Annotated in this window: 45 protein-coding genes and 2 pseudogenes (2 of these 47 cut by a window edge); 20 read left to right on the forward strand and 27 right to left on the reverse strand. The window is 43.5% G+C overall.

From position 1 onward, the window contains the following. Together ltrA and ACMAZD_RS10540 are read left to right on the forward strand one after the other, a co-directional pair. Nucleotides 1–1,160, forward strand: partial view of a group II intron reverse transcriptase/maturase gene (gene ltrA, locus ACMAZD_RS10535; protein WP_435247182.1) — the 3' portion only. Its footprint begins 313 nt before the window's first position; 1,160 of the gene's 1,473 nt are visible here — the last part of the coding sequence; its start codon lies off the left edge, out of view; its stop codon occupies nucleotides 1,158–1,160. A gap of 343 nt (nucleotides 1,161–1,503) precedes the next feature. Then, nucleotides 1,504–1,755: a hypothetical protein gene (locus ACMAZD_RS10540; RefSeq protein ID WP_108167907.1), complete on the forward strand. Its 252-nt coding sequence runs from the start codon at nucleotides 1,504–1,506 to the stop codon at nucleotides 1,753–1,755. A gap of 2,008 nt (nucleotides 1,756–3,763) precedes the next feature. Here ACMAZD_RS10540 and ACMAZD_RS10545 read toward each other — a convergent pair. Then, nucleotides 3,764–4,795, reverse strand: a complete 1,032-nt coding sequence (locus ACMAZD_RS10545) for an IS110 family transposase (RefSeq protein WP_435247183.1) — start codon at nucleotides 4,793–4,795, stop codon at nucleotides 3,764–3,766. Between the two features lie 157 nt (nucleotides 4,796–4,952). Here ACMAZD_RS10545 and ACMAZD_RS10550 point away from each other — a divergent pair, with 157 nt between their 5' ends. From ACMAZD_RS10550 to ACMAZD_RS10565, 4 genes are all read left to right on the forward strand, one after another. Next, nucleotides 4,953–5,192, forward strand: a complete 240-nt coding sequence (locus tag ACMAZD_RS10550; RefSeq protein ID WP_435247184.1) for a hypothetical protein — start codon at nucleotides 4,953–4,955, stop codon at nucleotides 5,190–5,192. Between the two features lie 509 nt (nucleotides 5,193–5,701). Continuing rightward, entirely contained in the window at nucleotides 5,702–6,460 is a 759-nt protein-coding gene (locus tag ACMAZD_RS10555; protein WP_435247185.1) for a hypothetical protein, read from the forward strand. 133 nt (nucleotides 6,461–6,593) lie between these two features. Next, entirely contained in the window at nucleotides 6,594–7,250 is a 657-nt protein-coding gene (locus ACMAZD_RS10560) for a hypothetical protein (RefSeq protein ID WP_435247186.1), read from the forward strand. A 201-nt stretch (nucleotides 7,251–7,451) separates the two neighbouring features. Continuing rightward, a complete protein-coding gene (locus ACMAZD_RS10565; RefSeq protein WP_435247187.1) occupies nucleotides 7,452–8,960 on the forward strand; it encodes a hypothetical protein in 1,509 nt (502 codons plus the stop codon). 297 nt (nucleotides 8,961–9,257) lie between these two features. Here the strand turns inward: ACMAZD_RS10565 and ACMAZD_RS10570 are convergent, their stop codons facing one another. Continuing rightward, on the reverse strand, nucleotides 9,258–10,286 hold the full coding sequence (locus ACMAZD_RS10570; protein ID WP_435247188.1) for an IS630 family transposase: 1,029 nt from the start codon (nucleotides 10,284–10,286) through the stop codon (nucleotides 9,258–9,260). A gap of 72 nt (nucleotides 10,287–10,358) precedes the next feature. Then, a complete protein-coding gene (locus ACMAZD_RS10575) occupies nucleotides 10,359–10,745 on the reverse strand; it encodes a DUF6575 domain-containing protein (RefSeq protein WP_435247189.1) in 387 nt (128 codons plus the stop codon). A gap of 313 nt (nucleotides 10,746–11,058) precedes the next feature. Between ACMAZD_RS10575 and trxB the strand changes: the two genes are divergently transcribed. The 3 genes and pseudogenes from trxB to cydC all read left to right on the forward strand — a co-directional run bounded on the left by trxB (nucleotide 11,059) and on the right by cydC (nucleotide 15,677). Beyond that, nucleotides 11,059–12,018, forward strand: coding sequence for a thioredoxin-disulfide reductase (gene trxB / locus ACMAZD_RS10580; RefSeq protein ID WP_012603688.1), 960 nt, complete (start codon nucleotides 11,059–11,061; stop codon nucleotides 12,016–12,018). A gap of 161 nt (nucleotides 12,019–12,179) precedes the next feature. Next, a pseudogene (cydD, locus tag ACMAZD_RS10585) lies at nucleotides 12,180–13,963 on the forward strand (heme ABC transporter permease/ATP-binding protein CydD). Next, on the forward strand, nucleotides 13,956–15,677 hold the full coding sequence (gene cydC, locus ACMAZD_RS10590; RefSeq protein ID WP_435247190.1) for a heme ABC transporter ATP-binding protein/permease CydC: 1,722 nt from the start codon (nucleotides 13,956–13,958) through the stop codon (nucleotides 15,675–15,677). Before cydD ends, cydC begins: the two are co-directional and overlap by 8 nt. A gap of 73 nt (nucleotides 15,678–15,750) precedes the next feature. On the opposite strand, the gene nrdF is transcribed toward cydC, so the two are convergent. From nrdF to nrdH, 4 genes are read right to left on the reverse strand one after another with little or no spacing between them, the layout of a single operon-like run. After that, a complete protein-coding gene (nrdF, locus tag ACMAZD_RS10595; protein WP_435247191.1) occupies nucleotides 15,751–16,722 on the reverse strand; it encodes a class 1b ribonucleoside-diphosphate reductase subunit beta in 972 nt (323 codons plus the stop codon). Between the two features lie 16 nt (nucleotides 16,723–16,738). Continuing rightward, on the reverse strand, nucleotides 16,739–18,871 hold the full coding sequence (gene nrdE / locus ACMAZD_RS10600; protein WP_435247192.1) for a class 1b ribonucleoside-diphosphate reductase subunit alpha: 2,133 nt from the start codon (nucleotides 18,869–18,871) through the stop codon (nucleotides 16,739–16,741). After that, nucleotides 18,864–19,262, reverse strand: a complete 399-nt coding sequence (gene nrdI / locus ACMAZD_RS10605) for a class Ib ribonucleoside-diphosphate reductase assembly flavoprotein NrdI (RefSeq protein WP_373959322.1) — start codon at nucleotides 19,260–19,262, stop codon at nucleotides 18,864–18,866. The genes nrdE and nrdI overlap by 8 nt, the downstream gene beginning before the upstream one ends. Further along, entirely contained in the window at nucleotides 19,259–19,483 is a 225-nt protein-coding gene (gene nrdH / locus ACMAZD_RS10610; RefSeq protein ID WP_435247193.1) for a glutaredoxin-like protein NrdH, read from the reverse strand. Before nrdH ends, nrdI begins: the two co-directional genes overlap by 4 nt. Before the next feature lie 185 nt (nucleotides 19,484–19,668). Between nrdH and ACMAZD_RS10615 the strand changes: the two genes are divergently transcribed. The 7 genes from ACMAZD_RS10615 to ACMAZD_RS10645 all read left to right on the forward strand — a co-directional run bounded on the left by ACMAZD_RS10615 (nucleotide 19,669) and on the right by ACMAZD_RS10645 (nucleotide 26,883). After that, the gene (locus tag ACMAZD_RS10615) at nucleotides 19,669–20,037 is read left to right on the forward strand and encodes an iron-sulfur cluster assembly accessory protein (RefSeq protein WP_435247194.1); all 369 of its coding nucleotides are present in this window, start codon (nucleotides 19,669–19,671) and stop codon (nucleotides 20,035–20,037) included. Nucleotides 20,038–20,039: 2 nt separating this feature from the next. Beyond that, complete coding sequence (gene sufB, locus ACMAZD_RS10620; RefSeq protein ID WP_435247195.1) at nucleotides 20,040–21,518, forward strand: Fe-S cluster assembly protein SufB; 1,479 nt, start codon at nucleotides 20,040–20,042, stop codon at nucleotides 21,516–21,518. Between the two features lie 2 nt (nucleotides 21,519–21,520). Then, nucleotides 21,521–22,267 carry a Fe-S cluster assembly ATPase SufC gene (gene sufC, locus ACMAZD_RS10625; RefSeq protein ID WP_435247196.1) on the forward strand — a complete coding sequence of 249 codons (747 nt, stop codon included), beginning with the start codon at nucleotides 21,521–21,523 and terminating at the stop codon, nucleotides 22,265–22,267. Continuing rightward, nucleotides 22,257–23,513 (forward strand): Fe-S cluster assembly protein SufD, encoded by a 1,257-nt coding sequence (gene sufD, locus ACMAZD_RS10630; protein WP_435247197.1) that lies wholly within the window; start codon nucleotides 22,257–22,259, stop codon nucleotides 23,511–23,513. The genes sufC and sufD overlap by 11 nt, the downstream gene beginning before the upstream one ends. Further along, nucleotides 23,506–24,738 carry an aminotransferase class V-fold PLP-dependent enzyme gene (locus tag ACMAZD_RS10635; protein WP_435247198.1) on the forward strand — a complete coding sequence of 411 codons (1,233 nt, stop codon included), beginning with the start codon at nucleotides 23,506–23,508 and terminating at the stop codon, nucleotides 24,736–24,738. The genes sufD and ACMAZD_RS10635 overlap by 8 nt, the downstream gene beginning before the upstream one ends. A gap of 3 nt (nucleotides 24,739–24,741) precedes the next feature. Next, complete coding sequence (locus ACMAZD_RS10640) at nucleotides 24,742–25,161, forward strand: SufE family protein (RefSeq protein WP_435247199.1); 420 nt, start codon at nucleotides 24,742–24,744, stop codon at nucleotides 25,159–25,161. Between the two features lie 312 nt (nucleotides 25,162–25,473). Further along, nucleotides 25,474–26,883 (forward strand): hypothetical protein, encoded by a 1,410-nt coding sequence (locus tag ACMAZD_RS10645; RefSeq protein WP_435247200.1) that lies wholly within the window; start codon nucleotides 25,474–25,476, stop codon nucleotides 26,881–26,883. A gap of 101 nt (nucleotides 26,884–26,984) precedes the next feature. Here the strand turns inward: ACMAZD_RS10645 and ACMAZD_RS10650 are convergent, their stop codons facing one another. The 9 genes from ACMAZD_RS10650 to ACMAZD_RS10690 all read right to left on the reverse strand — a co-directional run bounded on the left by ACMAZD_RS10650 (nucleotide 26,985) and on the right by ACMAZD_RS10690 (nucleotide 39,047). Next, nucleotides 26,985–28,868 (reverse strand): methyl-accepting chemotaxis protein, encoded by a 1,884-nt coding sequence (locus tag ACMAZD_RS10650; RefSeq protein ID WP_435247201.1) that lies wholly within the window; start codon nucleotides 28,866–28,868, stop codon nucleotides 26,985–26,987. Between the two features lie 340 nt (nucleotides 28,869–29,208). Then, the gene (locus ACMAZD_RS10655) at nucleotides 29,209–30,780 is read right to left on the reverse strand and encodes a BCCT family transporter (RefSeq protein WP_435247202.1); all 1,572 of its coding nucleotides are present in this window, start codon (nucleotides 30,778–30,780) and stop codon (nucleotides 29,209–29,211) included. A 271-nt stretch (nucleotides 30,781–31,051) separates the two neighbouring features. Beyond that, nucleotides 31,052–32,650, reverse strand: coding sequence for a BCCT family transporter (locus ACMAZD_RS10660; protein WP_435247203.1), 1,599 nt, complete (start codon nucleotides 32,648–32,650; stop codon nucleotides 31,052–31,054). A 169-nt stretch (nucleotides 32,651–32,819) separates the two neighbouring features. Next, nucleotides 32,820–33,458: a response regulator gene (locus ACMAZD_RS10665; protein WP_435247204.1), complete on the reverse strand. Its 639-nt coding sequence runs from the start codon at nucleotides 33,456–33,458 to the stop codon at nucleotides 32,820–32,822. Further along, nucleotides 33,451–34,806, reverse strand: a complete 1,356-nt coding sequence (locus tag ACMAZD_RS10670) for a cache domain-containing protein (protein ID WP_435247205.1) — start codon at nucleotides 34,804–34,806, stop codon at nucleotides 33,451–33,453. The genes ACMAZD_RS10665 and ACMAZD_RS10670 overlap by 8 nt, the downstream gene beginning before the upstream one ends. A 103-nt stretch (nucleotides 34,807–34,909) precedes the next feature. Continuing rightward, the gene (locus tag ACMAZD_RS10675) at nucleotides 34,910–36,193 is read right to left on the reverse strand and encodes a TRAP transporter large permease (RefSeq protein ID WP_435247206.1); all 1,284 of its coding nucleotides are present in this window, start codon (nucleotides 36,191–36,193) and stop codon (nucleotides 34,910–34,912) included. Between the two features lie 9 nt (nucleotides 36,194–36,202). Beyond that, nucleotides 36,203–36,775 carry a TRAP transporter small permease subunit gene (locus ACMAZD_RS10680; RefSeq protein WP_435249362.1) on the reverse strand — a complete coding sequence of 191 codons (573 nt, stop codon included), beginning with the start codon at nucleotides 36,773–36,775 and terminating at the stop codon, nucleotides 36,203–36,205. A gap of 211 nt (nucleotides 36,776–36,986) precedes the next feature. After that, entirely contained in the window at nucleotides 36,987–38,081 is a 1,095-nt protein-coding gene (locus ACMAZD_RS10685) for a TRAP transporter substrate-binding protein (protein WP_435247207.1), read from the reverse strand. A 573-nt stretch (nucleotides 38,082–38,654) separates the two neighbouring features. Continuing rightward, nucleotides 38,655–39,047 (reverse strand): MarR family transcriptional regulator, encoded by a 393-nt coding sequence (locus tag ACMAZD_RS10690; RefSeq protein WP_435247208.1) that lies wholly within the window; start codon nucleotides 39,045–39,047, stop codon nucleotides 38,655–38,657. A gap of 220 nt (nucleotides 39,048–39,267) precedes the next feature. Here ACMAZD_RS10690 and ACMAZD_RS10695 point away from each other — a divergent pair, with 220 nt between their 5' ends. Next, entirely contained in the window at nucleotides 39,268–40,068 is an 801-nt protein-coding gene (locus ACMAZD_RS10695; RefSeq protein WP_435247209.1) for a DUF2982 domain-containing protein, read from the forward strand. A gap of 103 nt (nucleotides 40,069–40,171) precedes the next feature. Here the strand turns inward: ACMAZD_RS10695 and ACMAZD_RS10700 are convergent, their stop codons facing one another. The 11 genes and pseudogenes from ACMAZD_RS10700 to gyrA all read right to left on the reverse strand — a co-directional run bounded on the left by ACMAZD_RS10700 (nucleotide 40,172) and on the right by gyrA (nucleotide 52,918). Continuing rightward, a complete protein-coding gene (locus tag ACMAZD_RS10700) occupies nucleotides 40,172–40,825 on the reverse strand; it encodes an MBL fold metallo-hydrolase (RefSeq protein WP_435247210.1) in 654 nt (217 codons plus the stop codon). A gap of 99 nt (nucleotides 40,826–40,924) precedes the next feature. Further along, on the reverse strand, nucleotides 40,925–41,473 hold the full coding sequence (locus ACMAZD_RS10705; RefSeq protein ID WP_435247211.1) for a DUF882 domain-containing protein: 549 nt from the start codon (nucleotides 41,471–41,473) through the stop codon (nucleotides 40,925–40,927). Nucleotides 41,474–41,673: 200 nt separating this feature from the next. Next, on the reverse strand, nucleotides 41,674–43,212 hold the full coding sequence (locus tag ACMAZD_RS10710; protein WP_435247212.1) for a L,D-transpeptidase family protein: 1,539 nt from the start codon (nucleotides 43,210–43,212) through the stop codon (nucleotides 41,674–41,676). An 82-nt stretch (nucleotides 43,213–43,294) separates the two neighbouring features. Next, nucleotides 43,295–44,371: a DUF1513 domain-containing protein gene (locus tag ACMAZD_RS10715; protein ID WP_435249363.1), complete on the reverse strand. Its 1,077-nt coding sequence runs from the start codon at nucleotides 44,369–44,371 to the stop codon at nucleotides 43,295–43,297. Beyond that, on the reverse strand, nucleotides 44,361–45,422 hold the full coding sequence (locus ACMAZD_RS10720; protein ID WP_435247213.1) for an imelysin family protein: 1,062 nt from the start codon (nucleotides 45,420–45,422) through the stop codon (nucleotides 44,361–44,363). The genes ACMAZD_RS10715 and ACMAZD_RS10720 overlap by 11 nt, the downstream gene beginning before the upstream one ends. A gap of 142 nt (nucleotides 45,423–45,564) precedes the next feature. Beyond that, nucleotides 45,565–46,953, reverse strand: coding sequence for a di-heme oxidoredictase family protein (locus ACMAZD_RS10725; protein ID WP_435247214.1), 1,389 nt, complete (start codon nucleotides 46,951–46,953; stop codon nucleotides 45,565–45,567). A gap of 111 nt (nucleotides 46,954–47,064) precedes the next feature. Beyond that, nucleotides 47,065–48,324: an imelysin family protein gene (locus tag ACMAZD_RS10730; RefSeq protein ID WP_435247215.1), complete on the reverse strand. Its 1,260-nt coding sequence runs from the start codon at nucleotides 48,322–48,324 to the stop codon at nucleotides 47,065–47,067. A gap of 177 nt (nucleotides 48,325–48,501) precedes the next feature. After that, nucleotides 48,502–49,137, reverse strand: a complete 636-nt coding sequence (locus ACMAZD_RS10735) for a GTP cyclohydrolase II (protein WP_435247216.1) — start codon at nucleotides 49,135–49,137, stop codon at nucleotides 48,502–48,504. A gap of 208 nt (nucleotides 49,138–49,345) precedes the next feature. Then, nucleotides 49,346–49,522, reverse strand: a complete 177-nt coding sequence (locus ACMAZD_RS10740) for a hypothetical protein (protein ID WP_435247217.1) — start codon at nucleotides 49,520–49,522, stop codon at nucleotides 49,346–49,348. Between the two features lie 317 nt (nucleotides 49,523–49,839). Next, nucleotides 49,840–50,052, reverse strand: a pseudogene (locus tag ACMAZD_RS10745) (DDE-type integrase/transposase/recombinase); the annotation flags it as partial. A 193-nt stretch (nucleotides 50,053–50,245) separates the two neighbouring features. Then, the gene (gyrA, locus tag ACMAZD_RS10750; RefSeq protein WP_435247218.1) at nucleotides 50,246–52,918 is read right to left on the reverse strand and encodes a DNA topoisomerase (ATP-hydrolyzing) subunit A; all 2,673 of its coding nucleotides are present in this window, start codon (nucleotides 52,916–52,918) and stop codon (nucleotides 50,246–50,248) included. Between the two features lie 258 nt (nucleotides 52,919–53,176). Here gyrA and ubiG point away from each other — a divergent pair, with 258 nt between their 5' ends. The 3 genes from ubiG to nrdB all read left to right on the forward strand — a co-directional run. After that, nucleotides 53,177–53,923 carry a bifunctional 2-polyprenyl-6-hydroxyphenol methylase/3-demethylubiquinol 3-O-methyltransferase UbiG gene (ubiG, locus tag ACMAZD_RS10755; RefSeq protein ID WP_435247219.1) on the forward strand — a complete coding sequence of 249 codons (747 nt, stop codon included), beginning with the start codon at nucleotides 53,177–53,179 and terminating at the stop codon, nucleotides 53,921–53,923. Between the two features lie 514 nt (nucleotides 53,924–54,437). Next, a complete protein-coding gene (nrdA, locus tag ACMAZD_RS10760; RefSeq protein WP_435247220.1) occupies nucleotides 54,438–56,720 on the forward strand; it encodes a class 1a ribonucleoside-diphosphate reductase subunit alpha in 2,283 nt (760 codons plus the stop codon). 101 nt (nucleotides 56,721–56,821) lie between these two features. Next, a protein-coding gene (nrdB, locus tag ACMAZD_RS10765) for a class Ia ribonucleoside-diphosphate reductase subunit beta (RefSeq protein WP_435247221.1) crosses the window boundary here: on the forward strand, nucleotides 56,822–57,671 show its 5' portion. Its footprint extends 284 nt past the window's final position; only the first 850 of its 1,134 coding nucleotides appear in the window; it begins with the start codon at nucleotides 56,822–56,824; the stop codon falls past the right edge of the window.

A 57,671-nucleotide genomic window follows, 5' to 3' on the forward strand; every position in this document is an offset into this window, starting at 1 on the left:
AACCGCTCAGAAGAATCTATATCCCGAAGAAAAACGGCAAACTTAGACCATTAGGTATCCCGTGCATGATAGACCGAGCGCAACAAGCGTTACATCTTCTAGCACTAGAACCTATATCGGAAACAATTGCCGACCCTAACAGCTATGGCTTTAGACCTAACCGAAGCGCAGCCGATGCAATACAGCAGTGCTTCAAATGCCTGTGCAAAAAGGGAGCAGCACAATGGGTTCTTGAGGGAGATATCAAAGCTTGTTTCGACAAGATAGGTCACCAGTGGCTACTTGATAATGTCCCGACAGACAAAAGGATGCTCAAGCAATGGCTGGAATGTGGCTATATAGACAAAGGGCTATTCTACAAAACGGCAGAGGGAACACCACAAGGCGGGATAATTTCACCCACCCTGATGTTGCTCACTCTTGTCGGACTAGAAAAGTTAATTAAGTCTATCGCTCGCAAGACAGGCAGCAGAGTAAACTTTATAGGTTATGCTGACGACTTTGTTATCACGGGGTCTTCAAAGGAAGTCCTAGTGAATGACATTAAGCCGCAACTGATGGCTTTCTTACAAGAAAGAGGTTTAGCGCTTTCTGAAGAGAAAACGCATGTGACTCATATTAATGATGGCTTCGACTTTCTTGGCTTTAACGCCAGAAAGTACAAAGGAAAACTGCTCATTAAACCGAGTAAGTCCAACGTATTATCATTCTTACGAAACATGCGTGACCTCATTAGAAAACACGCAACAATCCCAGTAGCCGATCTCATCAAGATGATGAATCCAAAACTACGAGGATGGGCGAATTACTATCGCCATTGTGTTGCTAAACAAACCTTCGGCTATGTTGGACATCAGATGTTTCTAGCGTTATGGCGATGGTCAGTCAGGCGTCACCCAAACAAGGGACGTAAATGGATCGCACACAAGTACTTTCTAAACTATCAAGGGCAATGGATTTTCCATGGCTGGTTTAAAAAGGATGGACTGTATGGCGTGATCCGACTGTTTCAAATCGGTCAAGTGCCAATCAAGCGACATGTAAAAATCATGAGCCAAGCGACACCGTTCGATCCTTTTTGGAAAGGTTTTCTCAATGAACGTAAGGTGAAAAATACAGGTCGTAACTCATGGTTTGATCCTGTCGCCACTGCTTTGTGAGTTGCTGGGTAACAATAACGCCTTAGTGGAGGCTTGAGCCGTATGCAGTGAAAGTTGCACGTACGGTTCTTAGGAGGGCGGCACCTGGTAACAGGTGTCGCCTATCCGACAAAAGCTTCTCAGGTTGATTTTTGACCCGTGGCACTTTCTAGCTCGAAAATGCCCCAAGACGTGTTTAGAACGCATGAAACCATCATGAGATTTATTTGTGAAACAGGCTGCTGCACAAATCATTCTGAATCAAAAATGCCCCATTGTGTTTTGAATAAGGTTCTACATTACGGCTAGTAGTCCATTATGCTATAAACTAATCTAATGTCATTTTCGAATCGAGAAACGGCTTATGAGCAAGAAAAAGCTATCAGAAAAAGAACTGCTTAAGGGTATTACACCTGAGACTGCCCACGCTGATGGGCTTGCTACAGTTTCATTAGATGAAGTGGGCCTAGAACCCTCAGAAAGCGACTATAAAGCCGTTTTGAAAAGAATTGAATCCTTGTTTGATGTGGCCGAACCAGGAGCACCCGAAGGTGATGAGCTTGAAAAGCTAGTAATTTGGGTTGAAGGGTATGAAGAAGATCACTTCCCATTTTAAACTAGCTAACCTTCAGTTTTGCCTCAATCAATTTAGATAGCAGTAAAATAATTTGTGCAAGAAGTCCTTGCACAATTGCTCTTACTTTCAGATACGACAAAGCCACAGGCTTTGTATAACAGCTACATACAGAATGTTTTCATTAATATGAATTCTGGGTGCGGTGCTAGGTATTTCATCACCAAATATGGGAGGGAGAGTACCTTAGGCTTATCGTATGTCCTCGGTTGGCTGCTTTGCAATTACGCTAGATTCAAATTGATACAATTACTTCTGGCCAGACAGTAAATAGTAACTCAAAGAATAAAGCAGGGATAACCGAGGCTCTCGCTATTAGTGTAAAGCGAAGAACCGAATGCAGTAAGCTTACTTCCTCAAAGAAACAAGCTAACGCAGTTCATAGCTATCACGCCTCTGTAATTCAAATAGTCACTCGACTAAAAGGTTTAATTATCATGGTCGAACACAGCACTCTATTAGTTGATCCTTTTGGTCGAAGTTAGAATTTGAGCATAATCTCGACCAGAAAAGTGAATGTTCTTTCTTTTTCGACTAAAAAGTTTAAAAGAATTGGTCGAGAGATTGCCGGCCTTGTCCCATCTCACGAAAATGCCAGCATTGTTAGGGTGGCCTCAATTATTGCTCCAGAAACATTCAATATCGATAAGCATTAATCCTCCCCCGGAATACAGAAGTGAAGCTTTTGATATTTTCTATGTGGGCCAATTGGTACTCACTACTTCCTGGGAAACTTCTCCAAGCTCTCGCTACTAATTTACTTATATAATGCCATGGGCTCTTTAGCTAACTTATACGAAGACAATTCGCTGAATGTATGATCTAGCGAAATTAGGAACATAACTCGAAGTGTCAAAAGCAACGCTACTAATAAACTGGCAACCCTCTCTGTTTAGGTCCGTTTTTTAAGTGATATGCTCGCCCTCTAATGCTTACTATTATCAACAATGATCCAACGGGGTTCATCCTTAAAGTTATGATTTGTAATTATTAAAATCTTTAATCTTACTTTGAAAACTTTTAAGTAATCACACATCGCAAGTTGCGATGCGCAAGTTGCGATGTGGAGTGAAAACTATCTAGAGTCTTGCTCTCTGTTAGGTAGGCTACATATGGCTCAGATTAGAAAACTATAGGTACCTATCATCGTAACTCAGAGATCCCCCAACGTTTCAGGAGCCACAGTAAAACCCATAGGACTAGCTAATGAACAATTACCGAGGAACCCTCAGTAGTTGCAGAGTTTGCAACAACCCCTACATGCCCAAATTGTCCAATAGCCTGTTGGACAAAGTTTAATACCTAAATTTTGCAAGAGGATCTTGCAAAAATGCGAAACAAGTTGTTTCGTAAATCGTCTTTGCCCCTAAACGTTTAGAGCATAAGAAACTATCAATAGATTAATTTGTGTGTAAGCCTGTTGCACCAGTTTTTTTAGTCCCAGATACGACAAAGCCACAGGCAATACCTATGGCTTTGTAAACAGCTACAGAATGTTTGTCATTCAAAACGAAGAGGGAACACATTCTGTGTGCAGCGTCGGGTGTTTTATCACCAAAGTATATGGAAGGGAAAGCACCTAGACTTATCATATGTCCTCGGTGGTCTGCTTTGCAATTAAGCCAAGTTCAATTCGATACAATTACTTCTGGCCAGACAGTAAATAGTACATCCAAGAAAAAGCAGGGATACCCGAGGCTCTCAACGTTAGTTTAAAGCTAAGAACTGTATGTGGCAAGCTTGCTTCTGCCCCATTCTGTATATGGAATCCACGTATTTACAAAGTGATTTTGGCAATAAAAGTTAAGATGCGGTCGTATATTCGGCTTCTTATTGAAGGAGCTACCCTCTAGCCTTTGATGTTTTGCGCACCTACTGTCCTTATCGCGTTAGCAGCTTTTTACAGCATGACAGAATGGCCAGGTTCTCAGTAGGTTGGTCTTACCTTTTATGCATCATCATTTTGTAAAATTTAAAAATTTGTTAATGATTAATTAGTGAGTAATACTGGTTTATATTCAGTCTCATACCGAAGCATTGCCCACGCAGTACGTACCACTTTGTTAGCCAGTGCAATACAGGCCTTCTTGAAGCCGATACGATCTATGATGCTCCTCAACCAAGCATCCTTCCGAGTCTTCGGTTTTTCGGGTAGTCGTCCAACGTAAGACATTGCGCCAAGATAAAGAAGCGAGCGTAGCTCCTTCACACCACCGCATTTATCGATCCCAATCATAAAAACTTTGCCACCTGAACTGTGCTGTTTAGGTGTAAGACCAACAAATGCTGAAGCTTGTCTTCCATTCTTGAAGTGCTTTCCATCACCAAGAGTTGTATAGAGCATCGCAGCAGTTGTTTCACCAACACCTTCAATGCCCATTAATCGTTGGCACGGTTCTATCTGACGGGTTAAAGCATTTTTCTCTTTTTCGAATGCGATAAGTTTTGCTTTAAGTTCTTGATATTGCTCCCACAGCATCGACAGAACGGATACGACATTAGAAGGTATTGGTGTATCTCCATCAAGCACGGTTTGAACCGACGCTTTTAAGCCTTTTTCACCTCTAGGGTTTGCTATCCCGTAGCCCAAAATTGTCCCTCTAATGTGAAGAGCTAGGGAAACAACACTACGAGATAAGAATCTACGACTAGTTTCTAAAGAATGCATAGCTTGTTGTTCCAATGACTTTGGACGGCTGTACTTGATACCAATTTGGATAGCAGCATTAGCGATAGCAAGGGCATCATTATGATCAGTTTTATGTCCTTCTAGGTAGCCTTTCACTTTCTTCGGATTGATAATCCGCACTTCGTGTCCAAACTTTTCAGCTAACTGACCCCAATAATGACATCCGCAACACCCTTCCATCGCGACAATGGAAGGCTTAGCCTTGGCAAGAAACTCTTTCATTTTCTGTCGACTTAAAGGTTTATTGGACAGCATCTCACCATGAACACTGATATGACAGACTTGTAGAACATTTTTAGCTAGGTCGATAGCGATAATATTATTGCTCAACATATTGGAACCCTCGTATTTATCTCATTCTCCTAAGTCTAGCTTGGCAAAGGAGGGAGTGGATTCCATACATCATGTTTCAAAGCAGACCTTACATTATAGCTAGTGTCTCATTATGCTATAAATTATCTAATGCCACTTTTAAATGGAAAAGCGAGCTATGAGCAAGAAACAGCTATCAGAAAAAGAACTGGTTGAGGGGATAACACCCTATACTGCGCATGCTGATGAGCTGGCTGCGGCAAAACTGGATGAGTTCTATGAAAGTGACTACAAAGCGGCATTGAAGCGGATTGAATATCTGTTTGATACAGCCGAACCAGAGACTCCCAGAGGTGATGAACTTGAAAGACTAGCTGCATTGGTTGAAGAGTACGAGGATAAACATTTCCGCATTTGAAAACTGCAATGCATTTTTGCCTCAATCTGCGTTGCGAGGTCTTAGAGTGGCACTTAACAATATGCCGTTGCTGTATTACAATTGTTTTATAGCCGCGAGGCAAGATTCAAAATTAGCCGCAAGGCAAGTTAAAGAAGGCAGAGTACTCAATGACTCTGCCTTTTTCGTATCCGCTGTATCCAAGCGTATTTCGGTCCGAACCTTCACAGGTAGCGCTTCACAGGTAGCACACTTCACAGGTCACACTTCACAGGTAGCGCTTTGTAAATCAGAAATGCTCCAAAGCTACTTAGAGTAAATACTCCACACATTTTAAGACGTGTGCGTTTTCCCTATCATATCTAATCTAAACCGAACCAAGGGGGAGAGATCATCATTCTAGGAGCTAGGTGAGGGTTATCGATTGAGTTAGAGTATGATTAGCGTAATGATTGATTGCATATAATTGCGGAAGAAATCCGGCGATAAAGCGTTAGTTTTCGCCGGTAAGGTAGGCTTTGGTATAAAGAATGGAAAAGAAAGAGAAAGAGAAAGAGAAAGAGATTCAACAAACATCTATAGATATTGGTCTAACCGCTATTGATGCCATACCATATGTTGGTGGTGTAATTACAAGAACCATTGATCGTAAGATTAGCCGATTTGAGATTGCGCGAATTGAGCAATTAACTCTAGGGATCTCTCAGCGCGTAGATGATCTTGAGATGAAACTGTCTCAAGCGATCAAAAATCATGACTTTAATGAGTTCATATTTGATCTGTCTGCACAAGTGAGACACGCCAATGGTCATAATCTGATAAAGGCATATTCTGGAATAGCAGCACATGCTATCGAAACTCAGCATATACAAGATTGTATTTTCGCTCAAAAAGTCTTATCTGGTTTCACTGAGCACCACTTACACGTGTTGAGCTTTATGAGTACTAATAGGTATGACAATGCTGAAGCTATAAAAGTTACTAATGAGAAAAATGAAAAAACTTTGTGTTTAGCCTACGTGGATACACCGATTTTTTCATTCACAGAAGATGAACCTAAAATGTCCATGTCTGATGGTAACTACGAAGGTAATGTACAAGTAATTGATGCAACAGTGATACCTTACCCAAAGCCGATTCTTGTGAAGATTGCTAACGATCTAAAAACTATGGGGTTAGCATCATGCCCTTCACACCACCAGTTTCTTAATGATCCCAATAGTAATTTGTACCTGACTCTTACTGATATAGGTAAGTGGTTTCTTGAAATCTCAGATTATGAAAACTAAACAAGCAATTCAAGCAGATTCGCAACGCTCGGCATTTTCAGTTTGAATCAGCATTAGAGTTTACGGCACAATATTTTAGTTGAGTGGCAGCGTTGCTCACTACTAAGTGGGCGTTAGTTCACATGAGGAAGTTGTGAAGATTATTGAAAAAATCCTTATATGGTTGTTCTTAGTTATTGCGGCATTTCTATTGTTTAAATCATCAGATGAACCGCTGATTTATTTATTATCGGATACCTTTTTAGAGGAAGCACTTTATAAATTTGAGTTGGGAAACTCAATCATATTCAACCTATGTATAGGTTATATAGTGAGCTTGTTTTTCTACTTTTTGGTGGTTGTGATACCAGATAAAAGAAAACAAAAAGAACTCACTATGGAACTAGGGCAAGTCGTATCATTTATGCTTGAGGCATTTTTTCTTGATCGAAGAGACTTTAGTATTGTTTTTCACTGGAGTAAGCATGCGATTCATTGCAAAAATATCAATGAGCATCTAAAGCAATTTGATCGGTTTAAACAAGAAGCTAGCTATAAACGATTGGGGGAAATGAAAGCAATTTGTTTGGTCCAGTCAGCCCATACGATATTGCCAACTTTTGAACAGCTAGTTCCAGTGGCATTTCAAATATCATATAAGCACGCAATGTTATGGATCAGTTTAACTAACTCAATACGGCAAATAGCATCGTTAAATGATGTGAAAGTAGCTGATAGGGACTGGGGGATATTGGATCTAAATTTGGAAGAGTTTGTGGTGTATGTAGGTCAGTTTTACGATGTGAGCTAACAGATTGGATCAAGCGTTGCGTAGCCAACGTTAAATCCCAAGTGTTGAACAAGCCCGAGCCTCTACATAAGTAAATTGTGTGATCTGCTCTACGTGGTCTTAGTTTTTGGTGCTCATTTGTTCATACTTTTGATTTTAAACATGAATTGATGGAAAATGTAACATTAACGTGGTTGCATAGGGTGGGTAATAGTTTTGTTTTTGACTACAGAAGAGCGACTAACAGAAAAGCTAAACAAAGAGAAAGAGTATCTCTGGACAGAGATGAATGCTCTTAAAGCAAAATTAGAAAAGACCAATCAACAGCTTGAGTTGCTAGAGCAGAGCGCACCAGAGCATTATTCCAAGGCTTTGGGAGCTAGGAACAAAGCCACCGAAGTAAAAAACAAAGCTGAAGAACGCTTGGGTGAGATTGATGCCATTTACAAAAGTGTTGAAGATGCTCATGAACTTGTCATTTCATTGAAAGATGATTCAGACTCGAATCTGGCAACTATCAAAGAGTATGGGTCTACTGCTTTTGATAAATCAGAATCAATAGCTCAATACCATGAACAATACTTAGAATCTAAAGCAGAAATTGACGAAGCTCTACAGGAGCTTAATCGTTTAGTTACTGAGAAAGATCGCTTAGCGGTGAAAGTCGAGTCGTTATCAGAACAAGTAACCAATACCGAATTGGTTGCAAGTAAGTTGAAATCTTTGCTGAGTAATGCAACTAAACAGAAAAGTGAATTTGACACCCTTCATGGTGAAGTCTTTGGCTTTACATATGAAGATGACAACGGTGAAGAAATAGAACAAGGTGGCTTAAAAAATGAACTTAAAGATGCTTATTCTAAAATCAAAAATGATGTTGCATCGTTAAACGAAGAAGTTTCGAGCGTAGAGCAAAGATACAATGAAAAACTAGACTCTATTGAAGGCCAATACCAACAAGGGTTGGAGTCTTTCATATCAAAAGGTGAAAAACAATATAGTTCAATTATTGAACAGATAAAATCACTTCTTCCCGATGCGCTTACGGCTGGTCTTTCTGGTGCATATATCGACAAAATTAAAGTTGAAAAAGAACAATTAGATAAACATGAGGTTTCGTTCAATAAAGCTATTCGCTGGTTGATAATATGTTCTTTGTTGCCAGTTGCATTCAGTATGGTTCGAGTAATATTTTTGAGTGAGCAGTTTGCTTCCGTTATTCAAGATACTCCGATGATTTACTCTATGATGTTACCTGTTTACGCTCCTATCCTTTGGGTCGCTTACTCATCAAACAAGAGCTATAAGCTTAGTAAACGACTAATTGAAGAGTACACACATAAAGAAGTTTCGAGCCGAACATTTGAAGGCTTGTCAAATCAGATTGACGCAATTGGCGAAGATGACACTAGTGGTGAGTTAAGAACTAAATTGCTTTTCAACTTGCTTCAAGTTAACAGCGAAAACCCGGGCAAGTTAATATCTGATTATAACAACTCGGATCATCCGATTATTGATGCGATTGACAAAAGTTCAAAATTAGCCGACGCGATTAATCGTTTAGATAACGTGCCTTTAGTCAGTCCACTGTTACGACACCTAAATGCTAAAGAAAGAGATAAAATCGAGCAGAAAGAAAAAGATATGTTGAATGTAGTTGACGTAGCAACGACTCCTGAAGTCAACTCGAAAGAGGAAGAGCCAACAACTAAAACGGCTTCAGTGGCATAGATAAGCCAGTAATGGTATCGGCTCGGTAGCTTGAATACTGCCGAGCCATTTTTATTTACAGATCACGACTTTCAAATAATCTCTAAAGTAACTAGCGTCCAGAGTTTCGCCAGTCGCTTGTTTCACTAGTTCATCGGTGGTTAGTAAACTATCTTTGGAAGCTACAGGGTTGCGTTTTGCCTACCCAACTTTTCCATACCTAAATTAATCCGCTTTTTACTAATTTAGGATAATCACTGGCAAGGTTTTGTCCAAAAGCTTCTTAGGTTGAATTTTTTTCCGTGTGTGTATACCCTTTCAACTTGAAGATGCAGGTATCAGTACCTGAAAATTATCTGTAATTCTGGATACAAGTGAGCCTGCAACTTCTGGTAACGTCACATCGAAAAACTTTTTGATAGCAGAGGTGAATGCTGTTTTGGAGGGAAAATAGACATTGTTCCTCACATGCTCATTCATTACTTTCCAAAGCCGCTCTATTGGATTTAAGTTTGGGCTGTATGGGGGTAAGTAATGAAGCTCTATATTGAGTACTTTTGCCGCATTCCTAACCATTTCTGACCGATGGTAGGCTGCACCATCAAGCACAATATGCACGGTTTGCTCTAGTGGATAATGCTCTTTCTTGAGTTTCCAAAAGAAGCGAACAATACTCTCGCTATCTATCGTTTCATAAGTATCTGTGATCGTTGCGCTGATGTTTTTCAATGACAGAGCACCGATTAGATTCACTCGAGTGCGGCTACCTGTCGTTTCAATTAGCTTATCCTGTCCCTTACGGATCCAGCCACAGCTAAGTTTTGTTGATTGAGTTGGATGAACGGCGTCCATGAAAAGTACAGGCGCATCCTTGGGCTTAAGTACCTCGTTGTAATACTCGATAAATGCTTGCTGCTCTTCAGGCTTTAGTTTATGTGGTACACCTTTGGGCTTTTTGTATGCAAAACCGTGGTGATGTAACCACTTATTAATCCCAGAAACGGTGTAGCTCACACCGAATTCAGCTTCGACGTAAGTAACGATTTGACGCGTATGAAAATAGGTTTTCTCAGTCAAATGCTCGATGAGCTGCATCGTCTGAGTATCAGAAAGTAGACTCTGGCTCCCGCCATTCTCAGGTTTAAGTTTTTCAGATAGAGCATAATCACTAAGATGACGAGCAACTGTAGATTCATGGATACGAAGGGCTTGAGAGATCATAGGCGGGCTCCAACTTTCGGAAGCTAGCAAGACCGCTTTTATACGGTCGCATACTCGACGATCACGCTCAGTATTGTGCATCTGTTCGAGTTGTTGTTTTTGCTCAGGAGTTAGTACCATTTTCATGGTGAGTAGCATGATCCTGATTTCATTGAAAATCAAGCATCTTCAATGATCACGGGTATATGTCTGTGCAAGCTAAACCACAAAAGCTTCTTCAAGATCGATTTCAAAATCAACGGGCGGTAGGTTTACTAAGTGCTTATTTGTAGCAGTCAGCAGTTCGACTTTTGCGGGCTTCCCTACTTCGTTTGTGTAGATAGTCGCTAGATAAAGCTTGTCTGAACGGTGGAACGCATCGTGAAAGCTCACTTCTCTGTTTAACAAGCTGGCTAGTAATGGCTTGGTTACCGGAATGTAAGCCCACTTAATACACTGGCCATTGTCGTAATCCCCACTCCAATACACCATAAACCTTTGGGTATTTTCATTCTTAACCGAGAAGCACTTCGGCCCTAAGACGTCTTGATACACTTCCAGTAGTTCCAATTTGCCTAGCTGTGTACCCGTTGGGAGTAAGTTCATTGCTCGTTTCTCATCTTTCTAACTTTGCCGATCAAACGTTGCGTGTAATCTTATAAATAAACACTGTCTTTATATACAGTTATTTGGGCGTATTTTTATATGGTTGTTAGCAATCGAAAAGGCGGCAGTAACAATCTCTGAAGAAGACGGTGGTTTCGCCGATCTTTAATTCACGAAAACGTTTGTCTCGATTAAGTTCTAAACTATAACGATTAATTACACTTCAGCCCTTGTTTACACTTTTATTGCCTCCATATTTTCCATACAATCCTAAGCGATTATAAATAAAAACAATTTCAATTTCGGAGTCCTCATGAGCGACGTAAAGCACTGTAATTTATTGATTCTTGGTTCTGGCCCTGCTGGCTATACAGCTGCAGTTTACGCTGCTCGTGCAAACCTAAACCCAGTTCTGGTTACTGGTATGCAGCAAGGTGGTCAGCTTACAACTACGACAGAAGTAGAAAACTGGCCAGGTGATCCTGAAGGTTTAACGGGGCCAGCTCTAATGGATCGCATGAAAGAGCACGCAGAGCGCTTTGAAACAGAGATCCTGTTCGACCACATTAACGAAGTCGACCTATCAAACCGCCCTTTCCGTCTTAAAGGCGATTCTGGCGAATACACGTGTGATGCGTTGATCATCTCAACAGGCGCATCGGCTAAGTACCTAGGTCTAGATTCTGAAGAAGCATTCAAAGGCCGTGGCGTTTCTGCTTGTGCAACGTGTGATGGTTTCTTCTACCGCAACCAGAAAGTAGCGGTTGTGGGTGGCGGTAACACGGCTGTTGAAGAAGCACTTTACCTATCCAATATCGCATCTGAAGTTCATCTAGTTCACCGTCGTGACACATTCCGCGCTGAAAAGATCCTAGTGAAGCGTTTAATGGACAAAGTAGAGAACGGCAACATTGTTCTTCACACTGATCGCACGCTAGACGAAGTTCTAGGTGACGACATGGGCGTAACGGGTGTTCGTATTAAAGATACTCAGTCTGATAAAACAGAAGACATCGAAGTAATGGGCGCGTTCATTGCTATCGGTCACCAGCCGAACACGGAAATCTTCAAAGGCCAAGTGGACATGAAAGATGACTACATCATCGTTCAGTCTGGTCTTGAAGGTAACGCGACGCAGACAAGCATCCCTGGCGTATTCGCTGCGGGTGATGTAATGGACCACAACTACCGCCAAGCAATCACTTCTGCTGGTACAGGTTGTATGGCTGCACTGGATGCTGAACGCTTCCTAGATGGCCTTAACGATAAGTAAATCTGAGATTGCAGATTTGATTATCGGTGCTCTCGCCTCAGTAGATGCAGGGCGTCATCACATTTTGTTGTAAATCCCTAGAGCCCAGTGGTATATCCACTGGGCTTTCTTTTGTATACTAGCCGCCCTCAACAAATAATAATTATCATTAAGCCTTCATAATGGATAAGAAAAAACAACGCAGCTTGAACAAGTGGCTTAAGCAACAGAGTAAGTTAGCGAAACGCTGGCTCATGATTGCGATTGGCCTTGGCGTACTTTCAAGCGTGTTTTTAATTGCTCAAGCAGCGCTTCTCGCCTCTATTCTTCACCAGTTGATCATTGAGAATGTCGATAAGTCTGAACTGGTTAGTCATTTTGCAGGCTTGGCATTATCGGTCGTTGGCCGTGCTGGCTGTACATGGGGACGTGAAATCGCAGGTTATCGCTGTGGTGAACAAATCCGTGTCTACATCAGGCAACTCATCCTAGATAAATTACGTGAGTTGGGCCCTGCTTACATTAAAGGTAAACCGGCCGGTACGTGGGCAACGCTGTTGCTAGAACAAGTAGAAGACATGCAAGACTTCTTCTCTCGCTATTTACCTCAAATGTCTCTGTCGGTGATGATTCCGTTCATCATTCTTGTAGTCGTGTTCCCAGTCAACTGGGCAGCGGGTTTGATCTTCTTGATTACGGCTCCACTGGTGCCGATGTTCATGGCACTTGTCGGTATGAAAGCCGCTGATGCAAACCGTAAAAACTTCAAAGCGCTTCAGCGTCTTTCAGGTCACTTTTACGATCGTCTTCAGTCTATGACAACCATTCGTCTATTCGACAGAACAAGCTCAGAAACAGAGGTACTTAAAGGTGCATCTGAAGTGTTCAGAACACGCACGATGGATGTGTTGAAAATCGCTTTCTTGTCTTCTGCGGTTCTTGAGTTCTTTACGTCGATCTCTATCGCGATGACCGCGGTTTACTTTGGTTTCACTTACATCGGTGAACTGAACTTCGGTCACTATGGTGCAGGTATTACGCTATTCGCCGGTTTGTTTATCCTTATCTTAGCGCCAGAGTTTTACCAACCTCTGCGTGACTTAGGTACTTTCTACCACGCGAAGCAACAAGCGGTGGGCGCAGCCGAAAGTATTGTCGAGTTCCTAGAAACAGATATCACTAAGGTTAAATCAGGCAACACTCGACTCGATTCAGCTCAAGGCATCAATATTGAAGCTACCGACCTAAAAGTGTTAAGCCCTGAAGGTGTTCAATTAGTTGGTCCTATCTCGTTCGCACTGAACACTTGCCAATCGACTGCGTTAGTTGGCCCAAGTGGTGCGGGTAAAACCAGTTTGATCAATGCCATCCTTGGTTTCATGCCTTATGAAGGAAGCTTAGAATCAATGGTATTGAATTACGTGACCTCGACTTAGCCTCTTGGCGTAAAACCATTAGCTGGGTTGGTCAAAACCCGTTGCTACTGCACGGCAGCATTCGTGACAACGTCACCCTAGGTAAGCATGATATCGCTGACCAAGTTGTCGAGAATGCACTTGAGCAATCATTTGCTAGCGAATTTGTAAACGAGCACGGCTTGGATTACATGATTTCTGATCGATCCGGCGGCCTTTCTGTTGGTCAATCTCAGCGTTTGGCTCTGGCTCGCGCAATGATTCAAGATGGTCAATTCTGGTTGCTCGATGAACCCACAGCCAGTCTAGATACTCGTAGCGAGCAGTTAGTGATGAAAGGCATCAATAGCAATATTGAAAGCCGCACTGCCCTACTTGTGACGCACCAACTCGCTCCTCTTAAATCAGTCGATAATATTCTGGTGATGCGCGATGGTGGTCTGGTTGAACAAGGTCATTACTCTCAGCTTTCAACTGCGGGTGGTTTGTTTGAAGAGATGCTGAATGCGAACTTAGCTCAACAAGATAATAAGGGTAATTTAGATGCGTGATTTACTGCCTTACCTGAAACTCTATAAAAAGCATTGGTTTGGCCTATCGCTAGGTATGCTATTGGCTTTTGCTACTCTGTCGGCTTCTATCGGCTTGTTAACGCTATCGGGTTGGTTCATTTCAGCTTCTGCGGTTGCAGGCCTTACGATTGCGCGTGAAACCTTCAATTACATGCTGCCGGGGGGCGGTGTACGTGGTTTAGCAATGAGCCGGACTGCGGGTCGTTGGGGTGAACGTGTTGTCAGCCACAATGCAACATTCAAACTGTTAACTGATTTACGTATCTTCTTCTTCAAGAAGCTGGCTCCGCTGATCCCAGGCCGTATTTCAAACCTACGTGACGCCGATCTACTGAACCGCTTGGTTGCTGATGTCGACGCCATGGACCACGTTTACTTACGCTTGGTCAGCCCAGTTACGGTGGGTGTGTTTGGTATCTTCTTCCTGACTCTATTCTTGATGTGGTTCGATAGCTCGCTTGGTTTGATCTTGGGTTCTATCCTTCTGATCATGCTGTTGGTTTGGCCAATCTTGTTCTACAAGCTTGGTAAGCGTAACGGTGGTGAACTGACACAAAACAAAGCGGATCTTCGTGTAACCACTCTGGATTGGATTGAAGGCTACAGCGAACTGACTCTGTTCGGTGCTGAAGAGCGTTATCGTAATGCGATTCTAGAAACGCAGCACAAGCTGATGGCGAATCAGTTTGTAAATGCCAACCTAACTGGTATGGCGTCAGCAGCGCTAATGCTTTTCAACGGTTTGACGCTTGTTCTTATGCTTTGGCTTGCGGCTGATGGCGTAGGTGGTAATGCACCAGACCCGTTCATCGCGCTAATGGCATTCGCAACCATGGCTAGTTTTGAATTGCTGATGCCCATTGCAGGCGCATTCCAGCATTTAGGTCAAACTCTGTCTTCAGCACGTCGCTTGAACGAAGTGATTCTGTCGGAACCTGAAGTTCAGTTTGCTGAAGAAAAACTCGACATCAGCAAGCCGCTGGATATTACGTTCTCAAACGTGACGTTCAACTACCCTGATTCTGAGCGCAGTGTTCTGAACTCTGTTGACCTAACGATTCCTGCAACTCACAAGGTTGCGATTGTAGGCCAAACAGGGTCTGGTAAATCGACTCTGATTCAGCTGCTGACTCGCTACTGGGATCCTAAGCAAGGTCATATCTCTATCGCAGGTATTGGACTCACTCAGTGGAATGAATCACAGCTTCGTGAATCAATCAGTGTCGTGAGCCAACGTGTCGATATCTTGAACGGTACTTTGCGTGACAACCTATTAATTGCAATGCCTGAAGCGGCGGATGAGCATTTAGCTAACATACTGAAAGACGTAGGTCTTGAGAAGCTTCTCGACGGCAACGCGCTTGATAGCTGGTTAGGTGACGGTGGTCGTCAACTGTCTGGTGGTGAGAAGCGCCGCATTGGTATCGCACGTGCCATTCTTCATGACGCCCCTATCCTACTGCTGGATGAGCCAACAGAAGGCTTAGATAAGCAAACTGAACAAAGCATCATGACGCTGTTCGAGAAGTATTTCGAAGGCAAGACGGTTATCTTCATTACGCACCGTTTGATTGGATTGGAATCGATGGACTCCATCGTTCTGATTGAACAAGGCGAGATTGTTGAGCACGGCTCTCATGACAAGCTATTAAACGAAGTAGGACGTTATTTCCAACTTCGTCAGGCAATTTAGTGCCTTGTAGGTTATAAAGAAAATCCTTCAACACCTAAATAAAAATCCGAGTATTGCTACTCGGATTTTTTATTTAGAAGTTCCAATCATCGTCTTCGGTAGCAACTGCTTTACCTATGACATAGGACGAGCCGGAACCTGAGAAGAAGTCATGATTTTCATCAGCATTTGGCGAGAGGGCTGCCATAATTGCTGGATTTACCTGACATAATTCATCAGGAAAGAGAGCTTCAAACCCTAAATTCATCAGGGCCTTATTGGCGTTGTAGTGTAAAAAGTGCTTCACATCTTCTGTTAGGCCAACTTGATCATAAAGCGACTCAGTGTATTGCGTTTCGATTTCATACAGAGAAAACATGAGCGAATAGGCTTCATCCTTGACTCTCGCCTGTTCATTTTCATCAAGCTCCCGAAAGGCGAGTTGGAATTTGTAGCCGATGTAATAGCCGTGAATAGCTTCGTCTCGAATAATCAGACGAATTAAGTCTGCTGTATTCGTTAATTTTGCTCTGCTCGACCAATGCATAGGCAAATAAAAACCTGAGTAAAACAAGAAGCTTTCGAGATACACGCTAGCAACCTTTTTCTTAAGCGGGTCACCTCCAGCTAAGTAATCTTCTAGAATCAACTTAGCCTTTAGCTGAAGTAGAGGGTTCTCTTCAGCCCAACGAAATGCTTCATCAATTTGTGGTGTGGTACACAACGTTGAAAATACCGAAGAGTAGCTACGTGCGTGTACAGCTTCCATAAAAGCGATATTGGTTAATACCGCTTCTTCGTGTGGCGTACGAGCATCTTCCATCAAGGCAGGAGCGCCTACCGTATTTTGAATCGTATCGAGTAACGTCAGTCCAGTAAACAGGCGAACCGTCAGTGCTTGTTCGTCTTCGGTTAACTGTTTCCATGTCTGAATATCATTCGACAGAGGCACCTTTTCGGGAAGCCAAAAGTTCACCGTCAGACGATTCCAAATCTCTAGATCTTTGTCATCGATCATGCGATTCCAGTTAATCGCTCGTACTGGACCTGATTCCATCTGTTTCATTGTATTTATCCCTTTCTTACAGTGAGCAAGACACACAGCCTTCGACTTGAGTGCCTTCGAGCGCTTTCTGTCGCATACGGATGTAGTAAAGCGTCTTAATTTTCTTTTTCCATGCATAGATCTGAGCTTTATTGATGTCTCGCGTCGTGACCTCATCATCAAAGAACAGCGTGAGTGACAAGCCCTGATCGACGTGCTCTGTCGCTGCGGCATAAACATCGATAATCGCTTTAGGACCAATGGCGTAGGCATCACGGAAGTACTCTAAGTTGTCATTATTTAGATAAGGCGCAGGGAAATAAACTCGACCAATTTTACCCTCTTTTCGGATCTCTACTTTAGCGGTCACAGGATGAATAGACGCCGTAGAATCGTTGATGTAACTAATAGATCCTGTCGGTGGGATCGCCTGTAGGTTTCGATTGTACAGGCCAGAGCTCATCACAGTTTGTTTCAGCTCTTCCCACTCAGATACTGTTGGTATACGTATATCTAAGCGATCAAATAGCGCTTTGATGACTTCCGATTTTGGAGAGAAATCTTGCTCTAGATATTTATTGAAGAACGATCCGTCGCTATAAGTGGAGTTTTCAAATCCCTTAAACACACTCTTTTTCTCTTGAGCCAGTTTGTTAGACGCAGCGAGGCAGTAGTACAAGATGCAGGCAAAATAACTGCCTGTGAAATCAATCGCTTCAGGGGAGTCATAGTGAATCTGCTCGCGCGCTAAGAAGCCGTGTAGGTTCATTTGACCTAAACCAATAGCGTGACTTTCATCATTACCTTTTCTGATCGACGGCACACTGTTGATAACACTCATCTCTGACACAGCGTTCAAGGCTCTAATAGCGGTATCTACCGTTTGAGGTAACTGTCCGCCATCCAATGCTTTAGCGATATTAATCGAACCGAGGTTACATGAGATATCACGCCCAATATGACTGTAGTTCAAGTCGTCATCGAAGCTCGACACCTCATTCACTTGAAGGATCTCAGAACATAAATTGGACATGTTGATACGACCCTCGATCGGATTAGCTTGGTTCACCGTATCTTCAAACATGATGTATGGGTAGCCAGATTCAAATTGAATCTCTGCGAGTGTTTGGAAAAGGCCTCGCGCATTAATCTTTCCTTTACGAATTCTTGGGTCGTCCACCATTTCATGATACTTCTCAGTAACGCTGATCTCAGAAAAAGGTACGCCGTAGACACGCTCTACATCATGGGGAGAAAACAGGTACATATCCTTATTTTGTTTGGCTAATTCCAACGTAATATCAGGTATCACCACCCCAAGACTCAATGTCTTAATTCGAATTTTCTCATCGGCATTTTCTCTCTTGGTATCCAGAAATTGCATAATATCAGGGTGATGAACATTAAGATAAACAGCGCCAGCTCCTTGCCTTGCGCCTAGTTGGTTAGCATAGGAAAAGCTGTCTTCGAGTAGCTTCATCACCGGCACAACACCTGAACTTTGGTTCAAAATCCCTTTAATTGGTGCACCCTGTTCTCTCAAATTGCTAAGAAGAAGCGCGACACCACCGCCACGACGAGACAACTGCAAAGAAGAGTTTATTGCGCGCCCAATACTTTCCATGTTGTCTTCAACTCTCAATAAAAAGCATGAGATCAATTCGCCGCGACTCTTTTTTCCTGAGTTGATAAAGGTAGGAGTTGCAGGTTGGAAGCGTTGGTGGATGATCTCTTCCATCAGTGCGAGAGCAAAATCACTGTCACCTCGCGCCAATAGAAGTGCCGTCATAACAACTCTATCTTCGAACCTTTCAAGGTATCTCTTGCCATCTCTTGTCTTCAGAGCATAGGAAGTGAAAAACTTATAAGCGCCTAAGAAAGTACGGAAACGAAACTTGATTTGATAAGCTTGTTGCCAAATTTGATGGAGAAAGCTGCGGTCATATTGCTCAATGACTTCCGTCTCGTAATAGCCTTCCCTAAGGAGATAGTCGATCTTCTCGTCCAAGTTATGGAAAAAGACCGTATTTTGATTCACGTGTTGTAAGAAAAATTGGCGAGCAGCTTGCTTATCTGCTTCAAATTGAATCGACCCTTGATCATCGAGCAGATTCAACATCGCATTTAGAGCATGATAGTCAAGAGACTCATTCTCGAAGTGGTTATCCATGATGTTTCCAAAATTGTTTTAACCCATTACGAACGATTTCAACATCGGTCTGGGTTCCTGATAGTTCGAAACGATATAAGAGTGGGACATTGCACTTTTCGGCGACAATCGCGCCACCACGAGCAAAGAGCGCCCCAAAGTTTCGATTTCCCGATGCAATCACACCTTTAATCAATGAGCGATTTTTCGGGTTATTCAATATGCGTATGATAGATTTAGGTACAGCTCCCCGTCCCTCGCCATCAGCATAAGTTGGGCATATGAGTACGAATGATTGTTCAATCTCGGGCAGCCCTTCATCGTCCTCAATAGGAAGCCTAATTGCTGACATTCCTAACTGTTCTACAAATCGCTTTGTATTGCCTGAGGCACTCGAGTAGTAAACGATCATTGTCCCAAAGAACTAATCATGTCAGGCCTAAAGCCCGACCAGTGCCGCTCATTGGCAACAACCACTGGTGCCTGTCGATAACCCATTGATTGAATCCTCTCCATTGCTGCTTCATCGAGTGTCAAATCAACAACAGTATGCTCGATGCCTTTGCTCTGTAATGCCTTCACTGTCGCTGTGCATTGAACACATTGTGGTTTCGAGTAAACGACGATATCCATATAGTACAACCTCACTTAAATCTTAATGATAACTATTATCAGATAAAAATTGGCATATATAGTATTTGTAGATTCAATTTTGTCAATATATTGATCGCCATACCAAAGCCATAGACAATACATGGTTGATATACAAATGATAATCAATATCATTTAATAAGAATAATCAACGATGGAGCAGTAAGGTGAGTATTCCGAGTTCTGGTTCTAACGAAATATCAATACATGACATGCAGTGGCAAGGCGTCACTTTGAGTGCCACCGCGGCGCAGAGAATTGTGCAATTATCCGGTGGTAAACAACATTTTCACCTGACCGTTAAATCCTCAGGTTGTACAGGTTTTGCGTATGTAGTGACGCTGATAGACGCCCCATCCGATAACGATATCAAGTATGAGTCACATAACATCGTATTCTTTGTCGCGTTGAAGGCCCTACCTATGGTCGATGGCACTGAGATTGACTTTGTACGTCAAGGGCTAAATAGCAATTTTGTATACAACAACCCCAAAGTAAAAAATCTTTGTGGATGTGGTGAGAGTTTTGGAGTTTAAGCATGTGTGCAGTTGAAACGCAGCCTGAAGTTGAAGATATGCTGCAAAACACTCACTATCGTGAAGGTTTCTACACAGAGCTATCTTCAGATACTTTATCAAAAGGGATTAATGAACAGGTTGTTCGAGCCATATCCGCGAAGCGTAACGAACCTGAATGGATGTTGGAATTTCGCTTGAAGGCGTTCAAACAGTGGCTAGAAATGAAAGAGCCGCATTGGCTTAAAGCCGACTACCCTGAGCTTAATTACCATGATTACAGTTACTATTCAGCACCGACCTGCTCGAGTTGCGATAGTGCCCCTCACGGTGAAAGTGACAATGACGATGGTTCAAATAAATTCTTAACCGAAGAAGTAGAAACTGCGTTTGAAGCGCTCGGCGTCCCTGTTAGGGAAGGTTCTGAAGTTGCTGTAGATGCCATTTTTGATTCGGTTTCTGTCACCACCACTTATCGAAAAGAACTTCAAAAACTGGGGATTATCTTCTGTTCATTTAGTGAAGCTATTCAAGAATACCCAAGTCTTGTTCAACAATATTTGGGCACGGTCGTCCCACCAAAAGACAACTTCTTTGCTGCATTGAATGCCGCCGTCGCCTCTGATGGTACTTTTGTCTACATTCCTAAAGGCGTGAGATGCCCTAGAGAACTCTCAACCTACTTTAGAATCAATCAAGCGAAAACAGGCCAATTTGAACGCACCATTCTCGTCGCCGATCAAGATTCTTACGTAAGCTACATTGAAGGCTGCTCTGCTCCTATGCGAGACAGCTATCAACTTCACGCCGCGGTCGTAGAGGTGATCATTCATAAAAACGCTGAGGTTAAATACTCTACGGTACAAAACTGGTTCTCTGGCGAAGAGGACTCCAAAGGCGGGATTCTTAACTTTGTAACCAAGAGAGCTGTTTGTGAAGGTGACCACAGCAAAATGTCTTGGACCCAATCCGAGACAGGCTCTGCAATTACTTGGAAATACCCAAGCGTCATTTTAAAAGGTGACTATTCTGTCGGCGAGTTCTTCTCTGTCGCTCTTACCAATGGGGTTCAGCAAGCAGATACCGGAACTAAAATGATCCATATCGGAAAACACACACGTTCTACGATCATCTCAAAAGGGATCTCCGCAGGCAAAAGTCAAAACAGCTATCGAGGGCTGGTTAAAGTGACTTCCAACGCTGAAGGAGCTAGAAACTTCACCCAGTGTGACTCCATGTTAATTGGAGATGAATGTGGTGCACACACCTTCCCTTATATCGAAGTCAAAAATCCATCCGCTCATGTTGAGCACGAAGCCACAACATCTCGAATTGGCGAAGACCAACTCTTTTACTGTGTCCAGCGAGGCATCAGTGAAGACAACGCTATTTCAATGATTGTGAATGGCTTTTGTAAAGACGTATTTTCAGAATTACCACTTGAATTCGCTGTTGAAGCCCAGAAGCTTTTGTCAATCAGCCTCGAGCATAGTGTGGGATAAACATGTTAGAAATTAAAGATTTGCACGTTAGCGTTGAAGAAAACGCTATCCTAAAGGGTATTAACCTAACCGTTAAACCAGGTGAGGTTCACGCTATTATGGGGCCAAATGGTTCGGGAAAAAGCACACTATCGGCGACACTGGCAGGCAAAGACGATTACCAAGTCGACAGCGGTGAAATTATTTTTAAAGGTCAGGATCTAACTGAACTTGATCCAGAAGAGAGAGCTGGCGAAGGCGTATTTTTGGCTTTCCAGTACCCCGTTGAAATTCCTGGGGTGAGCAACAAACTGTTTCTCAATACCGCACTCAACGAGATTCGCGAATACCGAGGCCTAGAACCTATTGACCGCTTTGACTTTGAAGACCTGCTCGAAGAAAAAGCACAATTGTTGCAAATGCCTCCACACCTATTGCAACGCTCCGTTAATGAGGGCTTTTCAGGTGGCGAGAAAAAGCGCAATGATATCTTGCAAATGGCTATACTTTCCCCCGATATTTGCATACTTGACGAGACCGATTCAGGCCTTGATATTGATGCGCTGAAGGCAGTGTCAGAAGGTGTGAACGCACTACAGAATGAGCAGCGAGCCTTTATTCTGGTTACACACTATCAACGTATCCTCAACTACATCAAGCCCGATTTCGTCCATGTGTTATACAAGGGGAAAATCGTAAAATCTGGCGACCATACGTTAGCTCACGAGTTAGAGGAGAAAGGCTATGGATGGATCATTGATGAAGAATAAGCTCTCATTGCTTGATTCATTTCAAACCCTTGTTCAACCGAATGAGTGGCAGAATAAGCAATGGTCTAAATTGCTTGGTGTCGGGCTCCCCTCTTCTAAACATGAAGACTGGAAATACACACCACTCAACCGTTTAGAACAGCTTGAGCTAATAAGGGCACCAGAACAACCTGCAGCGAATACGCCATACAATGAATTCAGCTTGGACATTGACGCTTATCGACTCGTTTTCGTAGACGGATACTTCTCTGCAAGATACTCAGACTGGATCCCAAAAGTACGAGTGACACCGATCAGTGCGCTGTCACCAATCGAAACCGACGAATTATCGCGTTCGATAAACCCGGATGCTTTTACTTACATGACTGATGCCACCGCTTCGTGTGGCGTATTAATCGAAGTGGAAGCCAACACGCAGATTTCAAAGCCTATATACCTACTGCATGTTAATTCAGGCAAGCAAGGGGATGTATCGAGTTACAGAAACCACATTGAAGTTGCTGAACATTCGGAAATCAACGTCATCGAACACCATGTTTCTCAAGGTGACAGAGGCGCGGTTACGTTATCTCGTTTAACTCAGCACATTGGTTGCGGCGCACATTATCACCATACAAAGATAGTCGAAGAGTCCTCGACGCAACACCATTTTGGTCATAATGATATAACGATTAGTGCGTATGCGAGTGCCCACACCTGTTGTATGCTCTATTCGGGTCAGCTTATCCGCCACCAAGTCAGTAGTGTACTCGCCGGAGAACAGGGTTTTGTATCTATGGACAGCGTATCATTACCTCAATCTGAAGAGATCTTCGATACACGCACATACCTTAAACACAGTGCTCCGCACTGTGTAAGTGAACAAAATCATAAAATTATCGCTCGTGAACAATCTAAATCTGTATTTGATGGAATGATTTACGTTGACCCTGTGGCACAAAAAACAGACGGGCAAATGAATACTCACAGTCTGATCCTCGGCGACTACGCTCAAGTGAATTCCAAACCACAATTAGAGATCTATGCCGACGACGTAAAGTGCAGTCACGGTGCTACCACCGGACAGGTTGACCCAAATCAGATCAATTACTTACGCTCAAGAGGCATCCCAAAACAGCACGCCGAACATATGATTACGTCAGCTTTTGCTATTGAAGTGGCCGAAAGAATCAAACATCCGGCACTAAGACAATATGCGATAGATAAAATAAACGCATCACTTAATAAAGAGAGCGACCATGATTGATTCTATTGTAACGGCAAGTCCTTGGTTTAATGACTTCCCTGCCTTAAAAACTCAAGTTTACGACAAGCCCCTGGTCTATTTAGATAGCGCTGCTACTGCTCAAACGCCTCAAGTAGTGATCGACCGCATGACGCAGTTCTATCAACATGATTACGCCAGTGTTCATCGCGGTGTCCATTTCTTAAGCTCTAAAGCTACCGAAGAGATAGAACTGGTCAGAGAAAAAGTGGGCCACTTTATTTCAGCAAAATCACACGAGAATATTATTTTTACCAAAGGCACCACCGAAGCCATCAACCTTGTTGCCAACAGTTATTTACGACCAAGGTTAAAGCCGGGCGACGAAATAATTGTGACCGAGATGGAGCACCACGCTAACCTTGTCCCTTGGCAACTGCTCTCTGAAATTTATGATGTCACCATTCGTGTTTGGCCCATGGCGGAGAATGGTTATTTGAACCTAAATGACCTTGTCTCTTTGATGAACAGTAAAACCAAACTGCTTGCGATCAGTCACGTTTCCAATGTTCTGGGACGAATCAATCCGATTAAAACCATTGTCAAAGCCGCGCACAAAGCAAAAGTGCCAGTTTTGGTCGATGGCGCGCAAGCTGTCATGCATCAAGAAGTCAACGTGACCGATCTAGGTTGTGATTTCTACGCATTCTCTGGTCATAAATTGTATGGTCCTACTGGAATCGGCGCGCTTTATGCGAAAAAGGAACATCTGAATAATATGGTTCCTTGGGAAGGCGGCGGTGCGATGATCGATCAAGTTACATTGCCTCTGGGTACATCATTTGGTCAGGCGCCTTGGAAGTTCGAAGCAGGTACGCCAAACATTGCAGGGATTTTAGGTTTAGGGGCAGCAATAGACTATCTAGAAGAGATTGGCTTCAAAGAAATCTCAGCCTACGAAAAAAGCATTATGTACTATCTGGTTGATAACATTAAACAGCTCCCTGAAATAGAGCTTTATGGCGATGATGAAAATCGAACTGGTCTGTTGGCGTTTAATATGAAAAATCAGCACTCATTCGATGTCGGCTCATTCCTAGATAGATATGGAATTGCGATTCGTACCGGCCACCACTGTGCAATGCCCCTGATTAAACGCCTTGGCCAGAACTCGATCTGTAGGGCGTCGATAGGCATGTATACCGGGCCAAAAGATGTAGACGCGCTATGCCAAGCGTTAAAACGCATTAGCCAACTATTAAGGTAACGTATGACCCCTGACAAGCTTAAACGAAATTTCGACCGATGCGCCGACTGGGAAGAGCGTTATATGTACCTCATTGAGTTGGGAGAGAGATTACCTGCTTTCCCAACAGCGAAGTTAGATGATGGGTACCTTATTGCTGGCTGTCAGAGTAATGTGTGGCTGGATCTCGCTATTAATGAGGAAGGTCAGATATCAATTAAGGCAAGCAGTGACTCATCTTTGGTCAAAGGTTTGCTTGCGCTCGTACTCATTGCATACAATGAACACAAAGTCAGCGATGTTTTGAGCTTCGACATCAAAACTTGGTTTACTCAACTGGATTTACAATCTCAACTAAGCCCTAGTCGCAACCAAGGTTTAGAAGCTATCGTAAAACACATACTCAACCAAGCACAAACGGTGCAGTCTCAGTACGAGTCATAACATTTGTGTTTTGTTCTTTTCCTGGCCATTGGGCAATCATGAAAGGTAAGTTTGAATTTAAATAGACTAACGAAGCGAAGTTCAGACATTTAGTCAAACAGCATAAGTAAAACCATTCAAAGCCCGAGTTTATACTCGGGCTTTTTTATGTCTGTGACTCTGATATCGAACAATCCAAACTAATAACCCGAACCAATACCTCAAAGTTCATTTGTAACCCCAACTAATACATCACTTACAAAAGCTTACTAAGAACAAATACCATCTCTAGTAACATGTTGGCTTTATAGCTTGCAGATAACTTGGTCCCCTATGGTATATAAACTCACAATTCCAACTCTTGTTCTGACTACGATGCTCACTTCGTGCGGCGGTAGTAGCGACAGCAATAACACTAGCGCTTCAAAGAATGTCATCGATGCATCAAGCGCAAAATCCGTTGTTACCTTAGGGAGCAACTATTCACTGCAATTGAGTGTTAAGTCGATTGCACTAGGCACAGACAAAAACGTGAATATTGATATTACTCAGTACGGTAATACACAAAAAGCGAGCGGCAGTTTCGCACAAGTTCACGGCATTCCTGAGCGCAATTACAAAACCCAAAGCGATGCAGATATCACCTTCTCAGTCACGGCGACAAACTCATCAGGCAAAACTTTCGATGTTGAAAACTTCGATATTTACTACGAAAACTTTAACTCAACATCGACACCTGAAAAACTTGCTATCGCTGAAGTTGAAAACAATATAAACAACGTTGTTCGATGGAAACAAGCCGATACTGTCACTATCAACAAGCAATTCATTACTGATAGTACGGGCGTCAAATTTAATAGCGATCAAATGAGACCGATGAACCTCTATGTTCGTGTGGGCAACACTTTGAGTAATGGTATTCAATTTGTTCCATCCTTCGCTCAAAGTGCATCAGAGACGTTTGCACGTGTATCAACGAGTGACTGCTCTGTTATCACAAATACGACAGGTGATTTGCTCGCCAATGGCATCAAGCAACGCACATGCGTAGAAGCACACGGTTATAAGATTCCACTGTTGATTGAAGACCAGTCAAAGAATAACGGTGCAGCCAAGGTCGCACACGTTAAGAACATCATGCAGTACTACCTTGATAACTTCCCAGCAGAAGTCACTAAGGCTATTTACGACAGTAAAGCGACCATGGGTTTCTTTTACGATGACGATTGGTCTGACAGAGATGGCGGTGACTTCTTAGATGAGAATTACCGTTTCCAAGATCTATTTGCGACAGAAACCACTGACACAACAACAGGCGAGAACAAACCAGATTTAGTGACTCAAAGAGACGCTGCATTTGAAGAAATCATTCACTTTGTACACGATTACGGTGTGATGAACTTAGCGGTACAATCATCTTCATCGAAATGGGCGGAGATGCAAAAAGAGTTAGATGTATTGAATGAGAAAGCGATTCTTGCAGGATCTTATTATCCTAACGGAAAAGACTCAACCATCGTCGAAGCTGACCTAGACGCAGAGTCGTACGACCAAGAATACCTAGCCTACTCTCTGTATGCCTATTACGACGTGAACTACAAAGGCTACCGTGCTCAAGAGCTAAGTTCTGCAACATTCACAGAACTGCAAGCGAGTGACCCTTCGGTGGTTAAATTTATGGAGCAGTACTTCCCTACTCGCGCAGCACTTAAAGCGAAGTTTCCAGGTTATCCGAACAACTAGTTTGTATTCATAACGTTAACTAGCACGCACAAAAAAGCCGAATGTGATAATGACATTCGGCTTTTTGATAACGTTATCGCTATTCGCTCAGAACTTAGTGCTTACAGCTTGAAGCGGCTGATTTCGCTTTCTAGCTCGTGAGACAGTTCAGACAGCTGAGCAGCTTGCTCCGCCGCTTGGTGTGCTTCGTCTGCTAGCTCGTTAGACACGTCACGGATTCCTTCAGTGTTACGAGTAATCTCAGACGTTACTGAAGCTTGCTCTTCTGCAGCAGAAGCAATCTGTGTTGCCATGTCGCTAATGCGTTCAACGGCAGCATGAATTTGCGTTAGGCTCGCTGCTGCTGAGTTAGCGTCATCAACGCTGGTTTCAGCAAGCGTACGGCTATCGTTCATGATGCTAACCGCTTTGCCTGTTGTACCTTGAAGCAATTCGATAGTTTGTTGAATCTCTTGCGTTGAACCGTGTGTACGTTGGCTCAAAACACGTACTTCATCAGCAACAACCGCAAAGCCACGACCTTGCTCACCCGCACGTGCAGCTTCAATTGCGGCGTTTAGTGCAAGTAGGTTCGTTTGTTCAGCGATACCTTGAATGTTCGACAAAATAGCGTTAATGCTGTTGCCGTGCTCTTCAAGTTCTAGGATCACGTTAGTTGCGATTTGAACTTCTTGAGCAAGGTTTTGAATGGAGCTTTGAGTCTGTGTCACTTGACCAGTACCGTGCTCACACGCGCCAACGGCTTCAGATGAGTTCTGAGCTGTGTGGTCAGCGTTACCCGCGATTTCTTGTGTTGCTGCAGCCATTTCGTTAACGGCTGTTGCGACCATATTGATTTCGTCTTGTTGCATCTGGATACGAGCGCTACGTTCTTCAGCTTGAGAAGCCGTTTGACGTGCTTGATTACCCAATGCAGCAGACACTTCGCTTAGCTTAACAACCATGGTGTGCATGTTGCCCACGAAACGGTTGAAGTTTGTAGCAAGCTGACCAATCTCGTCGTCGCTCTTAGGCTCAAGACGCTGAGTAAGGTCACCTTCACCTGAAGCAATTTCTTCAAGTGCAGCAGAAACACGGTTTAGGTCGCGGAATAGGAAGCCCACTAACCAAGAAACCAAAACGATCACAACAAGTGTGATAACAACAGCCGTCATGATTAGCTGAGTAAGCAGTGTTGAATGGTTTGCTTCTTCAGTGGCTCGGTCCAACTGTACCGCGAAAATCCAGTTAGTGTTTGGTACTTTCGTGAAGTAAAGCAGCTTCTCAACGCCACGCTGTTTAATGGTCTCTATGTTGCCTGTACGCACGGCATTCTCGATGATAGGCATTGAGATATCATTTGAGAGCTGAGTGATTGGCTTTAAGCTTAATGCCGTATCCGGGTGCGCGAGGATGGTAGCATTGGAGGCATCAATTAGCATTGCGTATGCATTGTCACCAACGTCTAAATTGATTACATCGTTAATCAATTGGTCAATTAAAACATCAGCACCAACCACACCAATAAATTGACCGTTATGGCGAATGGGTTCAGCTATCGTAATGAGCAGTTCTCTCGTACTTGCGTCTTGATAAGCCGCTGTAATAATTTGCTGATTTGCGGCATTTGCCTCTTGATACCATGGACGTTGACGAGGATCATAACCCTCAGGTGTACGTTCAGGGTGTGTACGAAGCATTTCACCTTTTGTGGTCCCAAAAAAGATATCGTCAAAGCCACCCGCGATACGGGCTTGCTTAAGGAAAGGCACAACATTCCCTTCTCTTGAAAAATCATTAAATGCCGATGCGATATCCTTACGAATATCAATCCAATTTTTAATGCCTTCAGCTGCCGCTTTGGACACACTTTGGGCGCGTGAATTGATATCATTTTGGGTAAGTTCGACCAATTGATTTGTTGACAACCAAGTCAACGCCGTCGCCATTACGACAACAGCAGACAGACTGGCGCCTATCAATTTTTGTTTTAGTGTTAGTTTCATGTCAAAGTTTCACGAGTGGTGGGAAATCTCGCGCATACTACCCAATATCAGTATTAAATTCGAGCAATTTCACAATTTAATATTGGAATATATTTTTATGTAAACCACGGCCTTAGCTTATGCCAATTCCTTAGCTTATGCCAATTCCTTGGCATTTCGCCAAATTCAAGGCGCTATTAAGTGTATGGTTATTAGAAAATATGTCAGCTTACATACGGTAAAATAGGTATTGGAATAGATAGCAAAATAGATGTAAAAAGGCAGGAGACTTTCCTCACCTGCCTTTATATTGTTTACTATTCAACCGCATACAAATAGCGGTTGATATAAGTTTTAGAAGTTAGCGTTTTTCTGTACGCATACCCATTAGCAAGCTCACACACATCAGTAACAGAATGATGGTGAATGGCAGTGCCGTCGAAATAGCACCTGCTTGCAGAGCTTGTACTGCTTCAGTACCACCAACCCATAACAGTGCCACTGCAATCGCACCTTCAAGGAACGCCCAGAAAACACGTTGAGGTATTGGTGTATCGACTTTACCGCCCGCGGTAATGCTGTCGATAACTAGAGAGCCTGAGTCAGACGATGTAATGAAGAATACCAGAACCAAGATAACAGCAATGATTGATAGCAGCGTACCGAACGGTAGAGCATCAAACATTTGGAACATCGCTAGTGATACATCAGTCAAACCATCTTGACCAAGGATACCAACGTTATTCATGATTTGGTCAATCGCCATGCCCCCAAATACTGACATCCAAATGATAGTAACAGTCGTTGGAACAATCAGAACCGCTGTGATGAACTCACGAACCGTACGACCTTTAGAAACACGCGCGATAAACATACCTACGAATGGTGACCATGAAATCCACCAAGCCCAGTAGAATACCGTCCAACCGTGCATCCACGCTTCATCTTCACGACCATGAGGGTTACTCAAAGGAATGATGTTTTCAACGTATGCCATAAAGGTTGTTGGGATAGAACCTAAACTCACCGCATAGCCGATTAGAGCCACTAAGATAAGCAGTAGGAAAGCAACCAACATGTTGATGTTACTGATAACTTTAACGCCGCCATCAATACCGCGAAGCACTGACACGACCGCTAATAACGTTACTACGGTAATAACAACAACTTGTAACCCTAAGCCAGCCTCGATTCCAAAGACATGTTGAATACCACTTGCTGCTTGTTGTGCACCTAAGCCCAGCGACGTCGCCAAACCAAACAGCGTTGCAAGAACCGCCAGAATATCAACAATGTGACCAGCCCAACCCCACGCTCTATCACCCAAGATTGGGTAGAAAATAGAACGAATAGAAAGAGGCAATCCCTTGTTGTAAGAGAAAAACGCAAGTGACAGTGCTACTACGCCATAAATCGCCCAAGGGTGTAGACCCCAGTGATACATGGTTGCACCTAGCGCCAACTTAGCAGCTTCTGGTGTGTTGGGTTCAACACCTAACGGGGTTTCAAACCAACCCGTGAAGTAAGCAGCGGGTTCCGCCACACTCCAGAACATTAGACCGATACCCATACCTGCGGCAAACAACATCGATAACCAAGACATGAATGAGTAATCTGCCGTCGCATCAACACCACCAAGGCGGATTTTACCATACGGAGAAACAATTAAGCCTAAGCAGAAAACAACGAAAACATTACCCGACCAGATGAAAAGCCAATCAAACGAATTGATGATCTGGCCTTTAACGCCATCTAGTGCTGCCTTTGCTGAAGCGGTATCTGTAATCAGAATGCCGATCAGGAACAAAGCAATAAGTCCTGCACTGATACCAAATACTGGGTTATGAACATCAAAACCCCATTTTTGGACGTTATCTTGACCGACAGTGTAATCCGTACTGTCGATACTGTATTTATCTATACCTTTAGTCATTATCCCTCTCTACGGAATATTAATAGGGTCTGTTGACCAAATATCCCTTACTTACTTGTGACTAAATCACAAACTCGAACACATGATCCAAGTAATACAAGCTGTTGTCACAATAATTCAAATACTTGGATGTCTGAAGTTTAGCAGGTTAACTTATTGTTTTCAGTAAACCAGAATCGGTTCGATTGATTTTCCAACAAAATTCACGAAAACACTTAAGTATATGACGAAAAAAAGGCCGACCCTGTCGACCTTTATTTGGAAAATACTTTTAGCTCAAAGCATTTTTATGGTTAACTAATTGATTTTCAGTTCGTAAACCTAACAATAAGCTTAGGCACATAAGCAATAATATGAACGTAAATGGTAGCGCCATTGATACCGTTCCAGCTTGCAGTGCTTGAATGGATTCCGTACCGCCAACCCACAATAGAACGGCTGCAATCGCACCGCCCATCAACGCCCAAAATACACGTTGAGGAACAGGGGCATCAACTTTACCGCCAGAAGTAATGCTGTCGATAACTAATGAGCCTGAATCTGAAGAGGTGATGAAGAACACCATAATCAAACCAATCGATACCACAGAAAGCATAGAACTCATTGGCAGCGCATCATAAGTGTGGAATAGAGAAAGCGTAATATCTTGCAAACCGTTCACGCCTATCTCACCCACCTTGTTCGCCACTTGATCAATCGCGATACCACCGAAAATAGCCATCCATATGATTATTACTGTCGTTGGGATGAACAATACAGCGACGATGAATTCACGAATAGTACGACCTTTAGAGATACGAGCGATGAACATGCCTACGAATGGTGACCATGACATCCACCATGCCCAGTAGAATACAGTCCAACCCTGCATCCAAGTTTCATCGCCACGACCATGAGGATTACTTAGAGGAATAAAGTTTTCAATGTAGCCCATTAGCGCGGTTGGGATTGCTTTAATACCCGCCATACCACCAGCAATCGTGACAAAGATAAGCAACCCCAAAGCAACCAACATATTGATGTTACTCAGAACCTTTACGCCACCGTTAATACCGCGAATGACTGACATTGTTGCTAAGAAAGTAACCACTGCGATAACAACTAGCTGCATGCCAATACCACCATCGGTACCAAACACATGGTTAATACCACTGGTTGCTTGTTGTGCGCCTAGACCAAGCGATGTTGCAAGGCCAAATAGTGTTGCCAATACTGCAACGATATCAACAACATGACCAAACCAACCCCAAGTTCTATCACCTAGAAGTGGGTAAAATATTGATCGAATAGAAAGCGGTAAGCCTTTATTGAATGTGAAGAAAGCGAGGGCTAGAGCAACAACGGCGTAAATAGACCAACCGTGTAAACCCCAGTTATAGATAGTCGCGCCAAGCGCCAACTTAGCTGCTTCAGGAGAATAAGCTTCAACACCAAGTGGTGTTTCATACCAACCTGTGAAGTAAGCTACTGGCTCTGCAACACCCCAGAACATCAAACCAATACCCATTCCCGCGGCGAATAACATCGACATCCAAGATAGGTTAGAGTGCTCTGCTTTGGCATCATTGCCACCAATACGTATCTTGCCATACGGGGAGACAATGAGGGCAAAACAGAAAATAACAAAGATGTTAGCTGCCCACATGAAGAAACCATCGAAGTTACCGATGACTTTCCATTTAATTCCATCAAGAGCTGATTTTGCAGTTTCAGGATCTGCTACCAGAAGTGCAATTAGGAAGACGATGATCGCTCCTGCACTGATTCCAAATACTGGGTTATGAACGTCAAAACCCCATTTCTGAACGTTATCTTGTCCTACTGTATAATCGGTATTTTCAATACTATACCTATCTTTTACAGGCTCCATACTTCCTCTCTAATTTGTAGCGCACAGTTTGCAACATTGCATTCGGCGCTTAAATTTCGAAAAGAAGAATATCAACCTGTCGCAAAAATACTAAAAAAACCTCCAAAAAGTAAGTGTAAATAGCAAATTTAGTAATTCAATTACACTTTTCATGTAATTTAGCGTAGAATCAGTTCACAAGCCCCAAATTGACAGCATACTTAGCTAATTCTGCAGTTGAGTGAATATCAAGCTTATGCTTAATGTTTTGTCTGTGTGTTTCTACCGTTCGGTAACTGATATTTAAACCCTTCGCGATCTCTTTACTGCTCTCCCCTTTTGCCACCAATTTCAACACCGCTTCTTCACGTCTGCTCAATGGATTCTTGACAGATTGCGTGGGAGTAATCGGCTGAGTAAACAAATTCTGCGTGACTTTTTCACAGAAATAGGTCGAGCCTTGATTGACCGTTTTGATTGCTTGCACCATTTTTTCAGCGGAAATCTCTTTCAACATATAGCCGACTGCGCCCGACTGCATCACCTTCATGATATATTCACGGTTGTTATGCATGGTCAGCATCAGCACCTTGGCATCGGGGTCTTCTTCTTTAATCAGGTGGGTTGCGTCAATGCCGTTCATAATAGGCATGCTAATATCCATCAACACCACGTCGGGCCGTATAGACTTAACGACCTCTACCGCTTCTAATCCATTACTGGCGGTGCCTATCACGCAAATATCTGGCTCGAGTTCCAATCTCGCCATAAAGCCATCCAGTACTACTTGGTGATCGTCAGCGATCACAACTCGAATAACTTCACTCATTCATTAATCCCTCTAGTGTCAGTAACACTGTAATTTCCGTTCCGAGGCCAATCTCACTCATCAATTCAAAATCACCACCGATGAACTCCACCCGCTCTCTCATATTGCGCAGACCGATCCCTCGTTTCTCCATCGCTTTATAAGTGTTGAAACCGACACCGTTGTCTTGGATCAGCAGCTGCAACACATTACCGATTTGCTGCGCGATAACCGTCACTTTGGTCGCTTGTGCGTGTTTCTCTATGTTGTTCAATGATTCTTGCACCACTCGGTAGAGGGTCGTCGCCGCTTCTGATTTCAACTTGCCCGGTTGTGTAGCAAACATGGTTTCTACTTCTATGCCCGAGTGCGCCTGAAAATCTAACGGCAATGAAGACAACGCCGCTTCTAAGCCAATATCATCCAATGAGCTTGGACGAAGTTGATGAGAGATGTGTCTCACCTCTTCAATCGCTCGCATCAGTGAATGCTGCGACTTATTCAAATGCGCTTTGAGGTCTTCATTTTTTAACTTATTACCAAGTAGTTCTAAGTGGCAACGACTTGATACTAATAATTGATTAATACCGTCATGCAGCTCTCGTGCTAAATGCTTCTTCTCGTCTTCTTGGAACATCACCGTTTTATGAGCGAGTTCTTTTAAGTTGTTGTCCGCGATACGATGTTCATGCATATTAATGGCTAAGGTCAGCACGATAATAACCGCTACGGTAACGCTGAGAATCACGACAATGGAAAAGAACGTGGTTTCAATATTCTTGTTGATCGCAGCCTGCATTGAAGCCACTTCTTGATGCACGTCTTCAATATACAAACCCGTGCCAATCATCCAATTCCAACGTTCCAACCAAGCGGCATAACTCAGCTTAGACACCACTTCTCCGGTTGACGGTTTCTGCCACAAATACTGGTGAAATCCTCCTCCGGTTTGCGCCTCTCTTAATAGCGCTTCTATAAGAAAGTCGCCGTCTTCATCTTGCAGTTCAAGTAAGTTTTGGCCAACCAACTCTGGCTGGATTGGATGAACCAAATTAGTTCCGTGACGGTCGTACGCAAAGAAGTAGCCATCAGAGCCATATCTAAGTTTAGACAATATGCTACGGACTTCTGTTTTGGCTTGCGCTTCTTTGATGTCAGGGTCGTTGTAGATATGTTCGATCGCATCGAATGCGAGGTCGACGGTGTCTTTGAGGGCATTTTCACGCGACTTGATTAAGCTGTCTCTGAAGATTTCGACCTCTTTTGCACCCAACGTCTTGGTTTGGTGTAACGAGATCCAACTTATGCTCGCCGTTACCAGCAGCAACGGGAGTAGCGTCAGCAAAATCAGCTTAGCTTTTAGAGGCATTCCTTTCCCTCACAAAAAACGGCTTACTGAACATCAATAAGCCATTTTACTTTATCAATTTATAGATAACCTTGAAACATATCATTCACATCCTTGGCTTCACTCACATTCCATAGAAAGATGGGAAAGTGAGAAGTGATCCAAGTACGAGGATTTGAATCAAAATGAACGGCATTACGCCTCGGTAGATGTCCTTTGTGGTGACGCCTTTCGGGGCTACCCCTTTCAAATAGAACAAACTGAAGCCAAATGGCGGCGTTAAGAATGAGGTTTGCAGGTTCATTGCAATAAGGATAGCAAACCAAGTCATGTTAATGCCCATCAGTTCAGCAACAGGCGCAATGATCGGTACGATGATGAAACAGATTTCTACGAAGTCGATGAAGAAACCAAGAATCAAAATAACCAACATAGTGATGATCAAGAAGCCCCACTTCTCACCTGGCAGCTGCAACATCCACTCTTCAACCAGATAATCACCGCCCGTATAAGTAAACGCCATCGAGAATGCCGTCGCACCAAGCAGGATAGCAAAAACCATTGCTGTGACTTTCACTGTTTCTTTGGACGCTTCATATACCATCGACCAACTGAATTGACCGTACAGCAAAGCAAGTACTAAGGCACCCGCGCCACCTAGTGCAGCAGACTCTGTCGGCGTGGCAACACCCGCGAAAATAGAGCCCAATACGACAATGATCAGCGCGAGTGGCGGTACGATAGCTTTAAGAGCATTGATGACTTCTTGTTTACGACTAATTGAGTCATCACGTTCAATCGGTTGAGCCGCTTCTGGGTTAAGCTTTGCGTATATCAAGATATAAACGATATACGAGCCCACCAACATTACACCCGGCCAAATCGCCGCTTGGAACAAGTCCCCTACTGGCACACCGAGTACATCACCTAATAAGATCAGTACGATAGAAGGCGGAATGATTTGCCCTAACGTGCCAGACGCACAAATAGTGCCGCAGGCTAAGCCTTTGTCGTAATTGTACTTGAGCATAACTGGCAACGAGATAAGCCCCATAGCAACCACAGAAGCGCCTACTACGCCCGTTGAAGCGGCAAGCAGTGACCCCACAAGTACCGTCGAGATAGCGATACCACCACGAACACCACCAAACAGTCGTCCCATTGACTCTAGTAACTGCTCAGCAAGCTTGGTTTTTTGTAGAACAAGCCCCATGAAAACGAACAATGGAACGGCCATCAGCACCGTATTTTCCATGATCGATTGAATTCGATATGGCATGAAGGCGAACATTTCTATCCCTTCAGCCCAAACACCAAAGATTAGCGCGATACCACCAAAGGTGAACGCGACCGGGAAGCCAAGTAAAAGTGCAAACAAGGCTACGAAAAACATTACTATTCCAATCATGTTCAGCCTCTACTTATTCTTTGTATGAGTATTGTTAGCGTGCGTGTTATTTGCATGGATAAGGTGCGGATTAAAAATCTTGTTCAGCGAATGCAGAATCAAACCAACACCACTAACTGCCATCAAGAAAAACGACAGTGGGATCATCGCTTTAATGACCCAACGATACGGCAAGCCACCGGGATCGCCCGGCGTTTCACCTAGGTTATAACTCTCTTTGGCAACATCGATACCAAACCAAGCCACCAGCAAACAAAAAGGAAGCAGGAAGACAACAGTGCCTATTAGGTCAATAATCGCTTGTGCCTTGAAGCTGAGTTGTTCGTAAAAAACATCCACTCGCACGTGGCCACCCGCTTTGATGGCATAAGGAACACCTAGTAGGAAAACAGCTGAGAAAAAGTGCCATTCCATCTCTTGGAAGGCGATTGAGACATCATTGAAGGCATATCTCATGACAACGTCATAAACGACGTTCGCGATAAGTAAAATAAACAACATACAGGATAGCCATCCCAGTGCATCACCGATACGATTGAATAGGCGTTCAATATAAATTAGACTTCGCATTCCCGACTCCATGGAATTTGAAAAGACATCGCGTTTTAGAATTAGGGCAACTAAAACAAGTAGCGCTAACAAGATGCACGACGTAGAAAGGGTTATTGGGATCTTGTTACAGGATTCATCCTGCTTAATTATTATCTTTAAAATGAACCCGCCACTTAGTCACTCTTAGTTACCTAACAAGAACAGCTTTGGGTTCATTTAGCTTCAGTTCAACAACTGTCGATTATTTCGCTTGGCTATTTAGATAAGCTCTGTGTGAAATATCCGTCCATGAGCGCACTTGCTCTAGATAGCTTGCTTGAGAATCTTGGATCTCTTTTGCCAACTCATCTTTCTCAGCATGTGCAGCAAGTAGGCGATCGTTCGCTTCTTTCAGTGCCGACATTACTTCAGGCGGGAAATCTTTAACTTGTACATCTGGGTATTCTGTTTTCATTGAAACCCAGTTCTTGCCGCTTTCGTGCGTTGCTTGTGTATACATGTCGTAAGCCGCAGTACGCATTGCAACACGCAAGATTTCTTGTAGATCTTCAGGAAGCTTGTTCCATGTACGTTTGTTCACTAGGAATTGAAGCTCTGAACCCGGCTCATGCCAACCTGTGTAGTAGTACGGTGCGATTTTGTGGAAACCCATACGTAAATCAAGTGATGGACCTACCCACTCTAGTGCGTCGATTGTACGACGCTCTAAAGACGTGTAAAGCTCACCAGGGGCAATGTTAGTCGGCTTAGCACCTAGCTCCGCAAGGATCTCACCAGCAAAGCCTGGGATTCGCATTTTCAGACCTTTTAGATCTTCAACGCTGTTGATCTCTTTTTGAAACCAACCCCCCATCTGAATATCCGTGTTACCACCGGGGAACGACATTAGGTTGTGTGGAGAGTAAACCTGCTCCATCAACTCCATACCGCCACCATGATAGAACCATGCGTATTGCTCTGCAGGCGTCATACCGAAAGGCATAGAAGTGAAGTAAAGAGTGTTTGGAACTTTACCTTTCCAGTAGTAAGAGCCTGAGTGACCCATGTCGTATTGACCAGACTTAACCATGTCAAAAACGCCAAGTGGTGCTTTGTGTTTGTTCGCTGAATCGATTCTGATTTGCAGTCGACCATTCGACATTTTCTCAGCCATCGCAGCCATGTTTTTGGTTGCATCACCGAAAACAGGGAAGTTTGGTCCCCATGTTTCAGCAAGCTTCAAGCGATAAACCTTATCAGCAGCAGTTGCACCAGTAGCGACCAAAGCTAAACAAGCCGCTGCAGTTATCGCAACGTTCTTAAAAACTCGTGTGAGGGAGTTAGAAATGAGACTCATATTCACGTCCTTTTGTTGGGTTAACACTCTTTCTTTGAGTATTTTTTATGATTCAACATAAGAGTGCACCTTGATGAGGCAACTAGATATCAGGGAGAGCACGCACGACGGACCCACGCAAACTGCGTATTAGACCAAAGGATTACGTAGAACTACGTAGGAGATCATTGAGTGATATCGATTTTAAAGGACTAACCTTATTCACTAGAAGAATGCTTATTGATAAATACCTAAGTATTAATAATTAAACACCGTTAACAATTGATGGCCATTTCGTGATGAAGCTCTAAGAGCACCACTTATTAAATATGCATCCAAGCGCAATCAATCCATAAAAATCAAGGTTTAAGAGAGTTAGGCGCCCTACTTTGGTGCTTGCCAAATATCTGAACGAAGTCGCTAGAAACTGGAAAAGAAAGAGAAGATATGAAGTCCAGACAACGAACTGAAAACCCAAAATGAGGGAATTCGCGTCAACCGAACGTAAAACGCTGGGAATAAAGCGCCGGACATAAAAAAGCCTCGATAATCGAGGCTTAAAAACTTTAACGAAGCGAATGTAATCCCAAAAGATTAGATAGCTTTGTAGATAACCTTGTTACCTGCAAGTTGCTCTTTCGCTACTAGGTTTTCTTCAAGAAGTTTTTTCAATGCGCCTGTTGCCCACGAAGCTGCTTTCGCGTCTTCTTGACCTGCTGCTAGGCCAATACCTTTAGGGTTAATGCCTTCAGCATTGCTAACAACGATGTCTAGAACTTGTTGTTGCTTGGGAGTCAGTGCTACTGTAACTTCTTTCGTTACTGCTACTGCTTTCTCTACCGCTGGTTTTGCTGCTACAGTTTTTTCTGCTACAACTTTCTCTGCGACAGGCTTCGCTTTTTTCGGCGTTGCCACTGCTTTAACTACAGCCGCTTTAGTGCGTTTCTGCAGTTTAGCCTGCACCTTCCGCTTATGAGCAAGTCTCATTGAATATTTCTCCAGTTCACTGCTCTTTTCGCAGTGGTGAAAATTTGAAGCGCGATTTATACCAAAAAACGGGAGCTATTTGTAGAGTGAAGCGTCGAAAGTCGACGAAAAATACCGATATTGTCTACTACCGTCTATTATTTAAACATAGACTTATAAATTTAGGGTCATATACACTGGTTATCCATCCAGACAAAAATATGAAAACTTGGTGTTGCCTATGGACACTCGTCACCTTACAAATTTCTCTTTGCCTGCATTTACGCAATCATATCGAATTATCGCCATCATTTTAGGATTCGCTTGCCTAATCATGGCGTTATATATTGATAACTCAAAATTACTGATCGTGGGTGCATTTTGCATTAGTGCGCTTTTGGGCACAGGCTATTATTTGATGCTTCGTAGCAGAGTGATGTTCACGCTCACTCCCACTCACTTTCAACAGCATTTTTATAAAGGTGGATGGGTTTTAAAGTGGAGCAATATTGAGAAGATCGGCATGTGTACTTACGAACAAGAGGGGTGGCATCAACCTCTCCCTTGGGTGGGCATTAAAATGAAAGATTACTCGCCCTACCTTGACTCTATCTGCCCAAAAATAACCTGCGAATTATTGCTAAGCCAGCGAGCACTTTTGTACTTGGGAGCGAAACAAGCAGGTAAAGAATCGCACTTTGAAGATATGGTGCTCGACTCATCGCATTACCACGCTCGCTGTACAGAAAGCGGCTGTGTTGAATTGAGCCAATATAAAGAGTCGGAGAATATCGACGACGAGAACGTCAGTGATTACCAGCTACAAACAGCCCTTGATTCAACCAATGAATCGAACACTCAAAACGCGTTGATTAAAAATTACTCAGGATTGCAGGCGATGCTTGCGAACAGGATGAAATATCAAAGAGGGTTTCACGGCTACGATATTTTCATATCAACCCATGATCTGAATATCAGTGGAGAGGAGTTTATTGGACTGGCTCGACGCTACTTGGCGGCTGCCGAGCGCTTTTCTGATTAAAAACAGACAAGTTTAGAAATACACTCTCACGTAATAAAACAGCTTAGCTTTCATAAGAAAAGCTAAGCTTCATTTTCAATCGTTCTTCTATTAAATCAGAGACCTAGTACAGAGGCATTTCATCCGCTACGAATGGGTTTGATACACGCTCACGGCCAAATGTAGACTCAGGACCATGACCCGGTACAAATGTTACATCACTGCCTAGCGGCCAAAGCTTAGTCTTGATTGAAACAATCAACGTGTTGAAATCGCCTTGTGGGAAATCCGTACGACCAATAGCACCATTAAATAAAACGTCGCCAACAAACGCCATGCGCGCTTGCTCGCTGAATAGTACAACGTGGCCTGGCGTATGACCCGGAGTATGAATCACATCAATCACTTGGTTACCAAAAGTAACTTTGTCGCCCTCTTCTAACCATGTGTTTGGTTCAAAAGCTTTGCAAAGTGGGAACCCAAACATCTGGCTTTGATTCTCTAACCCTTGAAGCCAAAAGTTGTCTGCCTTATGTGGTCCAACAATGTTCACGTTCAAGATCTCAGCAAGTGGCACTGTTCCGCCCACATGATCTAGGTGACCGTGAGTCAATACCAAGTTCACCACTTTAACATCTAACTCTTCGATGATAGCAGCCAGTTGCTGAACATCACCGCCCGGGTCGACAACGATGCCTTCCATTGTCTCATCACACCACACAATTGAGCAGTTTTGAGAGAAAGAGGTAACAGGAACAACTTGATACTTAAGAGACATATACAAACCTTAGAGGGCAAACTGAAATTTGGGCAAACTATGACATTGGATGTCTACTTTGACAAGTACCTAGCATTCGCTCGCAAATTCAGCTTAACGCTACCAACTGCGTACAGGACCTGTATCAATATGGATAAAGTTGCTACGCGCATAGTAACCGACACCACCCGCATTCAGGCTTTTGGCTACGTCTCTTAATTCTTTTAAGTTGACGCCATCAATACGGAAATCGATCGCTTTACCCAGCATGTGGTAGCTCTTTTTGGCTACGCCAGTCGACTTAGAGCGCAATGCCTCATTGGTCGCTGGAGAACGGTAACCAGAGATGATTTGAACTTCTTTTTGAATACCCAGAACATTTTGAATCTGCGTGATCTGATCAAACAGGTTCTTGTCCATTGGATGAATCTCGTTGCGACGGAAGTCACGGCACAATTTGCTCAAACGAGCCATTTCATCACCAACATAGTTAGTGCCATCGAAATAACAGGTCTCTAATCGTTCACCGGTGTGAAGATTGTTCATGCTAATCGTTCTTGGTTGATCAGGGTATGAAGCAAAAGCGATAGAAGGAGTGATTGAGGCGACAACAGCGGTACCACCAGCGTAAGTCAGAAACTGACGGCGTGAAAATAAACTTTGAGACATACAGCAAAAAAACCAATTAAATCGAACAAAAAAACGCACGATACATAATGGAAATTGCTGCGTCAACGTACAAAAACCGCCCAAAAGGTTAGTATTTGTAACCTTTGCACGGTTAGTTATTGATCCACATTATAATTTTATTAATAGAAGCTTCATTGTCATTTTTTGGTCAAGATCACCCTTATTGGCTTCACTGATAATTAACCACCCTCTTTATCATATTGATAGATGTCACCACGATACTGAATGCCTCCTTCTTCAAACAACACGGTTTGATAGATGATATGCACGGGGATTCGCTTCTTAAGGCGAACCTTAGTATTAGGAGCAAGGTCATTATTCTGGTTCGGTACTTTCCTTACCTTGGTGGCAAACAACAACTCAGCCAATTCCTCTGCATGTTCAACACGTATGCAGCAGGAGCTATAAGCGCGGAAGTCGTCATTAAACAGGCCTTTACTTGGCGTATCGTGCAGATAGATCGCTCGCTTGTTAGGCGTATTGAACTTGTACAAACCTAATGCATTAAGCGAGCCTGCCTGCTGACGCATTCGATATGGGAAAGAATTGAAATTAATGGTCTGCCAATCGATATCTGTAGTGTCGACGGTTTCCATAGTGCGCCAACTATCAATCACTTGAAAGTTGTGTGTCTCTAGGTAGCTTTCGTCCGCTTTTACCTTAGGTAGGATGTCTTTGACCATAATTTTCCAGGGCACGTTCCAAGTCGGGTTTAGGATGACCGAATCTAGATTTATCTCTAAAAGCGGTGTTTTTCGCGACTTTCTGCCCACGACAACTTTGGACTCAAAAACCTCTTCACCATCTTCCCAATACTTCATATCAAAACTAGGGACGTTGACAACTATGAGAGAGTCTCTGTCTCGTGGCCACAAACGGACGCGTTCCGCATTTAGAGCCAAAGAAGTCAATCGATCATCAAAGCTCATGTTGATCCATTTGATCGTTTCAGGTCCGACGATCCCATCATCTGTAAGGCCGTGCATGCGCTGAAATGATTTAATCACCGTTTGTAGATCTCGATCGAACTCGGGAAAATCGACGGCGATCATCGAGGAATCAACGCCGACTAAAGCAATACGTTCAACAAGAATGGCTTTGTCTGAAAGCTGGTCACCTAAGCGCTTCAAACCTTTCTGTCTATATCGTTCGATATTGAGTTCAGAGGCGGTTTCTAACACCGAATAGGTTGCTTTGAATTGGTCAAAATCCCCAACAGGCGGCGCGTAAGACAACACCATTTCCAATAAGTAATCATTAGCGACGCTACTTTTTAATCTCATCAGAATATGCGGAGAAGGCGCGGGTAACTTGGAATGCAACTTGCCTGAGAAATACCACTCTTTACCGGCAAGTGGCGCATTTTCAACGTAACTTAGGTAATAGATAAAGGTGTCGGTTAATAAGATGTCCAACTCTTGCCACTGGGCATTGGATTGATAGTGACGGATTTGTTTAAGTTGTCGGTCAAAAAGCGGTGCCATTTGCGCCTGTTCTAAAAGAGACAATTGGAATTCAAACGCTTTAACAAGTTCAGGGGAGTCCCACAGAGTAGGCAGAGAGGAGTCTTGATAAATACTCTGGGTGAGCTCTGGATAAATCAGCATAAATGAGAGTTCTGAATCAGCCGGAATAAATCGGCTGTCGTCAGAACTAGTATAGCTCCATGCATGAACAGAAACTAACACTAATAATCCACAGAAGTATTTCGCTAACACGCTTAACCCCCTCACCAACCATCCCATAAGTATGGCAAAGAAATAGGAGTAAGCATGTTATTTTTTTAAGGGGCTTTATGAACTAGATTGCACCCCAGTGATTGTCCCACTGGATGGATGATTGCTGACTGGATTTTTCATAAGGCTTGCGTTGGTTTACCACACTTCCAGCTCCAGAGCTGAGTCGAAACTCACCATCAAGCAGCACAGCGCCAGAAGCATCAGATAATGCAGAGAGTTCTACTAACTCCTTGGTTTCTTTAGACCAAATACCGTAACAGTTGCCTCTTGGCGAAGTCGCAATAATCCAATCGTCTGACGCCGCAATACTTGCGATATAATGATTGAACCTTGCCCATTGCTCAGGCTCTGCGTTCAGTGATTCAAACTGTCCGCCTTTAGTGTGCATCGCCAACAGCGAAGGGTACTCATCCGGCTCACCGCGATATTGCTGACCGCACAACACGGTTTCGGCGCCATCGTGCGCTAAGTGTCGAATACTTAGCTTCTTATCCAACAACTCAACCTTATCAAGTAGCACACCTTCGGGTGAAACATAACTCAAACTCGGCTGCATTGAATCCAAGTTTTTCGGTGTTCGACCATCCGTATGAACACCGCCAACGCCAATCGCGAGATTTCCATCCGGCATGATGATCACTTCATGAGGCCCAATACCAAAACCGCTGAACTCTTCGACCTTACGATAGCCTTGAGCGACATCGTAAACGCCAATCACACCTTGGCTGCTGTCCGTTTTCCCTTCAGTGGCATACAGTAACTTGCCGTCTAATGAGTAAACGCCATGACCATAGAAGTGACGGTTATGACCTTTCACGACCATTTTGATCTGCTGACCGTTTTTATAGTCAAACACCATAAAATAGTCACCAGGACGACGAGCAAAAACCACCGCATGCGATGAGATTGGGGAAATCGAGACGCCATGGCCACGATCTGGGATCGGCAGTTGACTCAATGGCATTCCATATTCGTCAGCCACAACCGCTGAATATTGACCTCGCCCATTCAGCGCACAACCGATTAATTGAGGCTCACTAGATGAGCTACGACTAGCGCAGCCAAATGGAAGTACAGGAGCAGCTGCACAACCCAGTGCAGCCTTGAGTAGCGTTCTTCGCGTAGTATCAGTCACCATCGGTAGCATTAAATCCTATTACCACGCCAAGCTCTATCGCGACTTCTTCATGAATGAGGTACTTCAAACGTTCTAGTTTGTTATATTGAGTCAGCACATCTCGATAGCCCTCTTTGCTCTGCAATAACTCAAACAAGCTTGAGTCTGTAGGCCAAGTATCTAGCGTCAATGTGAACTGGTCAGCAACGCGATCAGCTAGGTCGTTTAAGCCCTTCTCTCTCAACAAGCCGTCTAGGCCATTACCATCGGCAAGGTACAAATTCTGAAGTGCTGCTACATTCGCTTTGAGTTGAGTCATCGAAGTTTGTGCACGCCATGATTCTGAGAAATAAGGACGCGGGTGACCGATTTTCGCCATCGGACGGCTCAGCTTTTTCATACTGTAATCAAGTTGGTTGGTCAATAAAGCGATGTATTCAGACTCCCAACGCGTCTCGTCTAGCGCTAACCAAGGGTTAACCTGCCATGCATGCGCAATCGAAGATGACTTAATCGCTAAGTTTTCAGTAATCGCTTGCGACGATTGACAACCTAGTGCTTGATCTTGAAGCAGTGGCGATTGCTCGTCATAAAGCGACCACTCCAATGCGCCAAGCCCTTGCACTGTCACACTCTGCTGAGCAATTTCGTCTTGAGACCAAACTTTATTTTGCTGACTCAGTTGGCGCATTTTTAGGCCGGTGGTATTCTTTTTGTCTGGCCAGAATTGAACATTCCAGCTCTCTTCAAGCGCTGCTGTTGGACCTCTTTCTTGGCCTTGTAGCGCCATCCAGCTGTTCATGGTGAGCTGCCACTGTTTTTTCAACGTATCTAAGTCAACATCGTTGGTTTGGCAGTAACCCTGCATCAAAACTTCTAGCTCATTAGCTTGCTTAGCGAATAGAACCGCTGAATCAAACTCTTGTTGATAGACACTACGACTGATGTGATCGGTCGTGTCTGATTGATAAGACACACCGTTAACCTCAGATGAAGCAGCTTGCTCACCCGATGATTGGCAGCCTGCAATGATTAATACCGACAAAGGTATTAACAAAAATTTATGTGTCATGCTGTTACCTTACTTCCTAGTTTTTCTTTTGATTATATGAGTTCAATAAATATGAAACGACCGCTGGCCTCGTATTCCTGCGAGTTCAGCGGTTTTGTGCTCTTGGTTAACTCAGTCCTTGAACCACTGAATCTCGGACCTGCTATAGCGAATTCAAAAAGGCCAGTAGTGCTTCACGCTCAGTGGCATTCAAAGAAAGAACGTTTTTTTTCGCCATTTCTGCCTCACCACCATGCCAAAGCACAGCCTCCATAACATTTCTCGCACGACCATCATGAAGTAGGAACGTGTGACCATTCACTTCTTTGGTATAGCCTAATCCCCATAAAGGTGTTGTGCGCCATTCTTGGCCATTGGCAAGATACTCAGGACGGTTATCCGCTAAACCTTCACCCATATCGTGTAGCAACATGTCGGTATATGGGCTAATTAACTGATTAGACAATGCAGGTAAGCCTTCACGCTCTGCAGTGCGGAATTCAGCTTGGTGACAACTTTGACAACCCGCGTCTTTAAACAGCTTTTTACCTTGCACTACAGCAGGCTTGTCGACGTTACGACGAATAGGTACCGCTAAATGCTGCGAATAGAACTCTACGAAATCTAAGATGTTGTCGCTGACTTCTGGCTTGCCACCATTAGGAAAATCATCACAGGTTGATTGCGCTGAAGTACAGTTTTCATTCGGGAATAAACGACTCGTTAGACCCAAGTCACCGTTAAACGCCGCGGCATTTTGCTGCATTAAATTTGGCTGACCGGCTTTCCAACCGAAACGGCCTAACGCCATGTCATTAGTTTGAACATCAAGAACGTAGTTGGCTTTGCCTGATACGCCTTGCTTGTCAGCCAACTGCTGCTCAGCAAATCCAAGAATCGTTTCTTTTGAAATGCTCTCAAGTAGACCAAGGCCAATCATTGGCGGCGCGACTCGAACAGAAAATTCAGTTTTAGGATGCATCTCGCCGAAAGCAAGTTCAGTAATCTTTAAAGTGGGTTTACGCAGAGTAACGACGGTACCGTCTTTGAATTCAACAGGAACATCGGTGTAGCTGATGTTCACTTTACCCTCTGGTTTCACACCTTGAAGCGCGAAATCTTGTAGCTGTCCACCGTATGTCGGTTCTGGAATGCCACCATCGCGTATAAAGGCTTGTCTCTGCTCTGGTGTTTCAGCAGGAATACTCAAACGAACCAACATTGAAACCGCGTTCTCATCGCCTTTTTCTGGCGCGTGGCCACGACCATCTTTGATGTGACAGTTTTGACAACCGTTGGTGTTGAACAATGGGCCCAATCCATCGCGCGCATCGGTTGATGACGGTGCAGGAACCCAAGGGTTTCTAAAGAAGCTATTACCGACGCTGAAATCCAAGCGTTTACTCATTGGTAGATTGGCAGCCGGAAGAGAAAAAGCATTAGCCCCCTCTTTCTTCACGGTAGTTTTGCCACCAGAGTAGGTTTCATGAGCGTGTAATGGAGATAAGAAAAACAGTGCGGTTAATAGTGAGGCTGAGAGATACGACTTCATACATTGCCTTGCTGTGTTTTTGATTTTAGTTTTTATTTGGGAGTAACTTTCTTGAGTAGCAAATAATTAAGGGCTCAATGAGAGCCCTTACGTTAGTTTGGCCTCGGGCTCTTAGAACTCGTGATCCGCTGTGTCTGGGTTTAGGCTATCAATGCCAATAATACCCGCAGCACGCTCGATTGCAGCTGTTTGAGACACTAGTGCAACAATCGTTATGTTTACTAGCGCATTACCTGCAGCGTTGTCAGCAGCAATTAGCTGATCGAAGTGCTGGTTGTTTTTCTCTGCAGACGTTACTAACTCGCCTACTTGTGCACGTGCTAAATCAAACTGCTTTTGAATCTCTTTTGCAGCTTGCTTGTCTTTTTGCTCAACTAGGTCAAACAGGCTAGGGCCTGAGAGTAGAGAACCGTCTTCACGCTTGTATAGACCCGTGTAAACGTTGTAGATACCTTGCTCATTATAGTAGTGAGAGTTGTGCGTGTTATCAGAGAAACAATCGTGCTCGTCTTCAGTAGAGTTTGCTTCTAGTGCAACCTTCATACGTTCACCCGCTAGTTCACCTAGAGACAGTGAACCCATGCCAAATAGCATTTTACGTAGGCCGTTGTCGCTAGGTTCAGAAAGAAGCTCTTGACGGTAGTTACCCTTCTCGCCTTCAGCCCACTGCTTTTCCATCCATTCTAGGTCTTGAATAAGAAGTTCAGCTGATGCTTTCAGGTACGCGCCACGACGGTCACAGTTGCCATTAGTACACTCTGCGCCAACAACGAAATCTGTGTAAGCTCGCTCACCTGCACCGCTGTTTGTGCCGTTTAAATCTTGGCCCCAAAGTAGGAATTCAATAGCATGGTAACCAGATGCTACGTTTGCTTCAGAACCGCCGATCTCGTTAAGGTCAGCGATTAGCTCAGGAGTAATGTTAGTTGCGTCTACTGAAGTTTGACCAATTTGGAACGTTTTGTTCGCAACGATGTTTGCGCTAGCGCCTTCGTTACCAAGCTCATATTGGTAATCAGAAGAAACGTAATCGATAAGGCCTTCATCTAGTGGCCATGCGTTTAATTGGCCTTCCCAATCATCAACAACAACGTTACCAAAGCGGAATACTTCAGACTGTTGGTAAGGTACGCGAGACTCAAGCCAAGCTTGTTTTACTTGTTCAAAGTTACCAGCAGAAGGAGAAGCTAAGAAGGTATCAATAGAAGAATTCAACGCTTTTGCTGTAATTACTGAATCTGCAAACACTGCATGAGCAATATCTGCGTAATGTTCTACAACTTGATCTTGAGTTACTGCTGCGAAAGAAGAAGCAGAGGCAAAAATGAGTGACGAAGTTACGGCTTTGGTCACTAAAGATTTAATGGTCATGAAGCATCCTTGTTGAGCTTAAAATTATTATTCGTAGTAATAGTGCAAACCATTATCATTTACACTACAGATTAGAATAATACAAACTTACAATTTTATTGCAAGATAAATACAAAAAAACCTCACGTTTGTGATGTCTTTAAACATTTTTGTGTTAGGCGCAACAATGGAGGCTAATTATATGTCCAGATTGTGCTTACCATGTGAGACTTTCGCCTTCAAGTAGCTTTCGTTACCCGATTTAATGTGAGCAGAGGTGTTCACCACTTCTGCAATCTCAATACCAAACTCTTTAAGTTCGTTGATTTTCTTAGGGTTGTTAGTCACCAAGCGGATTTTTGTGGTGCCCAAAGCACGTAGCATTTCTGCAGCTTCGGTGAAATCACGTAAGTCGTCACCAAAACCCAAGTGGTTATTCGCTTCGTAAGTGTTCATCCCTTCACTTTGAAGGCGGTACGCATCAATCTTGTTGTATAAGCCGATACCACGACCTTCTTGGCGTAAATAAAGAATCACACCGCCCGTTTCACCCATAATTTTAATGGTTTCGTCTAGTTGCTCACCGCAATCACAGCGAGATGAATGAAAAACATCACCAGTCAGACATTCAGAGTGCATACGAACAAGAGGTATGTCTTGTGTCTTATCGGCTGATTTAAATATCAAAGCAACATGCTCTTTATCTGTTTTCAATCCATGAAAAGACAGAAGTTCAGCATCAATACTGCTTGTTACCCCTACTTTAAAATCTATTCTGGCACGTACTTCCGCCATATTTATACTCACTTGAAAATTCGATGTATTTAACAACACTACATTTTTTGTCTAAACAAGATTCTGTAGCCAACTACCTACTAATAGATACTATGGGGCTGTTAACAATTTTTTTCAAGGTCGACTACGCACAAAGTGTTACGTTATAACAATTAATCATCAAACAAGAAAAAACCCCACGTTGGCGAGACCAACATGGGGTTATAAATTAATCAGTTGCGGCTGAAGTTCTACTTTTACAGAACGATCAACCTACTTGAGTTTGCTTCCAAATTACAAGTTGAACCCAAGCATTCTCTAGCTCTGTCAGTTCTTCTTGTGTAAGCGTAGAAATACTCGACTTAGCACTGTACTTTTCTCCCCAATTGTCGGATTGGACATGGGTATGGAATTCTTTTTTCAAATTTGAGATTAGGTTATCCACAAATACAACCTTTTATAACAGTGCTCAGCCTTTATAATCCTTTAATGTTACAAAATACAGGTTAATTGGTAAACAGTAATACGTGATTTTTATGAGCTCTTTCTAACACTTTTAATGATAAGTACATAAATAAGAGAAAAAGTGCGATCGGTAAAAGCCAAAGTAATAGGGTTGAGGCGCCCTGATCTGCTCCAGCCAGACTGGACACAGCATTAAGCGACAGTTTGTTTTTCAAAGTTAACTGGGCTTAGGTACCAAGAGCACTGGGCCTTCTTGTTCGATTATAATCAACTTCGATATATTCAAAAAGCGCTTGGCGCATCACAGACCAGAGTCGCGGTCATTCTGATGTTCATTGACCAGCCAACGACTTGCCGTGAGTACAAGTCGATAACAACCGCTAAATACATCCAACCTTCGCTTGTCGCTAGATAGGTAATATCTCCAGCCCATTTTTGGTTAGGTGCTATCGCATTCAAGTCTTGCTCAAGCAAATTCGGGACAACAGGAAGTCTATGCTTACAGTCTGTCACGGGCGGCTTTCGTAACTAAGCTCTGGCGCTTCATACCCGACTTTCTCAGCCAACTTAAGTGCTTCGGCTTTAAATTCGGGAGCATGTTTGATTCGTGTTTTCTTAAATGAGAAATGACAGGCAATAAAAAACCGAGCGCTTAGGCTCGGTTTTTTTCATTGGTACTCTTGATTACTTAATGTAATCGAGATTACTCAGTGTCTTGCTCGCTATCACTCTCAGAGTCAGAAGCATCTGATGCTTGCTCTTCACCTGATTCAGAAACGACCGTTCCTTCTGCGTTAACTGTTTCAGCATTTGCTTCTTCAGTTTCTTCGCCTTCAACAATCTCAGCTTCTTCTACTTCGTCGATACGTTGTAGACCTACAACATTCTCGTCTTCAGCAGTACGAATCAGTGTCACACCTTGAGTGTTACGACCAACTTGGCTTACTTCCGCCACGCGGGTACGTACTAGTGTACCTGCGTCGGTGATCATCATCATTTCATCGCCTTCTTCAACCTGAACAGCACCAACTACTGGGCCATTACGATCAGAGACTTTGATAGATACTACACCTTGCGTTGCCCGGCCTTTCGTTGGGTATTCAGCCAGCTCAGTACGCTTACCGTAACCGTTTTGAGTCACAGTTAGGATATCGCCTTCATTTGAAGGAACAATCAGTGAAACCACTTGATCGTCTTCTGGAAGCTTCATACCACGAACACCAGAGGCAGTACGACCCATTGGACGTACTTTGTCCTCGTTAAAGCGAACAACTTTGCCCGACTTCGAGAACAGCATGATATCGCTATTACCGTCAGTAATATCAACGCCAATCAGTGAATCATCGTCACGTAGGTTAACTGCGATTAGGCCGTTAGCACGTACGTTTGCGAATTGATCTAGTGATGTCTTCTTAACTGTACCGTCACCTGTTGCCATGAAGATGAATTTCTCGTTAGAGAACTCAGAAACAGGCAGGATAGCCGTAATACGCTCACCTTCTTCTAGAGGAAGAATGTTAACGATAGGCTTACCACGAGCGGTGCGGCTTGCTTGAGGCAGTTGGTAAACTTTCAAGCGGTACGTCTTACCACGAGTAGAGAAACATAAGATGTTATCGTGAGTATTAGCAACAAGCAGACGCTCAATGTAATCCTCATCTTTCATCTTAGTTGCACTCTTACCTTTACCACCACGACGCTGAGCTTCGTAGTCGCTTAGGATTTGGTACTTAACGTAACCTGCGTTAGAAAGCGTTACTACCACGTCTTCTTGAGCAATTAGCTCTTCCATGTCGATGTCATGAACCGCTGCTGTGATTTCTGTACGACGTTCGTCGCCATAGATATCACGTACCGCTTCAAGTTCTTCACGGATCACTTCCATCAAACGCTCAGTGCTTGCAAGGATATGCATTAGCTCAGCGATCTCTTCTAGAAGTGCTTTGTATTCGTCTAGAATCTTCTCGTGCTCAAGGCCAGTTAGGCGGTGAAGACGAAGTTCTAGAATAGCTTGCGCTTGAGTTTCCGTTAGGAAGTATTGACCATCACGGATACCGTATTGGTCTTCAAGCCAATCTGGACGAGCTGCATCAGTACCAGCACGTTCAAGCATTGATGCAACGTTACCAAGATCCCAACCACGAGATACTAGACCAACTTTAGCTTCTGCTGGTGTTGGTGCGTTCTTGATCAGTTCAATGATTTCATCAATGTTTGCAAGCGCTAAAGATAGAGCTTCCAAGATATGTGCACGGTCGCGCGCTTTCTTCAGTTCGAAGATAGTACGACGTGTCACAACTTCACGACGGTGATCAACAAAACACTTCAACATATCTTTAATGTTGAAAAGTTGTGGTTGGCCGTTGTTCAGAGCAACCATGTTGATGCCGAAAGTTGTTTGCAGTTGAGTTTGTGAGTAAAGGTTGTTTAGTACAACTTCACCGACAGCATCACGCTTACATTCAATAACAATACGCATACCATCTTTATCAGATTCGTCACGAAGTGCACTGATGCCTTCAACTTTCTTGTCTTTTACAAGTTCTGCAATCTTCTCGATTAGACGAGCTTTGTTCACTTGATATGGAATTTCAGTCACGATAATAGTTTCTTTACCGTTCTTTTCCATTTCAATGTTCGCTCGCGAACGCATGTAGACTTTGCCACGACCAGTCTTATATGCATCGACAATGCCCTTGCGGCCACTGATTAATGCTGCTGTCGGGAAGTCTGGACCAGGGATGTAGTCCATTAGCTCATCAATAGTGATGTCTTCATTATTGATAAATGCTAAACAGCCATCAACAACTTCACCGAGGTTATGCGGCGGGATGTTGGTAGCCATACCTACTGCGATACCAGAAGCACCGTTAACCAATAGGTTTGGTATTTTTGTTGGTAAAACTGCTGGTATTTGCTCGGTTCCATCATAGTTAGGAACGAAGTCAACCGTATCTTTATCCAGATCCGTTAATAGCTCACCAGCTATTTTTGACATACGAACTTCGGTATAACGCATTGCCGCAGCTGAGTCGCCGTCAACCGAACCAAAGTTACCTTGGCCATCGACTAACATATAGCGTAGTGAAAACGGCTGAGCCATACGAACAATTGACTCGTATACCGCACTATCACCGTGTGGGTGATATTTACCGATTACATCGCCTACTACACGAGCAGACTTTTTATATGCTTTGTTCCAATCATTACCTAGTACATTCATCGCGAACAAAACGCGGCGGTGTACTGGTTTTAGGCCATCACGCACATCTGGAAGGGCACGACCAACGATGACGGACATCGCGTAGTCTAGGTATGAACCTCTAAGCTCATCTTCAATATTTACGGGCGTGATCTCTTTCGCTAGATCGCTCATAGAGCTATTTTCCCTCTATAGTCAGATCGTATTTTTGAATACGTATAAGACCGAAAAATATAACACAAATTTACCTACGGAGGCATCACTTTCCCTCTCCTTTTACCATCTTGTGACTCTTGTAGCTAATCTATTGATGAGAAATTGCACCTCAGCGTCATATCTTGCTGAAACATGGTCACTTTACACCCAATAAACTCGCAAAATCGTAGATCTTCTGGTCAGCAGGAAAAGGCAAGTTATAATGCCTGCAATTTCATGGATGCATTATTTAAATTGGAAATGCCGATTATGACTAAATCACAGAACGTAGACCCAGCAGAAATCAAAAAATTTGAAGACATGGCGTCGCGCTGGTGGGATCTAGAAGGCGTGTTTAAGCCACTACATCAAATCAATCCGCTGCGCTTAAATTACGTGCTAGAGAAAACCGAAGGCCTATTTAACAAGAAAGTCCTCGATGTTGGCTGCGGTGGCGGTATTTTGGCTGAGAGCATGGCCTTAGAGGGTGCGGTAGTTACCGGCCTAGATATGGGTAAAGAACCGCTAGAAGTCGCTCGTCTGCACGCATTAGAAACCGGCACCAAACTAGATTACATCCAAAGCACCATTGAAGACCATGCAGAGCAAAACCCACAAACTTACGATGTGGTAACGTGTATGGAAATGCTAGAGCACGTTCCTGACCCACAATCGGTTATCTCGGCTTGTTCAAAGTTGGTTAAACCAGGCGGCCATGTGTTCTTCTCGACATTGAACCGAAACTTTAAGTCTTACCTGTTTGCGATTGTTGGTGCAGAGAAGCTACTTAAGATTGTGCCTGAAGGTACTCACGACCACGAAAAGTTCATTCGACCTGCTGAACTCATCAAGATGATCGACAATACGCCTCTACAAGAGTTAGGCATTACTGGACTGCATTACAACCCACTAACAGACACGTATCGTTTAGGGTCGAATGTCGATGTGAATTACATCGTCCACACTCAAAATTTCGCCCAATAAATATTTGCGTATCTACCAGTATCCCTACCGTAAAATTTTTATAAAAAAGACCCATGAAAAGAGTTGCAATTAACATAAGTTTGCGACTTTTTTCAGTCTAAATTTCGTGCGCCAGCTTCCATTTTGACCACCTCGATTTAAATTTAATCACCTAAAATCCATCGCCCATTTTGCTCAAAGATCAAGGGATTTTTTTTATGGGAGTGCAAAAATAAAGCATCCTTAAAAGTCGGATTTTATACAATCAAGTCACATCTAACCTCATCAGTTAGTGGTCACTTACAGTTTTTTTTAATCCACCACTTATCCACAAGCAACCCAATTTCTTTACCTTGAAAAATATCAGTTGTAGCACTATCTTGTAACCCAACAAACAAATGACCCCCATATGTTGTGTTTGAACTACAATGTATGGGTAGACCAAGATCACAAAGCCGAAACGTAATTTACAAAAATTACACAGAAATACACAAAAACACGGCCTTGTTCAGTTTTGTTAGGGAAATTAAGCAGAATGAACCAACAACTTACTGTTACCAAGCGTAACGGGCGCAAAGAAACGATCGATTTAGAGAAAATCCATCGAGTAATCACATGGGCAGCTGAAGGCTTGCACAATGTTTCTGTATCACAAGTAGAATTGAAAGCTCACATTCAGTTTTACGATGGCATTACCACGACTGACATTCATGAGACAATCATCAAGTCAGCAGCGGATTTAATCTCTGAAGAGACTCCTGATTACCAATATCTAGCAGCACGTCTGTCAGTGTTCCACCTACGTAAAAAAGCGTACGGTGAATACGAGCCGCCTGCTCTTTATGACCACGTTGCAAAACTGGTTGATATGGGTAAATACGATAGCCACCTAATGGAAGACTACACGAAAGCTGAGTTCGAAGAGCTTGACGCGTACATTGACCACAAGCGTGACTTAAACTTTTCTTACGCGGCGGTTAAGCAGCTTGAAGGTAAATACTTCGTGCAGAACCGTGTAACAAAAGAAATCTACGAGAGTGCTCAGTTCCTTTACATCCTAGTTGCTGCGTGTTTATTCGGTAAATACCCGAAATCCACTCGCCTGGATTACATCAAACGTTTTTACGACGCCTCGTCTACGTTTAAGATTTCTCTACCTACACCAATTATGTCTGGTGTACGTACGCCTACTCGTCAATTCAGTTCATGTGTACTGATTGAGTGTGGTGACAGCCTTGATTCTATCAACGCAACAGCAAGCTCTATTGTTCGTTACGTATCTCAACGTGCTGGTATTGGTATCAACGCAGGTCGTATCCGCGCACTTGGTTCTGAAATCCGTAATGGTGAAGCGTTCCACACTGGCTGTATCCCTTTCTACAAATACTTCCAAACAGCAGTAAAATGCTGTTCTCAAGGTGGTGTTCGTGGCGGCGCAGCAACAGTGTTCTACCCACTATGGCACGGTGAAGTTCAGTCTCTATTAGTACTGAAAAACAACCGTGGCGTTGAAGAGAACCGTGTTCGTCACATGGACTACGGCGTACAGCTGAACAAGCTTATGTACTCTCGTCTTGTTCAAGGTGGCAACATCAGCCTGTTCTCACCTTCTGACGTACCTGGCCTTTACGACGCGTTCTTCGAAAACCAAGAGCGTTTTGAAGCGCTTTACGCTAAGTACGAAAACGATCCTTCAGTGAAGCGTAAAACGGTTAAAGCCGTTGAGCTTTTCTCTTTGCTAATGCAAGAGCGTGCTTCTACTGGGCGTATCTACATTCAGAACGTTGACCACTGTAATACCCACAGCCCGTTTGACTCTGAAGTAGCACCTGTTCGTCAATCGAACCTATGTCTAGAAATCGCGCTACCAACTAAGCCGCTTTCTAACGTAGAAGATGACGAAGGTGAGATTGCACTATGTACGCTTTCAGCTTTTAACCTAGGCGCAATCAACGAGCTTGACGATCTAGCTGAGCTTTCTGAATTGGTTGTTCGTGCTCTAGATGCACTACTTGATTACCAAGACTACCCGCTTCCAGCAGCACGTAAGTCGACAATGAACCGTCGTACTCTAGGTGTGGGTGTAATCAACTACGCATACTACTTAGCTAAAAATGGTGTTAAGTACTCTGATGGCAGCGCAAATGGCCTGACTCACCGTACTTTTGAAGCAATTCAATACCACTTACTAAAAGCGTCTGTTGACCTAGCGAAAGAGCAAGGCCGTTGCCCATCTTTCCACGAAACCAACTACGCGAAAGGCCTACTGCCGATCGATACTTACAAAAAAGATATCGACTTAGTATGTGAAGAACCACTACATTATGATTGGGACACACTACGTGAAGAGATCATGGAGCACGGCCTGCGTAACTCAACGCTGACAGCGCTTATGCCTTCTGAGACTTCGTCTCAAATCTCGAACGCGACTAACGGTATTGAGCCACCACGTGGTTACGTATCAGTTAAGGCATCGAAAGACGGTATCCTGAAGCAAGTAGTTCCTGATTTCCTAAATCTTAAAGAGAACTACGAGCTACTTTGGAACATTGGTACTAATGATGGTTACCTGCACTTAGTGGGTATCATGCAAAAATTCGTTGACCAAGCTATCTCTGCAAACACTAACTATGATCCAAGTGTTTACGACAGCGGCAAGGTACCAATGAAGCAGCTGCTTAAGGACTTGCTAACAGCGTACAAGTACGGTGTTAAGACGCTTTACTACCATAACACGCGTGATGGTGCTAAAGACGACCAAGGCGATGCAGTTCAAGTGCCGGAAGAAGATTGTGAAGGCGGCGGTTGTAAGATCTAAACCGCAATAAACATTAAGACCCCAGAGAAGTTATCTTCTCTGGGTTTAAAGCATTAACAGGGTTCGTTTTATTACGGGTCCTTAAAGGATTTGAGGCATTTATGGCTTACAGTACTTTTTCTCAACAAAAAAATGACCAACTAAAAGAACCAATGTTCTTGGGTCAGTCTGTAAACGTTGCACGTTACGACCAACAGAAATTCGAAATCTTCGAAAAGTTGATCGAAAAGCAGCTTTCTTTCTTCTGGCGTCCAGAAGAAGTAGACGTGTCTAGCGACAGTATCGATTACAACAAACTTCCTGAGCATGAAAAGCACATCTTCATCTCTAACCTGAAGTACCAAACACTTCTAGATTCTATCCAAGGCCGCAGCCCTAACGTTGCCCTACTTCCTTTGGTATCACTGCCAGAAGTTGAAACTTGGATTGAAACATGGTCATTCTCTGAAACGATTCACTCTCGTTCATACACGCACATCATCCGTAACATCGTGAATGATCCAGGCGTAGTATTTGACGACATCGTTGAAAACGAAGAGATCCTAAAGCGTGCGAAAGACATCGCGTTTTACTACGACGATTTGATCAAGCTGACGGCTGACTACCACCGCTACGGTGAAGGCAACCACAACATCAACGGCGAAGACGTTAAGATTTCACTTCACGACCTGAAGAAGAAGCTTTACGTATGTCTAATGTCTGTAAACGCACTGGAAGCGATTCGTTTCTACGTGAGTTTTGCATGTTCATTCGCATTTGCTGAACGTGAGCTCATGGAAGGAAACGCGAAGATCATCAAGCTAATCGCTCGTGACGAAGCACTTCACCTTACTGGTACACAGCACATGATCAACTTGCTGCGTAATGGCCAAGATGACTTCGAATTCATGCAGATCGCTGAAGAGTGTAAGCAAGAGTGTTTCGACCTATTCAAAGAAGCGGCAGAGCAAG

The sequence above is a fragment of the Vibrio sp. nBUS_14 genome (genome assembly GCF_051201655.1).
Taxonomy (GTDB): domain Bacteria; phylum Pseudomonadota; class Gammaproteobacteria; order Enterobacterales; family Vibrionaceae; genus Vibrio.

What these genes read in the sequence shown, in the direction of transcription:
- nrdH (WP_435247193.1), bottom strand. Translation starts at nt 19,483, where the DNA reads ATGGATATCGTCGTTTACTCGAAACCACAATGTGTTCAATGCACAGCG.
- ACMAZD_RS10720 (WP_435247213.1), bottom strand. Translation starts at nt 45,422, where the DNA reads ATGACACATAAATTTTTGTTAATACCTTTGTCGGTATTAATCATTGCA.
- ACMAZD_RS10550 (WP_435247184.1), top strand. Translation starts at nt 4,953, where the DNA reads ATGAGCAAGAAACAGCTATCAGAAAAAGAACTGGTTGAGGGGATAACA.
- sufB (WP_435247195.1), top strand. Translation starts at nt 20,040, where the DNA reads ATGTGTGCAGTTGAAACGCAGCCTGAAGTTGAAGATATGCTGCAAAAC.
- ACMAZD_RS10685 (WP_435247207.1), bottom strand. Translation starts at nt 38,081, where the DNA reads ATGAGTCTCATTTCTAACTCCCTCACACGAGTTTTTAAGAACGTTGCG.
- ACMAZD_RS10540 (WP_108167907.1), top strand. Translation starts at nt 1,504, where the DNA reads ATGAGCAAGAAAAAGCTATCAGAAAAAGAACTGCTTAAGGGTATTACA.
- ACMAZD_RS10545 (WP_435247183.1), bottom strand. Translation starts at nt 4,795, where the DNA reads ATGTTGAGCAATAATATTATCGCTATCGACCTAGCTAAAAATGTTCTA.
- ACMAZD_RS10700 (WP_435247210.1), bottom strand. Translation starts at nt 40,825, where the DNA reads ATGTCTCTTAAGTATCAAGTTGTTCCTGTTACCTCTTTCTCTCAAAAC.
- ACMAZD_RS10725 (WP_435247214.1), bottom strand. Translation starts at nt 46,953, where the DNA reads ATGAAGTCGTATCTCTCAGCCTCACTATTAACCGCACTGTTTTTCTTA.
- ACMAZD_RS10730 (WP_435247215.1), bottom strand. Translation starts at nt 48,324, where the DNA reads ATGACCATTAAATCTTTAGTGACCAAAGCCGTAACTTCGTCACTCATT.
- ACMAZD_RS10670 (WP_435247205.1), bottom strand. Translation starts at nt 34,806, where the DNA reads ATGCCTCTAAAAGCTAAGCTGATTTTGCTGACGCTACTCCCGTTGCTG.
- cydC (WP_435247190.1), top strand. Translation starts at nt 13,956, where the DNA reads ATGCGTGATTTACTGCCTTACCTGAAACTCTATAAAAAGCATTGGTTT.
- trxB (WP_012603688.1), top strand. Translation starts at nt 11,059, where the DNA reads ATGAGCGACGTAAAGCACTGTAATTTATTGATTCTTGGTTCTGGCCCT.
- ACMAZD_RS10570 (WP_435247188.1), bottom strand. Translation starts at nt 10,286, where the DNA reads ATGAAAATGGTACTAACTCCTGAGCAAAAACAACAACTCGAACAGATG.
- ACMAZD_RS10665 (WP_435247204.1), bottom strand. Translation starts at nt 33,458, where the DNA reads ATGAGTGAAGTTATTCGAGTTGTGATCGCTGACGATCACCAAGTAGTA.
- ACMAZD_RS10655 (WP_435247202.1), bottom strand. Translation starts at nt 30,780, where the DNA reads ATGACTAAAGGTATAGATAAATACAGTATCGACAGTACGGATTACACT.
- nrdF (WP_435247191.1), bottom strand. Translation starts at nt 16,722, where the DNA reads ATGAAACAGATGGAATCAGGTCCAGTACGAGCGATTAACTGGAATCGC.
- ACMAZD_RS10650 (WP_435247201.1), bottom strand. Translation starts at nt 28,868, where the DNA reads ATGAAACTAACACTAAAACAAAAATTGATAGGCGCCAGTCTGTCTGCT.
- ubiG (WP_435247219.1), top strand. Translation starts at nt 53,177, where the DNA reads ATGGATGCATTATTTAAATTGGAAATGCCGATTATGACTAAATCACAG.
- ACMAZD_RS10705 (WP_435247211.1), bottom strand. Translation starts at nt 41,473, where the DNA reads ATGTCTCAAAGTTTATTTTCACGCCGTCAGTTTCTGACTTACGCTGGT.
- nrdE (WP_435247192.1), bottom strand. Translation starts at nt 18,871, where the DNA reads ATGGATAACCACTTCGAGAATGAGTCTCTTGACTATCATGCTCTAAAT.
- ACMAZD_RS10660 (WP_435247203.1), bottom strand. Translation starts at nt 32,650, where the DNA reads ATGGAGCCTGTAAAAGATAGGTATAGTATTGAAAATACCGATTATACA.
- sufC (WP_435247196.1), top strand. Translation starts at nt 21,521, where the DNA reads ATGTTAGAAATTAAAGATTTGCACGTTAGCGTTGAAGAAAACGCTATC.
- ACMAZD_RS10690 (WP_435247208.1), bottom strand. Translation starts at nt 39,047, where the DNA reads ATGAGACTTGCTCATAAGCGGAAGGTGCAGGCTAAACTGCAGAAACGC.
- ACMAZD_RS10575 (WP_435247189.1), bottom strand. Translation starts at nt 10,745, where the DNA reads ATGAACTTACTCCCAACGGGTACACAGCTAGGCAAATTGGAACTACTG.
- gyrA (WP_435247218.1), bottom strand. Translation starts at nt 52,918, where the DNA reads ATGAGCGATCTAGCGAAAGAGATCACGCCCGTAAATATTGAAGATGAG.
- ACMAZD_RS10645 (WP_435247200.1), top strand. Translation starts at nt 25,474, where the DNA reads ATGGTATATAAACTCACAATTCCAACTCTTGTTCTGACTACGATGCTC.
- ACMAZD_RS10695 (WP_435247209.1), top strand. Translation starts at nt 39,268, where the DNA reads ATGGACACTCGTCACCTTACAAATTTCTCTTTGCCTGCATTTACGCAA.
- sufD (WP_435247197.1), top strand. Translation starts at nt 22,257, where the DNA reads ATGAAGAATAAGCTCTCATTGCTTGATTCATTTCAAACCCTTGTTCAA.
- nrdI (WP_373959322.1), bottom strand. Translation starts at nt 19,262, where the DNA reads ATGATCGTTTACTACTCGAGTGCCTCAGGCAATACAAAGCGATTTGTA.
- ACMAZD_RS10640 (WP_435247199.1), top strand. Translation starts at nt 24,742, where the DNA reads ATGACCCCTGACAAGCTTAAACGAAATTTCGACCGATGCGCCGACTGG.
- nrdA (WP_435247220.1), top strand. Translation starts at nt 54,438, where the DNA reads ATGAACCAACAACTTACTGTTACCAAGCGTAACGGGCGCAAAGAAACG.
- ACMAZD_RS10715 (WP_435249363.1), bottom strand. Translation starts at nt 44,371, where the DNA reads ATGGTGACTGATACTACGCGAAGAACGCTACTCAAGGCTGCACTGGGT.
- ACMAZD_RS10635 (WP_435247198.1), top strand. Translation starts at nt 23,506, where the DNA reads ATGATTGATTCTATTGTAACGGCAAGTCCTTGGTTTAATGACTTCCCT.
- ACMAZD_RS10680 (WP_435249362.1), bottom strand. Translation starts at nt 36,775, where the DNA reads ATGGAGTCGGGAATGCGAAGTCTAATTTATATTGAACGCCTATTCAAT.
- ACMAZD_RS10555 (WP_435247185.1), top strand. Translation starts at nt 5,702, where the DNA reads ATGGAAAAGAAAGAGAAAGAGAAAGAGAAAGAGATTCAACAAACATCT.
- ACMAZD_RS10675 (WP_435247206.1), bottom strand. Translation starts at nt 36,193, where the DNA reads ATGATTGGAATAGTAATGTTTTTCGTAGCCTTGTTTGCACTTTTACTT.